Here is a 57,671-nt window from a genome sequence, read left to right on the forward strand (position 1 = left end):
TTAGGATCGGAGCTGTATTCCCAGAACATCACTCCGGCCATATTGTTTTCCTTTACATATTCGCATTTTGCCTTAACTGATTCTTCATCGTCATAGGTTACGAATATTCCTTTATAGAAATTGTATAAATAAGGAGCCTGTGCCGGATTGTCCCAGTACCTGTAATACTCATCCTTATTTACCAGACTGTCTTTTATGTATGTATAACCTTTGCCTTGTATTTGCTTATCGATCTCCTCTCCCAAACCTTTCGAAGCTCCCTTCTTCAGTTGAAAGATTCTTCCGTAAAAAGCAATACCCATTACTAATTTTTCGGCTGGGACTCCGGCTTTGATAAATCCGTCGATAGCAGTAGCGGCCGAACTCTTTATTTCATAATTGTCCGATGGGTAGAGGTTTGTGTGGTGAATGGCTATTTCGTTCGATTGGTTGTCATAGCTCATTATATTTACGTAGTCAAGATATTCCTGCGCCTTGCCCATCTCCGTATTATCAATGAATTTTTGGAATCCTCCCACAGCTGTAGTAAGCAGATATTTCTTGCCCGTCGTTTTCGAAAGAGCATCTAATTCTGCTCTGATAGCTGCAAACATCAGTGTGTAGTTTCTTTTGTCTTCAGGACGATATACATTGTCTTTATCTCCCGGAATCGCAGGGTATTCCCAATCAATATCTACTCCATCCAGATTGTATTTGCCCATTATATCTACTGCTGATTTTGCAAATATTTTTTGTCCGTCGCCTGTAAGTACTGCATCCGAGAAGTTCTTACTCCAAGACCAACCTCCAATAGAAATCAGTATCTTAAGGTCCGGATTTTGTTGTTTTAGTTCGTTTAGTTTTCTGAAATTCACTGTATCGGTTGCTTCATTCGTCAGAAAGGCTTTCCCGTCTTTTACATCCACAAAGGCATAATTGATGTGAGTTATTTTATCGGGCGATATTTTATTAATATCCACCAACCCTTTATATCCACCTACATAGGCTATAATAACACGGTTCCCGCTTTTTTCCTCTTCGTCTTTTCCTGAGCAGGATATAAATACTACAAAAAGCAGTAAGATAGAAATAATTAGTGTTTTCTTCATTTTATACAGACTTAATGTTAATCTTTTATTTGGCTCTTAGCTTCCTCCGAAACTGAAACTTACAGGAATATATATCGGTGATGTTACCGGGACAGTACCAATCATAAATGTAGGTTTTAACTGAACACTCACATTCGATTTTTGCGAACCTATACCGACCAGGTTTTTAGCAATATTCAGTACCGCATCTTTCGAGTTGTTTTTCATAAGGGTGGCCAGATCTACTCCAATAGAAAGAGGTAATGTTTGAGTCTGCCCGGCAGCTATATTCAAAGCCTGATTTACCGCTCCCGTTGTAAACTGAATATCATCGATACTAACCACGTATTGTAATCCATTGAGCATGGCGGCTGATTGGTTGGGATTTTTTATATTAAGGTTCAATGTAAAATTAAGTGGAATAGAAGTTGCTGATCCTGTCAGTATCGAAGTTACTTTGGGAATGGACGTAATGGAAAGCCCGTTTGAGAGGTTCATCCCGGAAACAGACATTCCGGAAATGGATTTGTAGCTATACTCACAATTGATCATGTTGTATGTACCGGATAAACCTTGCTGTAAATTACTGCAACCGGCCAATACCAGCGCAATCACGAGTAGTGTAAAAAATTTCTTTTTCATTTTTATAATATTTTACTAGTCTATTTTATTGTTACCATTGTCGCTCCATAACCATATTCACGGAATGAGGCATCTTGATAATAAACTGATTTATATTTTGTTTTTAATTCTTTTAAAATTGTATTTTTAAGTACTCCGTCACCTTTTCCATGTATGAATACTATTTTTTGACCTTTATTGTTTTTGTTTTCTGCCATTACTTCGTTGAACTTTTTCAACTGATATTCCAGCATATCACCCGGAGAAAGTCCATTTGTATTGTCAAGTAATTCGGTTATATGCAAATCGATCTCTAAGATAGGCTTTTTTTCTTTCTTTTCTATCGGTTGTATCCGGGGACGTTCTTTTTGTTTCATTGCCTCTTCAATTTCTTTTGCCGAAATTGTCAATTCTCTTTCTGCAAGATCTCTGCGAACAACCGGATATATGATGGCTTCGTCCTCGAAATAATCATTTTCCTTAAAACTGTGGAGTTTATAGAATTTAACTGTATCTATATGTATATCTATGGAATAGGTATTTTTAAGAGCAAACTCTTTATTTCTCTTGTATGCGAAAAATTGAAGGCAAACATGCTCGATATTGTTTATCTCCGGTTTGTCGAATTCTTCGATGAAAAGTTTCGTGTTGGGTTCTATGCTTCCTGCATGTCTGCTAAGCCATCCTTTTTCTGTCCGGCTCATGTAATTGAACGACAGGTAATAATTGCTGTCATTTACAAGATAACATTCAATATTGGTAGTGCTCAAACTTTTTATATCAATTGGCAGATAAGCCAGGTAAACGCCGAGTTGTTCTCCTTCTTTAGTTTCTTCGGGTTTATATTCTTCTTCCTTAACTTGTTGACGGGTTTGAAAGGCTTCAGCCGGCTTAGTCGTCGATTTGACCTGTATGTCCTTTGCCGGTTCTATTACTACTGTTTCGCGTATCAGGACAGGTATATCAAACCCCTCTTCATCTTCTACCAATACGATATCTTTTCCTTGAAATCCTTTTACTACACCGCCACCTGTAGTATTCAGGAAGCGCACTTTATCTCCTATTTTCATCTATTTCTTTTCTTTATTTTTCTCTGCGTTTATAATCGGTTGTTGCACGGGTGCTATTTTTTGTCGTGCTGAATCTGTCACTTTTCGCGTCGAGTCTATCGTTTGTTGTATATTTCTGTTTCTTCTTCGTGGGTTGAAGGATTGGAACAACCTCTTAAGAGTAGCCGCTTCTTTAGTATAGACAATACCAATGCCCTGCGTAGTAGGCGCCGTGCGATAATACTTATCGTTGGTATGGCTATATCCTCTTAGTGTCCACATAGAATTTAACTGATATTCCACGTCAAAATCTCCGATCAATGCATTATTTGCTGTCCGGTCTGTCTGATAACCGAGATTAGTGGAAATTCTCAATTTATCATCCAATAGCTTAGTGGAAGCATTAACAGTCATATTCAGGTCATTGACAGAGCCGTCATTCGATTCTATATTCGCCCCTATTTGCCACTTATCGCCTAATACATTTCCCATCAGAGCTGTCAGGCCACTGGACAACGCGCTGGATGCAATATTGGTCCATATACTGTTACCGAAGCTACTTCCGGCACCACCCATATCTACGTAGAACGATCCGGTGGCAACCAGAGATGCAAAGTTTCTTATTTTTTGTTCCTCGGTACTTATCAATGTATTTACTCTGCGTTGCACATCGTCATTTGCTTCCGGCAGGCTAATATTATAAGTCACATCCATCTTATCCATATTCCCTTTTATTCCAAGTATGCAGTCCACCATTGTTTTTGTAGTAGATCCGTCCATGCCAAAACTATTATCCAATGTAGCCAGATTTGCTCTAACTCTGCGGTATGCCGTAATATCAAACTCTGTTTTGAGAGGATCGCCTTTAAAATATAGCTTACTGCCGTCCTGAATTTTAAAATCCAGTTTCTTTATATTTTGCAGGTTAAGCTTAACCTTTCCATCAGTCAATGCATAGTCTCCTCTGGCAAACATATTTTCATTTTGCATGTCATAATAGAAATCGATTGTCCCGGAACCCTTTGCTTCCATTTCATCGCCTGTATTCTGATCCATTATTACCCTTAAAGTTATGTCAGGAGTAACATTCAGTTTGATGTTAAGTTTAATAGGCAGAGGTGTCTCTCTGCGTATCAAATCTCTTAGGGATTTGTTGAGTTTTTCTTCCGGAACATTAATGTATACTACGCTCTTGTAGTCACTGGCTTCGGAATGTTGAGGTAGAAGTATGTTGAGAACAGAGTTTTTGTCGTTTTTTATCTGCATATCCATATTTATGCCATCGTTTGTTCCGTTTATCTTTACGTTTCCTGTGGCATATACACGCCCATAAAACAGACTGTCGGTGCGATGCATGGTATTTAGTACCATCAGATTGTTCATCTGCATATTCAACGAATACTTCATGTTGTCGAAGTTATTATGCGTGACTGTTGCATTTACGGTTGCTTTACTGCCTTTGCTATCTCTTATGGTCAGGTTGTCAAACCCTATTCTGTCAGGGGCTACTCTGATCGTATCTGAAATCGTATAGACTACATTCGTGTAATCTATTCCGATCTGAGTATCGTTGAATCCCAAAAATCCCCTTATCTTCGGAGCTTTTGAGCTTCCTTCAACGATCAGGTTGGTGCTGACGGTTCCGTCTACTTTGTTTAGCATATCGGAGACAAATGGTTGTATCCATTTCAAAGGCATTTCCTGGAGCCGCAATTGTAAGTCGAGAGAATCCTGTACGGTATATATTGTCCCATCCAGTTCGGCAAGATTCCGGTCTCCTTTATTCAGCATGGCATCCAGCCTTACTCCTCCGAAATAATCGCTCCACTGGCTGTCTATTTTCATTGTGCCTAATGTATCGCTGAAAATGACGATATCTGCCATTTCCAGATCCTTAGTATACATTTCCGGACGATCCAATATATTCGTTAACAGTACATTTCCGTACAGGCATCCCCGAATATTTTTTATTTCGAAGGCCTCCAGTAAATCTCCTATTTCCGCATGGCTGAAGTATACTTTCAGACTATCCGATTCTGACTTGGAAATAATTCCGTCAATACCAAAGTATTTTTTATTATTCAATTCTATTCCCAGGTTGCTTATCTCTGTTCTTGTCCCTTTATTGATTATTTCGGCAGGCAATAAGTTTAACGCAAGCTCCTGTATCTTTATCTCTGAAGGGATGATTTTAAGTGATGATATTAACTCATCCTTTTCGTCCCGGCTAAAGGTGGCCGAAGCTTCCAGCCTGCCATTAATATTTACCGTCGTATTGTCGCTGACAATTTTGGATAGAGCATAAATGGTATTATCGGCTCCATCGACGTTTAACGACACCCTATAAATCCCATTCTCCATCAGCACTCCTGTATTGGCTATGATATTGAAGGCCGAATCGACATTCGAAACAGTTATTGCCGTGTTTTTTATGTCATAATCTCCAAAACGGATATAGGGGATATTTCCCTTTATGCTAATTTGCTTGTCTATGGTATTAATCCGGCCGTCTATTCGGGCAGGTTCTATTATATCGACAGGCAAAGTAAATATTTTACCCAATTCCTCCGTATTATTAGCTGTAATATTGAAGGTGAAATCATTTTGAGCTTCCTTTACGCGCTTCGTTGTTTGAAATACATCGGGGAGGTAATTGTGCATCAGATTGGTGAATTCATCGGCTATAGACACGAATGTGTACTGTCCGCGTATATTTGCCGAGAATAGAGATGAAGTGAGCGTTATAAATTTTTCGTTTGTATCTCTACCTAGTTCTAATGTGAATTTTCCCGGTTTAAAGCCGATATTCGTATCATCATGCAGGTATAGGCTGTCGATATTTATTTTCCCAACCATATGATCTATATCCAGACCTTTGATATTTCCATTCAAAGCCATTGTTAAGCGGGGATTTATCCAATTCTCATCCTTGTAGAAATGATCGACAAGCAAATCATCAACGCGTAATCTGAGACTTACATCAGGAATCCGTTCCTGTGTCATCGTCGCATTGGCCACAATCTTGCCAATAGGGAGATCGGCCTGTGCTTCCACTCCCATTTTTGAAGCATTATAGAACGCGCTGAAAGGAATATTGTTATATACATCTTTTTCGAAACCAATAGCATTTATTTCCCCTTGAGCCACAGCCTCTAAAGGAGCTTTATTTCCTTGCCGTGCTTTAAAATCCATATGTGAGGACAGTTGTCTCAGTCCTGTGTCTTCTCCGAGCAATTTACCCAGATTGAAGTTTTGCGTTTGCAAGCCGCCTGTCACATTAAAATTCGTAAAGGTGGTATCTATACTCCCGTTTGCCAGTAGTTTTATTGCTCCTTGCCGGCACCATGTTTCAGCATCCAGTTTAAATTTATTCAACTGTCCGTTTAATTTCCCTTTCAGATAAATATCGCCCATACCGGTAAGAATATCCGGGGAAACAAAAGTAGAATCTCCTAACCGCGCAAAAGCCTTGATCGCAGCCGGAGACATCTTAAATTTATCGATAGAAAGGTTAATGTCCGAATTGCCATATCTTTCGTAGTTTGCAATAGAAGCTTTTCCTTGAATAATAGCATCTTCTCCGTAAGACAAGTTTATATTTTCTATATCTATGGCAGGCAGTGTACCTACTATTGACGTTTTCAGGTTTATTTTGTTTTTCAAAAATTTCAAATTGGGGAGAAAGGCCATTAAATCTTTTCCTTCTATTTCGGCATCTGTTGTTTCTATCTCAAATTGGTTAGAGGTCAGATTATATTTGGCCTTGTTTATGTTGAGATGGGAGTTTGGTAGTTCGAGAGATAGTCCCTCCGCCCAAAGTTGAGATTTATCTGAAAAAAGATGCCCTTTTAAAGCCGTAATCTCGACTCCCGACTTTTCTCTTGCTTTCAAATTCTTCAGGGCAATATCTAAATTGTCGGTATCTATCGAGTTTAGGTTGAGACTGGCATTCAGATCATACAGCGAGATATGGGAAGAGTTGAACAAACCAGGAGATAAAGAGTCTGATAGTATATCATAGTTCAATCGTCCATTTTTTATATTGATATTTTCGATTACTATTTTTAATGAGCTTTTCGTCGTATCCGTTTCTATTGTATCACTACCCGAAAAAGCATCTATTATGAATTGAAAATTAAGATCGCTGACACTGTCCTTTTGGTTTATATTAATAACAAAGTCATCGAGGTCTATTCCTGTTATAGCCAGCTTATTATTCTTAATAAATTCCCAGGGGCTGAGTCTTACCTCCAGATTGCGGGCATAAAGCAGCGTGTCTTTGGATCGATCCTCTATATATATGCCTTTTAGTGTAGCCCTATTAAATAATTTAAGGCGGACTTCATCTATCGAAACTTCTGTTTTTAGTGTGCTTTTTAATTGATCTACGGCAAAATCCGCTACTTTTTTCTGGACGGCAGGTATCGAAAGCAAAGCAAACAAAAACGCATTTAGTATTATAAAACCCAATACTATATACAGAAATATCCTAAAGAGCCTTTTTATAAGACTCTTTTTTTTCGGTTCTTCCGGCGCACTTTTTAAATCTTGTTCTTCCGCCATCTAATTATTTTAGTTTTTCAGACCATTCTTCTTCATTAAAGCCTACCAGAACAAAATCATCTGTAACGATCAAAGGGCGTTTGACAACCATCCCGTTTGATGCCAGAATATCGATTAATTCGCTTTCAGAAGCAGATTTAACTTTCTCTTTCAGATTGTTTTCTTTATAAATTTTTCCGGATGTATTGAAAAATCGATTGATTGATAACCCACTTCGTTTAATCCATGAAGCCAGTTCTTCTTTATTAGGTTTATCCTTGGATATATCTCGGGATATTGTGTCTATATTATTGTTTTTTAACCATTTGCCCGCGTTTTGACAGGTGCTGCATTTTGGGTATTGTAAAAATAATATATTCATGTGTTATTGTCTTAGAAGTTGTATCATATATGCAAAAATACAGATTTACTAATAAAATAACGTAGATGAATCGTTTAAAGTTCTCTAGTTTTAGTCCTTACGCGTGATAATTTACTTATTTTTGTACCAAAATTAAAAATATAAGCATGGTACAATCAATGACTGGCTTTGGAAAAGCCTCTGCCGAGTTCGATAAAAGGAAAATTACAGTTGAAGTAAAGTCTCTTAATAGCAAGCAACTGGACCTATCAGTCCGTCTTCCGAACTTATATAAAGAAAACGAAATGACCGTGCGAAATCTTTTGTCACGGGTGTTAGAGCGTGGCAAAATAGATTTTTTGATATATGTGGAAAATATAGGAACAGAAACGGCGACTCAGATCAATCAGGTTCTGTTGGAAGGTTACTATCTTCAGATAAAAGAATCGGCGGAAAGGTTAGGTATCGATACTCCACAAGACTGGTTTCAGGTATTACTCCGGATTCCGGATGTACTGAAATATGAAACTCAGGAAGTAGATGAGGAAGAATGGGCGTTTGTAATGAAGATTATCGAGGATGCCTTGAACCAACTACAATCGTTCCGCAAACAAGAAGGGAACATGTTAAACAGGCTGTTTGAAGAAAAGATAGCTAATATATCCGCATTACTATCTGATATAGAACCTTATGAAGCTGAACGTGTGGAAAAAGTAAAAGGACGCATCACGGAAGCTTTGCAAAAAATAGAAGATTTCGACTATGATAAAAACCGGTTCGAGCAGGAAATGATCTATTATATCGAAAAACTGGATATAAACGAAGAAAAATCCCGTTTATCGAATCACATGAAATATTTTTTAGAGACAATAAATACAGGTGCGGGGCAAGGGAAGAAACTTGGATTTATTGCTCAGGAAATGGGACGGGAGATAAACACGATGGGCTCGAAATCGAATCATGCGGAAATGCAACAGATTGTTGTTCGCATGAAAGACGAGTTGGAGCAAATAAAAGAACAAGTATTAAACGTCCTTTAATCTATCGGTGGAATGGGTAAATTAATCATCTTTTCGGCTCCATCGGGATCGGGTAAATCTACTATTGTCAATTATTTACTCTCTCAAAATATAAATCTGCAATTCTCGATATCTGCAACCAGCCGTCTTCCCAGAGGAGAAGAAAAGCATGGTATAGAATACTATTTTCATACTCCGGAAATCTTTCGTGAAAAGATTGCAAATGGAGAGTTTCTGGAATATGAAGAGGTTTATAAAGATAAGTTCTACGGAACTTTAAAATCGGAAGTAGAACGGATATTGAATAACGGGGGCAATGTTATCTTTGATGTAGATGTTGTAGGCGGATGTAATATTAAAAAATATTATGGAGATAAGGCCTTGTCGGTATTTATAGAACCACCCTCAATAGAGGAGCTTCGCAACCGGCTTGAAAAAAGAGGAACAGACTCGCCGGAGGTGATCGAAGCACGAGTAGCAAAGGCAGAGCAGGAAATAACATATGCATCCCGGTTTGATGTTATTATTAAAAACGACGATCTGGAGGAGGCAAAGGCAAAGGCTTTAAAAATTGTAACTGAATTTCTGAGTAAATGAATATCGGTATATTTTCAGGATCTTTTAACCCTATACATGTGGGGCACGTCATTTTGGCTAACTATATTGTCGAATTTACGGAGATAGATGAAATATGGTTTCTGGTGAGTCCTCAGAATCCGTTGAAATCTGAGGATGAACTGTCAGACGAACAATCACGGTTGGAAATGACTAAGCTTGCCTTGCAAAAATATGCAAAGTTTAAAGTAAGCGACTTTGAGTTCTCCATGCCAAAACCGTCGTACACAATAGATACACTCAGATCCTTACGGGAAAAATATCCGGACGATACCTTTTTGTTAATTATTGGCGCTGACAACTGGAATGTATTTGAGAGTTGGAGGGAATACGATAAAATATGGGAAGAGTTTGCACTGAAAGTATACCCGCGATTAGGCTCACGCATTACGATCCCTAATAAATTGAAACATAAAGTGGAGGCACTGGATTCTCCGATTGTAGAAATGTCGTCTACATTTATCCGGGAGAGTATAGCAGAAGGAAAAAATATAAGCGCGTTTTTGCCGGAAGGCGTATATGAATATATTATAGAAAAAGGGCTTTACAAATGAGAAAACGGGATCCGTTTTTCGATTCTCTTAAGTTTATACTGATCTGCCTCGTTGTTTTCGGTCATACTCTTGAATACAGTGGGATTAAGGACATTTTGTCTTTTAAAGTGTACAGCTTTATTTATACGTTCCATATGCCTTTGTTTATTTTTATATCCGGCTATTTTTCTAAAAATATAACATGGGATAAGCTCAAAAAGAGTTTCAGGACATTACTTCCCGCTTACCTTGTGTTTCAGACTATATTATCCATTCCAAATATGTTGGATGGTTCTTTTATTCTGTTCAATTTTCTTACTTCTCCTCAAGGCATTTTATGGTATATACCGGCTTTACTGTATTGGCGGATCGCGTTTTATTTTGTTCCTAAAATTAGATTCTTGAACTTTCCGATAGTAATTGTGGTATCCATACTGCTGTCGTTTTTGATTGGATTGGTGAATTATCCTGTTTTTTTATCCATTGCCAAAACTATGGCGTTCTTGCCATACTTTGCATTGGGATATTATTGTACAGAAAATACGATAAAAAAAATCAGGAGCTGGGACAGGACAATTTCCGTAGCAATACTTATTATGGCTTTTTTGCTGGTTTACACGTTTACGACATCCGATTTTGTTCTCAATCTTTATGGTGAGTTTTCATATAAATACGTTTTCGGCAGTATTGCGAAAGGGCTTTTATGGAGAACGGTCAGCATGGTTGCCGCCATTAGTATATCTTGTGCAATAATAAATCTGGCGACAGATAAGCTTCATAAGTGGGGTGGGCGCACACTGGATATCTATTTGTTGCATGCTCCATTAGTCTATATAGTGTATGGAAGATTCTTGAGGAAATTTGAAATATCTCCTGATTTGCCGGTTGCTTTGGCTGCATTCGTTGTCATAATGCTGTTATGCGTATTGATGATCCGGATAAAAGTGTTTCACTATCTGGTAAATCCGTCATTGCTATTTGAACAGAAAAATAAGAAATGAATGAAAGAAACTTTAAATATTCATATTGAAGACTATAATTATAACTTACCTGAGGAACGAATAGCAAAATATCCGTTGGATAGGAGGGATCAATCGAAATTACTTGTTTACAAAGGTGATGAAATCACAGATGATATTTTTTGCAATCTGGGTGGTTATCTTCCCGATAATAGTCTTATGATATTCAATAATACGAAGGTCATTCAGGCACGTTTACATTTTAATAAAAGTACAGGTGCGCGGATTGAAATATTTTGTCTGGAACCATACCTGCCAAATGACTATCAGGTTAATTTTCAGCAGACCCATAAATGCTCTTGGGTTTGCCTTGTCGGGAATCTGAAAAAATGGAAAGAGGGTGGTCTTTCAAAAGAGATCGTTCTAAACGGTGAAAAGGTTATAATTGTAGCCAACAGGATACAATCGCACGGAGATTCCCATATTATAGAATTTGAATGGGATAAGCCGGTTTCTTTTTCAGAAATACTTGAAGTAATGGGAGAATTGCCTATTCCTCCTTATTTGAATCGGGATACAGAAGAGAAAGATAAACAAACCTATCAGACTGTCTATTCCAAAATAGACGGATCGGTGGCAGCTCCGACAGCGGGACTACACTTTACGCCGGAGGTCTTCGATTCTCTCAAAAACAAGGGGATAGGAACAGCAGAAATAACCCTGCATGTAGGAGCAGGAACTTTCAAGCCTGTAAAATCGGAACAGATAGCAGATCATGTGATGCACGCTGAGTTTATATCCGTCAGGAAAGAGATTATAGAGCAACTGTTAAATCATAACGGAAAGATTATAGCAGTAGGGACAACTTCGGTTCGCACCTTGGAAAGCCTTTATTATATTGGACAAATATTGGAAGAAGACGGAAGTCCGGATAGCTTAAAAGTTTGGCAATGGCAACCCTATGAAAGTGAAAAGAAAGTGACGGTGAAGCAGGCTTTGGAAAATATAATTTCATATCTCGACAAGAATAATTTATCGTCTCTGATTTCCGAGACGCAAATAATGATTGCTCCGGGCTATACTTACCGGATAGTAGACGGCATTATTACCAATTTTCACCAGCCAAAGAGTACATTGCTTCTGCTTGTCTCTGCGTTTTTAGGCAATACGGATTGGAAAAATATATATCGACATGCTATGGAAAACAATTATCGTTTTTTGAGCTATGGAGACAGTTCCCTGCTGTTGAAAGAATAATCAGAACGGATAGCCAATACCAAAGTGTAATGCCATATTTTTCAATGGTTTTTTGAACATGACAAAACGATCGGATTGATCCCGTCCCGGATCATATGCTTTTGTCCCCAGGTCGAAACGTAGAAGGAGAAACCCTAAATCCAGTCTAAGTCCCAATCCGTAAGCAACTGCTATTTCCTTATAGAAACTATTAAAGGTAAATTGCCCACCCGGTTGGCTATCATAATTTTTCAATGTCCATATGTTTCCTGCATCAATGAACTGAGCAAATTCAAACAGTTCGCTGACCTTCATCCTGTTTTCTATACTTAACTCGAGTTTCATATCTCCGGTCTGATTTACAAAGTCGGCTTCCATCCCGTCTTGTATCGATCGTTTATAAGATCCCGGTCCTAAAGAGCGTGTGCTCCAACCTCTCACGCTATTCGCTCCTCCTGCAAAAAAACGTCGTTCGAAAGGAAGAACATCCGAATTCCCATACGGATGAGCAAGCCCTAATCCTACATGATATGCCAGTGAATGCCTTTTTGAAAAATAAAATGTACGGGCATAATCAATACTACCTTTCACATATTCGGCATAGACCACTCCCAGTATGTTTTTTTGACCGTATTCATCGGGGTTTGCTCCATTTAAGGAAGTTACCAGCCGGGGTATGGCTCCTGCCACTTCAAATGATCCCCTGAGGGTGAATGTCGGATATAATGTAGTATAACGGCGGCTGTTGACAAGCGTAAATGAATAGGCTGTGCGTGCAACAAGTTGGTTGTTATAGCTTTCTTTTAATAGTGGGTTTTTTGAGATATTTGAATAGAGAGTATCAGACATCCAGGGCATCCGGATGTAGTTTATGTCTATCACATCTAAGCTGTGGCGTAGCGTGTTTCTTTTTGAAGACCAGCCGTAAGTGATCGTCCCATTAAAGAACTGACGTGTATATTCCGGCCGATGCTGATTGTTTAGTCCAATAGAGAATTGTGTTGTTGCAGAAGGTTGTTCGCGCCAGCTCTTCTGTAGCCATGGTAGTAAAAACATCGGGAAGGAAAGGCTGGTTTCTATACCATATTCGTAGAAGCTCTGGTTCATCAGGTCGGTATTTTTACTTCCTGTAATAAATTCATAGGCTCCTTTTAATTTAATATTTAGTCTCTCGCCTCCATTGAATAGATTCTGATGCTGATAAGATATACTGGGTGCAATACCGAAATCTCCGGCCGAGTTTGTTCCATCTATGGCTGTACTGAACCAGTGAACATTTGCCGGTAATAATGTGATAATAGCGTCAAGTTTCGTACTATCTCCGGATGACGGATGGACATCTATATTTGTTTGTTTTATAGCTCCCATATTATTGTATCCTTCGTAAGTTCGATTTAAAGCATAGTCTGAGAAATAAGAATCTTTTTGTAAAAAGTTATTCCGTGTTATCGTAGAATTCCGCAGGAAATTGTTTCGCCCGCGAATGATTTTTATTCCTTTTATTTCTGTGGTATCTGCATTCCTGAAAAACCACCGGTTGCCGACTTGTCGCCCGTCTGTGGATGAATTTAAAGTATTCAAACCGGAAATTACAGTTATATTATTTATTTTGTAGCGTATATATGAAAGACTGTCTTTCCTCGGATAGACATCCATATACAAGTCTACTTCGTGTGAGTTTAATGTAGTATCTGCCTTGAAATACAGATATTCTTTAGAGAAATCAAAGTAGCCTACGTTTCTCATAATGTTATTTACTTGTAGCCGCTCTTGTTCTAACATCTCCACATCGAACATATCTCCTTCGCTCAATAAGGGTTTTATCGGGATGCGACTCATTATTCGTGTCATGGTGGTATCGCTGAGTGTATACCGATAGTTACGGATAAGATAAGGAATTCCGCCTTTGAGATCGTATGTTACAGACATTTTTTTGCCTTTGGTTTTTAGAGTCGTATCTACCCGGGCATCCAGATATCCCTGATTATTTAATTGTTTCTTTAACTGGTTTACTGAGATAGCAGTCTGAGTATTACTGAATATTACGGGTGCCTGCCCTATTTTTCTTATCATCCTTGTCGTCCATTTACTGGTATCTTGACCGGCCATATTATATATTCCTAAACCGACTTTCCCCAAAAACAGAAAACTTGAATTGGGTTGTTGCCTTACAAAATCCTCTAAATCAGACGTCGCGTTTTTTGTGTCGTGTTTCACGTTGAAGCCATCCAACAGGTAACTACCTTCAGGTATGTTCTTAGTGGTATTGCATGCCATAAAAACAAGTAACAGTATATATACGATTTTTTGCTTCATCTTACAAAGATATAATGTTTAACAAATTGACAAAGCAGAGATGTTAGTAATATAGGGCAAAAAAAAATTTAACCCCTACCGGAATAAACAGTTAGCAGTAGTGAGTAGTCAGTAGTGAGCGCTCAGAACTTAAAATTTAAAACTCATAACTTTTTAACTCCTGCCTTTCTTTTAACTAAAAAGTAACAAACCTCTACAGTCAACAGTTATCAGTCAACAGTCAACAACTTGTACCTCGTATCTCGTCTACTCGTATCTTTTTAACTAAAAAGTAACAAACTTCTACAGTTATTTTTTAGCTGTTAGCCGATAGCTTTTAGCCGTTAGCCCCTTGCTCGCGCGGCTACCCTCTTTGTCATCCTGACCGCAGGGAAGGATCCCGATCCCCGGGAGACAGGAGATGCTTCCTGTCGTCAGCATGACAAACCAGAATTTAACTAAAAAGTAACAAACTTCTACAGTTAGCAGTAAACAGTAGTCAGCCAACAAGGCCTTTTCGTCATTGCAAATTCGAAGAATCGGCGGAGCCAACAGGAGTGAAGCAATCCAGAGTATTGATTATTAATGGATTGCTTCGGGCGAACCCTCGCAATGACGAGAGAAAAACTCCTTCCTCCTTTTAACTAAAATGTAACAAACTCCCATAGTACATGACAAAAAATATTTTATATATATTTAAAAGACTTATTATGTTGCCCTTACAGGGCGCAGTTCCTTCGGTTGTCATCTCACCGGGGTGTTACCCCGGGCTGGGATATATCAGGCTTTCAGCCTGTTTCTTTCCTTGATGCCCTGAAGGGGCTACATAATATAGCCCAATGGCAACGCCTTGGGTGGGAAAACGAAATCCCCTGAAACCGCGCCCTGTAAGGGCAATATAAGATTTTGTAATATTTTTTGTCATGTACTATGCAAACTCCACACTCAGTAGTCAACAGTAAACAGTAAACAGTAAACAGTCGGCCTTTTCGTCATTGCGAATTTGAAAAATCGGCGGAGCCAACAGGAGTGAAGCAATCCAGAGTATTGATTATTAATGGATTGCTTCGGGTAAACCCTCGCAATGACGTGCGACAGTCAGCAGTCAACAACTTGTACCTCGTATCTCGTCTACTCGTATCTTTTTAACTAAAAAGTAACAAACTCCACACTCAATTAGCTATTAGCTGTTAGCCCCTTGCTCGCGCGGCTACCCTCTTTGTCATCCTGACCGCAGGGAAGGATCCCAATCCCCGGGAGACAGGAGATGCTTCCTGTCGTCAGCATGACAAACCAGAATTTAACTAAAAAGTAACAAACTTCATCAGTTAGCAGTAAACAGTAGTCAGCCAACAAGGCCTTTTCGTCATTGCGAACGGAGTGAAGCAATCCAGAGTATTGATTATTAATGGATTGCTTCGGGTAAACCCTCGCAATGACGTGCGACAGTCATCAGTCAACAACTTGTACCTCGTATCTCGTCTACTCGTAACTTTTTAACTAAAAAGTAACAAACTCCACACTCATTTTCAAATTTGCTAATTTGCTAATTCGCTAATTTGCTAATTGTCTATTATAGATAAAACTAGCGCCATTCTTCATTTTTAATTTTTCATTTTTTTTGATGGGTTGCCCTGGTGACATTGCTCTAAAGATAGGATAGTTTGCTCTTTTTTAGTATTTTTGTATCCATTTTCCGAAAAGCCATGTCAGAAGAAAAAAATATTTTCATAAAAGGGGCGCGTGTCAATAACCTGAAAAATATCGACGTTGAAATACCCCGAAACAAATTTGTCGTTATCACCGGACTGTCTGGTTCGGGAAAATCGTCCCTTGCTTTTGATACCCTCTATGCCGAGGGACAGCGACGTTATGTAGAAAGCCTGTCGGCATACGCCCGTCAGTTTTTGGGCAGGATGAATAAGCCCGAATGCGATTATATAAAAGGGATTCCGCCGGCTATTGCGATCGAGCAGCGTGTCAGTGCACGAAATCCGCGTTCGACAGTGGGTACCTCGACTGAAACATATGAGTATCTGCGCTTATTATTCGCGCGGGTAGGCAAGACTATTTCCCCCGTTTCGGGACAAGAGGTGAAAAAACACCAGGTAAGCGACATTGTAGAAAAAATGTTGTCATATCCCGAAGATACACGTCTGGCTATTCTTACCAAAGTCATATTGCGGGATGGCCGAACATTGAATGAACAACTGGAAATATTGCAAAAGGAAGGCTTTTCGAGGGTTGAACTGTCCGGGAAATTTGAAAGGATTGAAGATATCTTAGCCTCGAAAGAAAAAATAAACCCGGATAACCTGCTCCTCTTAATCGACCGTCTGACATGTGATAAAGATGCCGCCAATATAAGCCGTTTCTCGGAATCGATAGAAACAGCATTCTTCGAAGGAGAAGGTGACTGCGTTGTCCGTTTCTACGGCGAAAAGACCGGATCTTTCGATTTTTCAAGGCATTTCGAGGCAGATGGTATACAATTCGAGGAGCCATCCGACCTGATGTTCAGTTTTAATAGTCCTGTTGGCGCTTGCCCTGTTTGCGAAGGTTTTGGCAGGGTAATGGGTATTGATGAAGATCTGGTCATTCCGAATAAAGGCCTTTCAGTCTATGAAGATGCTGTTGTTTGTTGGAAAGGCGAGAAAATGAGTGAATGGAAGACTGAATTCATCCACGCAGCCAACCGACATGATTTCCCAATTCATCGACCTTATTTCGAACTATCGGAGAAGGAAAAAGAGTTGCTATGGCATGGGACAAAGGGACTTCACGGTATCGATGATTTCTTTAAAATGATAGAAGAAAACCAATATAAAATACAGTATCGTGTGATGCTAGCCCGTTATCGTGGTAAAACTACCTGTCCTTCGTGCAAGGGTTCGCGCCTTAAACCGCAGGCTCTTTACGTAAAAGTGGGAGGGAAAACTATCGCCGATCTGGTTTTGATGCCGATTACAGAGTTGAAGGTATTCTTTGAGGAATTGGAATTGAATGAAACGGATGCCGCTGTTGCAAAACGGCTATTAACCGATATAAACGTCCGTATTCAATATCTTGTAAATGTGGGGTTAGGCTATCTTACCCTCAATCGTTTGTCTAATTCGCTCTCGGGTGGCGAGAGCCAGCGAATTAATCTGGCGACATCGTTGGGAAGCAGTCTTGTCGGTTCTTTGTATATACTGGACGAACCGAGCATAGGTCTTCATTCCCGTGATACAGATCTGTTAATTAACGTCTTACAGGAATTGAAGTCGATTGGAAACACGGTTGTCGTCGTGGAGCACGATGAAGAAATCATTCGTGCCGCCGATTACATTATCGATATAGGCCCTAAAGCCGGGCGTTTGGGTGGTGAGGTCGTCTATCAGGGAGATGTCGCCGGGCTTCAAAAGCAGACGGAAAGCTACACCGTCCGTTATTTGAATGGAGAAGAAAAGATTGAAGTTCCCGGAGTAAGGCGTAAGTGGAACAACTACATTGAAGTGAAAGGTGCCAGACAAAATAATCTGAAAAACCTGAATGTTAAGTTTCCTCTTAATGTAATGACTGTCGTAACAGGAGTTAGTGGTTCGGGAAAATCATCCTTGGTATGTGATGTTTTTTATACAGCATTGGAAAGGTATTATAAGGGAAAGGGCGAGCAAATAGTTCAATACAATAGTCTTGAAGGCGATCTTAAGCTGGTAAAGGATATTGAAATGGTAGACCAGAACCCGATAGGCCGATCGTCCCGCTCCAATCCGGTAACTTATATAAAAGCATATGACGAAATACGCAAATTGTTTGCCGACCAACCCTTAGCTAAGCAAATGCATTTTACTCCGGCCTATTTCTCATTCAACGTAGAAGGAGGTCGTTGCGAAGAATGTGCCGGGGAAGGCAAAATATTGGTCGAGATGCAGTTTATGGCGGACGTTTTACTTGAATGCGAAGTTTGTAAAGGAAGAAGATTCAAACAGGATGTTCTGGATGTGCAATACAGAGGAGCCAGTATATACGATGTGCTGGAAATGACAATAGATCAGGCTATCGAGTTTTTTGAAAGAGGTAAGGGATCTTCCGAGAAGAAGATTGTCAAGCGTCTGAAACCATTGCAAGATGTGGGGTTAGGCTATGTGAAGCTTGGACAGTCGTCTTCATCTTTGTCGGGAGGAGAAAACCAACGTGTGAAACTGGCATTCCATCTGGCAGACGAAAGACCGGAACCAACTCTTTTTATATTTGATGAACCGACTACAGGATTGCATTTTCACGATATAAAGACACTGCTGAAAGCTTTTAATTCATTGATAGAAAGAGGGCATACGATTGTTATTATAGAGCATAATATGGATGTTATAAAGTGCGCCGATCATATTATCGATATAGGTCCTGAAGGGGGTAAGGAGGGTGGTTTCATCGTTTGTGAAGGAACCCCTGAAAAGATCGCACAATGCAAGGAATCGTATACAGGACATTTTCTGAAAGAGAAAATATCCGGCTGAGGGCATATAGATCTTTATCAGAAATCATAATACATATTATCATCTTGCGGCTCTTCACTCTTTTTGCCTTTATTTTTTATGATGTTGAACTGATATGAGAAACTCAGCATAAAATATCGATTGACCGTATTTGAACGGGAGTCGGACATGTAATTCCCACTTACATAACGCTGAATATTGTTCCTGTCGTCTAGTATATCAAAAAACTGAAGTCTTAAAGTACCTTTCTTATTTTTCAGGAATTTTTTATCCACAGAAGCATTCCATAAAACTTCACTCTTTTTGAAGTCGTCTCCGTAACCTGAATAATAGGTATAATTCAACCGGCTTTGAATAGAAAAATCGTATGGTAGTTTCCATAAAACAAAATGCTTCAAACCATACGTCGTGGTATTCCTATCCTCTTCTCCGGCAAGATTATTTCGTGTCAGGTTATATGAAATGGAAGCCATAAGGTTAGTTTCGAATTTGCTCGATTTGAATTTTCCGGAAACGGATTCGTTTAATACAACATTGTTGGTTATCGATTTATCACCATTCGAAAAGCCTATATTCTTATAATAGCTGACATAAGTACCGGTATTTATAGAAAACTTCTTATTCTTCAGCGGGGTATCATACATCACATTCAGATTAGCCCCCATATCGCCATTCACGTTGCGGTATGTGTTCGTAGAGTTTCCCTTCTCATCGATAGTAGAATAGTTAACGACATTATTGGATGTATAGTTAAAACCTCCCGAAATCAACAAGAAACGGCTGGTTTCATAATTCGACTTTTGATAATATACATTGAAATTGTGATTAAAGCTAGGTTTCAGATCAGGGTTTCCATAATATTTCGACATAGCGCTCACAATTATTGTGTCCGCCGACAACTGGTTGATGCTTGGCTGGCCTGTAGAACCCGAATAATTGAAATCGAGATTGGTATTATCATCCGGTTTGTAAGAGAAATTCAAATTAGGAGAATAGTTTACTACATTCTGTTTCAAATTATCAACAACGGAATCACCAATATTAACCTTACTCCGCGAATAGGAAGGCGAGATATTAAGACCAACAGTATATTCATACTTTTCTTTAGTGGTCTGAAAGTTAAGCCCGATATTCTGATTTATATACCGGTTCTTTGTTTTGCGGGTATAAGCTGTATCGATAATCGTATAATTCCCGTTTCCGTCCTTCTTCCAGACATTACGATCCCTGTCCGAATCGTTATTATTCACCGAATAGACAAATTGTAATCGCCGGTCTTTACCCATTGGCTCTACATACGAAAGAGAAAGATTGTAACTATTCGTTTTACTTTCGGTCTTCGATAGCTGATCTATTATTTTATCATCTGCGCCATCGGAATAAATTGTACGGGAATAATTTGATCCGTCACTATCATCGTTCCTCAGAGAAGTATTGAGGGAAAGGCTTACTGTACGCCCCTTATTGTTCAACTTCCGTCCGATAGTCAAATAACTGTTTATATTGTAACCATCTCCCTTCGACCGGGAAACGGATTGGCTCGATGTTGTATCTCCCTCGGCCACAAAAGACAGGTTCGAAGAAGTGTTGTTATTATTCGAATTATTGAAACCGGCATACGACCGGGCGTAGATGGTAGTCAATGAATCGGGCCGCCATTCCATATTCAGGCTGAAATTCAAATTTTCTCTTTTACTAATCGTAGACATATTATTTTCAGAAAAACGATTCCCTGAAGTTATGAAAGTCTGGGTATTCGTCTTGGTATCCATCTGATTTTCGTTATTGAAGTAACGAAAACTCCCACCCAGTTTAAGTTTATCCGACGCTTTTATCTGCGCCGAAACCCCCACATTCTTATTTTTATCTATACCGTTATCCATCCCCACCGAGTACTCATTATCGCTTACATTATTCATGTCGCCTACAAGCGAAACCTGATTCTCGTTACGCATAAAGTTCACTGTCGCCTTATTGGCGTATTTGTCGTCGCTTCCATACCCGGCTTTTATATCCCCAAATATGCTTTGTTTCAGTTCCTCCTTTACTACAAGATTCATTACCTGTTCGGGATCTTTATCTTTGAATCCTGTTATTCTGGATTCTTCGGATGCCTCCTTGTACAATTGAAGCTTTTTGATCATATTGGCCGGAAGGTTGTTTAAAGCCATAGGTATATCGTTCCCGAAAAATTCTTTTCCGTCGACCAGTATCTTCTTCACAGGCTTTCCATTCGCAGTAATATTTCCATTCGCATCTACTTCAATCCCCGGAATATTCCTGATCATATCCTGCAACATATCACTTTCCTGCGAGCTATAAGCTCCGGCGGTATATTCTATCGTGTCGCCTTTCACCACAATGCCAGGCGCTTTAGCCTCCACTATGGCGGCTTTCAGCATGTAATCGGCTTCATGTAAAAAGATACTGTCTGAAATATAAGTTGGATTAGCCGGAGAGATATTAAAGTTTTGTAAAAAAGTTTTATATCCTATAAAAGATGCTTCGAGAATATAATTTCCGGCAGATACAGGCATCCTGAATTTTCCTTGTCCGTCAGTTGCCGTTCCTTGTACATAAACACTGTCTAACGATAGAATCCTTATAGAAGCAGAGGGAACAGCTTCTCTTGTTTTTCCGTCATATACAGTGCCTCGCGCATATCCTGCCACGTCTTTCTTACCAGTCTGCGCAACCGCGGACAGGCTAATAAAAAACATGAAGAATAAAATCAAATGCTTCATCCGGAAATATAATTTTAGCGACACGAAGATAACTTTTTTATTATAGAGTATAAAATTGGTGGAAATCGTTAAAGGCCACAATATTTTATGTCAAAAAAAAATGTTTACTTTGTGCGTTAATTATTTAGGAATAAACTGAACGTAAAGAATCAAAGGTACAATATGTCGGAAGATGTTTTTAAAAAAATAGTCTCGCATTGCAAAGAGTATGGTTTTGTTTTCCAGTCGAGCGAAATATACGACGGTCTCAGCGCTGTATACGACTATGGGCAAATGGGAGTTGAATTGAAAAACAACCTCAAAAAATATTGGTGGGACAGTATGGTATTGCTACACGAAAATGTGGTAGGTATCGATTCGGCCATCTTTATGCACCCTACCATATGGAAAGCTTCGGGACACGTAGATGCATTCAACGATCCTTTGGTAGACAACAAAGACAGTAAAAAACGTTATCGTGCCGATGTGCTCATCGAAGACCATTTGGCTAAGATAGATGATAAGATAAACAAAGAAGTAGAGAAAGCCGCGAAACGTTTCGGAGAAACTTTTGATGAAGCCATGTTTCGTCAGACCAATCCACGTGTATTGGAGAATCAGACAAAGCGCGACGAAATCCACGCACGCTTTGCAAAAGCTTTGAACGATAGCAATCTGGAAGAACTTCGCCAGATTATTCTCGACTGCGAAATAGTAGATCCAATCAGCGGAACCCGCAACTGGACAGATGTGCGTCAGTTCAACCTGATGTTCGCTACCGAAATGGGATCGACTGCCGATGGGGCAATGAAGGTATACCTTCGTCCGGAGACAGCGCAAGGTATTTTCGTAAACTTCCTGAACGTTCAAAAAACAGGGCGCATGAAAATCCCGTTCGGTATAGCACAGATAGGAAAAGCATTCCGTAACGAGATTGTCGCGCGTCAGTTTATTTTCCGCATGCGTGAGTTCGAACAAATGGAAATGCAATTCTTTGTTCGTCCGGGTGAAGAGCTCGACTGGTTTGCTAAATGGAAAGAAGCGCGAATGAGCTGGCATAAGTCCCTTGGATTTGGCGATCATAAATATCGTTTCCACGATCACGATAAACTCGCACATTATGCAAACGCCGCTACCGATATAGAATTTGAGATGCCATTCGGGTTTAAAGAAGTTGAAGGAATCCATTCCCGTACAGATTTCGATTTGAGTAGTCATGAGAAGTATTCCGGTAAAAAACTACAATATTTCGACCCGGAACTCAATAAATCGTATACTCCTTACGTTATTGAAACATCTATCGGTGTAGACCGCATGTTCCTCTCTACCATTTCGGCGGCTTATGCGGAAGAAGAACTTGAAGGGGGCGAAACACGCGTCGTATTGAGATTACCGGCGGCTTTAGCTCCTGTTAAACTGGCTGTATTGCCATTGGTAAAAAAAGACGGGCTTCCTGAAAAAGCGCGTGAAATCATCGACAACTTAAAGTTTGATTTCAAATGCCAGTATGACGAAAAAGACAGTATAGGAAAACGCTACCGTCGTCAGGATGCTATAGGAACTCCATATTGTGTGACTGTAGACCATCAAACACTTGAAGACAACACAGTAACAATCCGTTATCGCGACTCTATGACGCAGGAACGTGTTGCTATCGATAAATTATCGGATATAATATCGGATAAAGTTAGTATGAAAAATTTATTGAAAACTATAAGATAATGAACTATAAATTATTTGCTTTAATTGCTATTTTCAGCTTTGTTGTATTCTCGTCTTGTACTTCGACCGACGATTATGGAATAGATGTGGAATGGAAAAAATATAATGAAAAGATTGTGATGGAAACTGCGGCTAAAACAGCAGAATATACCCCGCGAAAATCCCTTAGCAACAATGGCTATGTATATTGGAAATACGTAACCGACTTCATCCCTGATGAAAAATCAGGTCCGTCGACAAAAGTAACTAAAGATACTACAGCATATTTCACAGATAGTGTTTCTGTAAGATATACCGGATGGTATCTTTTGAAAGATGGTACTAAATATACATTTAGTACAACTGAAGGGGATTACAATGGCGTTCCTAGAACTTTTCTTGTTAGTAGCAACATGGTAAAGGAAATAAGCAGTAATTTAGATGGGGTTACTACTATGTTACAGTATATGAAAGTCGGACAACAAGTAGAAGTCTGTATTCCTCAGCGACTCGGATATGGAGGAGTTACACAAGGTTACATACCTGCATACACGACCTTATGGTTTAGAATAAAATTATTGAAAATAATCCCTGGCAATAAAGGGGAGTGGGATAAGTAATAAAAATATACCAAAAAAACTAAAATCATATGAACACACTATTATTCTTAGGAAATCTAGGTACCGGAGAGATAATAATTATAGCCATCGTTGTTTTATTATTATTCGGAGGGAAAAAGATACCGGAACTGATGAAAGGTATCGGAAAAGGAGTTAAAAATTTCAAAGACGGAGTTAACGGCCTGGAAAACGATATCAACGGTACAGGAAACAAGTAAAAACATATCTCAATAAAAATAAGCCCGGACTATTTAAATAATCCGGGCTTATTTTTATATATCACTGCTCATTAGCCGAATGAGAGAAATAAGCCGGAAAAGAAACAATACTCTCGTTATGATAGCGATCTGAAGCCGAAACCGAGTAATAAAGTCCAAATTCGCCCACTATTGCAGAAAAAGAGTAGCTATTTGCATGAAGTCCCGTTGCCAATATGCTATTCGAATTGTCCCTGTCTATATTTTCGGTAGAAGACACATAAACCGTATATGTAAAATCTTCGTTTTTATCGGGCATATTCCATTTTATATTCAGTAAACCATTATTGTCCTTATAAACTTGTAAATCGAGCGGAGAATCCGGCGCAATACTATCCAACCAGATTAAGGGAGGCAACTTAGCCGGAGTCGGATAATAAGCCCGCACGGAATCCATCACCCCTTTCAGGTTATTCAATAAATTTCCGACCCTGAAATAGGCCTCTCCCTTAACGTTGTTTTCCCGTATATATTTCATTTGATCGACAATATCCTGTAATGGCCAGCTCAACTCGTCCATCTGATAAACACCTAATCCCGGAACAATAATCCTTCCATTACTATTCGCGACCCAATCATCAAGAAACGGATAGAAATTTTGTCCCCGGTAATACATCATCGGAAACATAAGATCATGTTTCCCTGTTTGCATCCAATGTCCTGCATCCTGAAAAACAGTTTCATAAGCAGTCCAGCCATCATTCGGAGAAACAGGCAATACCCGGTAACGCCCCAAAGGGGAACTACTTACCTGCACCCATTTTTTAATCGATTTCACCGTGTCATATACCTGTGTTACCAATCGATTGATATTGTTACGGCGCCAATCCGAAAGCTTTTCACCATTCCCGTATTTCTTAAAAGTGTCTTCATCCGGGAATTTGCCTGTATTGCTACTAGGATAGCGGATATAATCGAAGTGAACCCCATCCACATCGTAATTGGATACTATTTCCGATACGATGGATACTATAAGATCCGTTGTCTCGGGTCTGCCCGGATCAAGATACCATGTGCCGTTGACAAATTTATAGTAATCCGGCTTATTTTTCACAGGAACGCCTTCCCTCCTTTTACCTCTACCGGTATACATCATCTGTGCCTTTTCCATCGGGTAAGTAATTATCCATGCGTGGCACTCCAGCCCTCTTTTGTGGCATTCGTCAATAGCAAAAGCCAAAGGATCGAAGTTATCTGCATGGTTGAAGTACGGACTCTTCGGCTCTATTTGTGACTCATAGAAAACGCTGCCTTGTGCTCGTGTTTGAAATAATACAGTATTAAAATTCTCTCTCTTCAATACATCCAATATTCTCCCCAGCTCTTCTTTTTGAGCCGTCACACTAGTTCCTTGCGCCGGCCAATCCAAACCCCAATTGGTAGTGAGCCATACTGCCCGCACTTCTGTTGCCGGAACTTGAGAGAACGCCCCAATGGAAAGAGAAAAAAAAGTAAAAAGCAAGTAAATAAATCTCATAATCCACTGAAGTTTACATTTGAAAACAAGAGTGAAGGCAATCTCCAGGAAGATGTTTCGCGAGGATCGTTCCCTGCTTCTTCCAGATTTGCCCATAGATCGAGTATATTTCCTGTTATATTCATTTCGCTGACAGGAACAGTCGTTGTTCCGTTTTCTATTAAAAATCCTTCTATTCCAAAAGAAAAGTCTCCGGTAGTAGGATTGCTGTTTCCTCCGTTAAATCCGGTGATCCATATACCTTTTTGTACCGATGAGCAGATCTCATCAAAGCTACGGCTCCCCGATGCAGCCTGAATGATAGACGGAGATGCTATTGTAGGAACCATATTCAGCTTTTTCGAATTGTATGTGTCTATGAAATATGTTTGCAATACGCCCCTGTCTATAATTACCCTGTCCATCGTAGCAACTCCCTCTCCATCGAACCACCGTGAACCGAACGCACGCGGAATATGCGGGGTATCCATCACCGTCAGTTTATCTGATGTTATCTGCTTACCCAGTTTATCCAGTAAGAAAGAATTCTTTTGTTGAAGGGCTGTGCCGTACATAGCCCCGATCAAAGGAGAAAACAGGCGGGAGGCAGTCGTATTATCCAGCAGCATATTATATTTCCCCGACTTCACTTTCTGTTGCCCTATTTTTCTCAAAGCCCGCTCTAAAGCCTTTGCTCCGATTCCGGTCTTCTTCAAGTCTGTCCAATAAACAGAACTATCGAACCAGTATGACTCAGCGCGGGCATCACCTTTTGTTTTCAATGAAACCTCAACGGTAAGATTATAAGCCGTATCGGTTCCCTCTGCCTCAAACCCGTTACTGGCAATCATATATTCGGCTCCTACCCCATCGTCATACGAAGAAGAAACAGAGATAATACGGTCATCTGTCCCATATATTTCTTCCACAGCTTGTTTTGCGACAGCCAATTTATTATCGGTCGATAAATTATTGAACGAAGCATCAGACAGATCCAAGTCCTTTCCATCGGGTTTATAGTACCGGCTTGGATCGGGTAATTGCCTGAAAGAATCCTCCGCCAGATATCTTGTTGAAATAATTCCTTCTTTTATAAAAGATTCCAGGCCGGACTTTTCGATGCGGTTTGTGGAAAATGAGCCGTACCGGCCATCAACAAACAATTCTATATACAGTTTATTTTCGGTACTCTGATGAAGACGATCCAACTGAGTATTCCTGTATTCAAACGAGTTATTATTTGCAGTTATCACGGATACGCGGGCATTTTGGCAACCATTTTGTAAAGCCAGTTCCATCGCCCATTTTGCAATGTCTTTATGCTGTTTTGCTATCATATTCTATCTTTTCGAGGACAAAAGTACTCAGATTTACTTAAAGGCCGGAGAGAAAACCCTGCAAAATACAGATAATGATAAAGGAATACTATAAGACCAGCGGAATCAAAATAGATTCTTCCAGTTGTATATCGGGATAATAAGACATCTTGGCTTTACGAAGGTTGCCCATACCCATATCTTCCTCCCGGTTAATATAGGTAAATCCGGAAGCTTCGTGTTCAATGAACTGTTGGTTGATCATCGTGTAAGCGCCGTTCATTTCGCCAAAGGCTTTTTCTACATGCACAACAAACGAATCGGCGGTCAGCGGCTCTCCGATGGAGAATGCGACGATCTTTCCATTCACTCTGATAGCTCCGCCCCGCAGTTGAAGACATTCGAAATTCTCAAGCATGATCTTTGTCGCTATATAATCATACCGTTGCGAAAAATCTATCTTCATAGCATTTACATTTTCCCATTCGTCAAGCATAGCCGCACATTCATCCCGTTCGGTTTTCGATGTCAGAGGGAAATAAACCCAGTCGGGATTATCTGCCTTAAAACGGTTGATATGATTGCGTTTGCTTTGTAACTTTTTACCTGACAGTTCTATTAGTTTCTCCGAGAAGTAGATGTATTCATCGTTATTTCTGTCCGGCAAGCGACGAAATCCTCCCGGTATTTCCCGTTGAATGACCTCCCACATCTTATTCGAAATACCCTTCATCTGAAATGGGATCCTATTTTCCCCGGCATCTTGCACTATCAGTTCAAAAGCATCACGTACAGGCATCTTACCAATAGGCATCATGTAATAAAGTTGCCCGTCCGATTCCTGAAAACGCAGAAAAATAGTACGATTAATAATAGCGAAAACAGTTTTAAATTTTGCATTCCACGCATATAGATTTGCAAAGCAAAAATCGCATGCACGGTATGTATTACCTTCAAAACAGGCATCAATCGCCTTTTTATCAGAAAGCGTAATTTGTTTAAAGTTGATCATAAAAAATAAGAAGGAGTTATTCCGCTTAACGTAACAAAGCTAATACAATTATTGCTTGATATCAACATCTCAAAAATGCCTGTTTTGATATTTTACACAAATATTAACCTAAAAGACAAATGTTTTTGGTAGATTTGTATATCAACTATACAACGAAGTCAAATCCTTACAAAGAATAACCTGACATGAAAATATCTGTTTAAAAACATAAAATAAATAATATCTATAAATCATTTATAGACTATATTTGCATCGTTTTTGCAATCTCCGGTTTACAATACAGCTATATTTAGACAAAAACTATCATTTACTATATTTTTCGGACTATCAAAAGATCAACCATATGTCATCAGAAAAGAAAGGCTACATATCCGAAATTAAATCCCATACCGATGTCAACGTAAACCGTTGCTACCAGTGCGGTAAATGCTCGGCCGGATGTGCCGTCAACGAGGAAATGGACTTTCCTCCGAGCGTTGTTATGCGGATGTTACAAACCAACGACGCAGAAAATTATGGTGAGATACTGCATTCCCAATCTATCTGGCTGTGCGTTTCGTGCCAAAACTGCCTGACACGCTGCCCTATGCAAATAGATATTCCGCAACTGATGGATTATCTTCGCGGACAAGCATTGGAAAAAGGTACCGTAAACAAGAAATCGAAAAAGATCATTTCGTTCCATAATTCATTCCTTGATTCCATTAAGCACACAGGACGGCTATATGAAATCGGGCTCGTAGCCGGATACAAGATGCGAACATTCGATCTGTTGCAGGATATGAATGTAGCTCCGGGCATGTTCGTGAGAGGTAAACTACCCTTGTTACCCGAAATGGTAAAAGACAAAAAACAAGTGTCTGCCATCTTTTCCAAAACAAAAAAGGAAAAGGAGTAAAGATCAACTAAAAATAAATTCAGGATCTCTAAAATATTAAATTTTGAAATCTTGAATCTTTGAAAAGATATAATTTATGGAAATAGGATTCTATCCGGGCTGTTCCCTCAAGGGAACTTCGTCAGAGTACGCCCAATCGACATTGGCCTTAGCAAAGGCTTTCGATATAAATCTGAAAGAGATTACAGATTGGAATTGTTGCGGCGCGACTGCCGCCCACAATATGAACCATGAACTAGCCATCGCGCTACCGGCACGGGTACTTGCCCTTGCGGAAAAAGAAGGTATGAGCGAAATTGTAGTTCCATGCGCCGCCTGTTACAACCGCCTGAGCGTTACGCAACATGAGCTGAATAAGGATAAAGGACTGAAAACGCGCGTTTCGGACATTCTCCGGATGCCCCTCTCGGGAAATATTGAAATATTGAACGTAATGCAGTTCATCGATAAGTATATTGCCGGCAAGATAGAAGAAAAAGTAACCAACCCTTTCAATCAGCAGGTAGTATGCTACTATGGATGTTTGTTGGTACGCCCTCACGAAATATTAAATTTCGACCGTCTGGAAGATCCGCAATCGATGGATACATTGATGACAAAAATAGGCGCTACCCCTATGGAATGGGGGTACAAAACCGAATGTTGCGGCGCCGGATTCTCTGTTTCACGTACCGATATTGTAGCGAAGCTATCCGGTAAGATCGTGAAAGATGCTATAGACAGGGAAGCCAAAGCGATTATTGTGGCATGCCCTATGTGCCAATCCAATCTGGACATGCGCCGTCCTCATATCAACAGCTATCTCAAAATGAAAACAGATATACCTGTCCTGTACATTACACAGGCCATTGGTCTTGCCGTAGGTATCAGCAGGGAAGAACTAGGACTCAAAAAACTTTTTGTTGCGCCTTCATTCGCTTAACTTTAAAGGAGAAATATTATGTCAAAAATAGGAGTATTTGTTTGCCACTGCGGAGAAAATATCGGCGCGACTGTCGATTGTGAAAAAGTGGCGGCAGAAGCATCGAAAATAACAGGCGTAGAGGTCAGCGTGGACTACAAATATATGTGTTCCGACCCGGGGCAGACAATTATTAAGGATGCTATCAAAGAAAAAGGATTGACAGGAGTGGTTGTGGCTGCCTGTTCACCGCGGATGCATGAGCCTACATTCCGGAAAGCATGCTCCGAAGCCGGGTTGAATCCGTATATGTGCGAAATGACAAATCTGCGCGAACACTGTTCGTGGGTTCACGAAAAAGGAGACGAAACCACAGAGAAAGCTATCGATCTTGTCCGTATGCTTGTTGAAAAGACAAAACTGAACAAGCCCCTCAATTCCATCAAAGTACCGATTTCGAAGAAAGCATTGGTAATAGGAGGCGGCATTGCCGGAATACAGGCTGCCCTCGATATAGCCAACGCAGGACATAAGGTTATCATGGTAGAGAAAGAACCGTCCATCGGGGGGCACATGTCCCAATTGTCGGAAACATTCCCTACGCTCGACTGTTCGCAGTGTATTCTTACCCCGCGTATGGTGGATGTAGCACAAAACCCGAATATCACACTATACACCTATGCTGAACTTGAAAAACTGGAAGGTTTTATAGGAAACTTCAAAGCAACTATCCGGCTAAAAGCGAAGAGTGTAGACCCAAAAACCTGTACAGGTTGCGGTGAATGTACGACCAAATGCCCAAGCAAAAAAATTCCCAGTGAGTTTAACGAAGGGCTGGGTACCCGTACAGCTATTTACACGCCATTTCCACAGGCAGTGCCAAATAAACCTGTTATAGACCGGAAAAATTGCCGGTATTACCTGACAGGCAAATGTAAGGTTTGCCAGAAGATATGCCCTACCGGAGCTATCGAATTCGATAAAGAAGATGAATTTATTACCGAAGATATAGGGGCTATTGTAACAGCTACCGGATTTAATGTCCTCAAGCCCGATTTCTTCCCCGAATATGGATATGGTAAATACAAGGATGTGATTACCGGACTTCAATTCGAGCGCCTTGCATCCGCCTCGGGCCCTACTTTGGGAGCAATACGCCGCCCTTCGGACGGAACAGAACCTAAGAAGGTGGTTTTCATAGCCTGTGCGGGCTCACGCGATCCTGCGAAGGGGCGTCCTTACTGTTCTAAGATATGCTGTATGTATACCGCGAAACATGCCATGCTTTATCAACACAAAGTGCATGACGGCGAATCTTATGTCTTCTATATGGACATCCGGGCAGGAGGTAAGAATTATGACGAATTTACACGAAGAGCAATAGAAGAGGATGGAGCTAATTACATTCGTGGACGTGTGGCTCGTGTGTATGAAAAGAACGGAAAACTGATTGTAAACGGAGTCGATACATTGCTTGGCGGGCGTCCGGTAGAAATAGAAGCCGATATGGTTGTACTTGCCAGCGCAGGTGTAGCCAATGAAGGCTCGGAAGAATTGGCTCAAAAGATGCATATATCGTATGACGCGTATAAATTTTTCGCCGAAGCGCATCCCAAGCTAAAACCTGTGGAAACCAATACGGCAGGGATTTATCTGTGCGGCGCTTGTCAGGCTCCGAAAGATATTCCTGAAACGGTCGGTATGGCATCAGGCGCAGCAGCTAAAGTGATCGGCTTGTTCTCGAATAATGAGTTGACCCGCGAACCGGTAGTGGCCGTAGTAAACCGTATCGCTTCGCACGATGTGTCTACCTGTGTGGGATGCTTCCTGTGCGAAACGGCTTGCCCTTATCAGGCCATCGAACACGAGGAAATAAAGAACAGAGCCGGAGAAGTAATCAAGACGGTTGCCCGGGTCAATCCGGGGCTGTGTCAGGGTTGTGGTACGTGTGTATCGTTCTGCCGTTCTAAGTCGATAGATATACAGGGATTTTCGAATGAACAGATGTATGCCGAAGTATTAGCAGTATTAGAAGAATAATCAATTTGAAAATCTGAAAATGAGTCGATTTGAAAATGATATAATTGGCTAATTTTCAAATTACCGAATTTCCAAATTAAAATATATGAACAACGAATTTGAACCTAAAATACTGGCTTTTGTCTGCAACTGGTGTACTTATGCAGGAGCCGACCTGACAGGAACAAGCCGTATCAAATACGCGTCGAATGTGAAGATCGTACGTTTCCCTTGTACAGGACGTATCGACTTTATGTTGCTGCTAAAGGCTTTTGCAAACGGCTCTGACGGGGTGATCGTTTCAGGATGCCATCCAAACGACTGCCACTATACATCGGGGAATTTCCATGCCCGTCGCAGATGGATGCTGTTTCGCAGCCTTCTCAATTTTCTGGGAATAGATGTCCGCAGGATACAATTCTCATGGGTTTCGGCTGCCGAAGGTGCTAAATGGGCTGACATTGTGAATACAACAGTCGCTAACATCCGCGAATTAGGCCCATATACAGAATATCATCGTGCTGCCGAATTTCTGGCAGGAAATGAAGAGCAGATAGCCAAAGAAATGGAGGTCAATAATGGATGAACTGAGAAATAAAGCCAAAGAATTACTGACAAATGGTGAGATCGGTCTTTTCATTGGTTACGAAGAAGGGACACGGATTCCACGGCCGTTGTTTGTATCGTCTCCCGAAGAAGCGGAGAAATTGGTATTCAATGACAAATGTACCGGAAACCTCGCTGTTTATCTTACCCGGAAAGACCTTGTGAGCGGAAAGAAAGTCGGTATTGCTGCATCCTATTATGCCCTGAAAAGTATTTGTCAGCTTTATGACGAAAATCAGATAAAAGAAGATTTGATAAAGATATTCGGGTTAATAGACAATACATTGAGGCCATTCGGTACAATAAATGAGATAAAAGAATACCTGAAAGAAGCGACTCCACCGGAAAAACAAACAGATGACGAACTAATGGCTCAGGTAGATGCCATGACAATGGAAGAGCGCTGGCAATTCTGGACGGACGAGCTATCCAAATGCTTCAAGTGCTATGCCTGCCGTGCCGCGTGCCCGATGTGCTATTGTACCAAATGTATAGTAGAAGTGAACCGTCCACAATGGATACAACCATGGGCCGCTACCGTAAGTAATATGGAATGGCAGATCAACCGTGTGATGCATATGGCAGGCCGCTGTTCCGACTGTGGCTCTTGTGGCGCCGCCTGTCCGTTGGGATTGCCGGTTCATATACTGACACACAAGATGGCCCGGCTCGTTAAAGAAAACTTCGGAGAAGCATCCGAAAAGGGCAATGTGCTTTCTACATTCAAGCCGGAAGATAAAGAAACTTTCATTTTGTAGACTATGGAAAAAAGATATATAAGCCATAAATCGTTAATGGACTGGTTGTCACAAATATTGCAGGATAACAAGCAGGTTTATGCCCCCGTTCCCAAAGGAGATAAAACGGATTTTAAACATATCAAGTCTGTGGACGAAATATCCATGAACCACATACAGACCACCCAGTCGGCTAAAGCGATAGCATTTCCACGTACGGAAAAACTGTTTTCCTATACCCGGCAAAAAGGTGATGTAACCTTACAGGATTACGATACGAGTGTGATCCCCGAAACAGTGGTATTCGGCATACATCCCTGCGATGCAGCCGGATTCAAACCTTTATCGGGAATCTTCAACTGGGATACGAAAGACCTGCCGTTTAACGAACGTATGAAGCATACTACTCTTATTGGAGTTAGCTGTACGCAATGTGACGAATACTGCTTTTGCACATCAGTAAACGGAAGTCCGGGAAACATCGCCGGAAGTGATATATTACTTACTCCAATAAAAAAAGAAGGCTATCTGGTCGAAATTGTAACAGAAAAGGGCTCTGCCCTGGTTGAAAAATACAGCAACCTTTTTGAAGCGGCTCCGGAAGTGAATAAAGAAGATTTCCTTGCCGATGTACCGGTGCGTTTCAGTTTGGACGATTTGCAGGGCAAAATATCCGGTATGTTTGAAAGCGAAGTCTGGAAAAAACAGTCGGAACGTTGTTTGGGTTGCGGCGCATGCGCGTTCGTATGCCCTACTTGCGCCTGTTTCGATATTCAGGAAGAATCAAAAGGTAGTACGGGCAGCAGGCTGCGTTGTTGGGATGCCTGTGGCTTTTCTTTGTTTACGGTACATGCTTCCGGTCACAATCCACGCGAAACGCAAAGCCAGCGATGGAGACAACGTTTGTTACACAAATTCTCCTATATGCCCGAACGCCTCGATGTAAGGGGCTGTACAGGCTGTGGACGATGCTCACGGGCATGTCCTGTGGATATGAATATATGTGAGCACCTGGAGGCAATTTGAGAATAGTTATGAAAAAATTATTATGCAGTCTCTTTGTTATTATATGCTCTTTTGGCATAATTGCACAAAATGACAATACATATGAAATTGAAAAATTGACTAAGCCAAATCGTGCAATACCGACTGTATCGGCAGATCAACTATATAAAAAATTTGAGCAGAATCTGATTAAAATCTCAATCACTGACGATCTGGTACTGAATGATGCTCATCCCGTATTGGGCGGTTTTCTGAAAGCATACAAAGAACATCGTCCGGTAACTATCAGTCCGGACATTATGTGGTTGCTGATCTGTCAGGGGTTTGGGCAGCATGTAAATAATAATGCCGAAAAACTTCGGAAAAATTTTGTAAATTTTCAGGGACAAAAGGAATTGGAAATTGTTCGTGAAGTATCTCCTGACACAGATCTCGCTACCTTTCCATGGGATGGCATATTTCCTGAATTCGTTGATAAAATAACAGAATATACAGGTAAGGAATTAACTGAAACCCTTTCAGCTGCTTATACAACAACTACTACATCGTCACTCATTGCCTCTCAAATTACAATTATGGAATCCATGAAAAAGTACTTTAAATATAAAGTAATCATGATGGGATGCGGTATTCCATCGATCACAATAGAAGGTACCGTTGAGGATTGGGAAAAAATACAGACAAAACTGGATTTTCTCTCTCAATATGATCTGAAATGGTGGACGTCGAAATTAAAACCAATAATACAGAAAATAATAAATACTAAAAAAGGAAAATTCGATAAGAACTTCTGGATGGATATGGTTCGTTATCATAGAGAAGGTGTTTATGGCTCATATACCGATATAGACGGATGGCTACTCAAATTCTATCCTTATTACAACGATGGTGAAAGAGCTAACCTTAAGAAAATAGACAACATAGAAAAACTTCCGTTGGAAATAGTAAGAGTACCATTCGTTTTCTGCATCGACCTTCCTAATGGGAGCAGATCGAAGTCATACAGGATGGAGTTTTGGTCCGGGTTTATGGGATTGCGTCAAGATAACGAGACATACAATTTGAAACCTGAAATAGGGTGGGCTATTAACTTTCTGCAAGAAAATAAGGAATCCGTCCGGAAATAAAATTAGAATAAGCAAATAATTAAATTTTCAGATAATGAACGATAACATATACTTACCTTATCTGGTAACGATAGAAAAAATTACGCAGGAAGCGCCCGGAGTAAAAACTTTCCGTCTGAAATTCAAAGATGAAGAAGCAGCCCGGAATTTCAGTTTCAAAGCCGGACAATTCGGGGAATATTCCGCATTCGGAGAAGGTGAAAGCACGTTTTGTATAGCCTCCTCCCCTACACGCAAAGGATACATAGAGTGTACATTCCGTGATACAGGAAAGGTGACATCTGCCTTAGCTAAACTCGAAGAAGGTCAGACAATGGGCTTCCGCGGGCCTTTCGGCAATACTTTCCCCATGGATGAATGGAAAGGTAAGAACCTGTTGTTCATCGCCGGAGGGATTGCATTACCACCCATGCGCTGTGTGATATGGAATGCACTGGACACACGTGAGAATTTCAAGGATATAAGTATATTATACGGAGCCAAATCGGTAGCCGATCTTGTTTATAAGCATGAACTCAAAGAATGGGAAGAAAGACCTGATGTACGTCTGGTTACTACCGTAGACCCGGGGGGTGAAACTCCGGATTGGAAAGGAGAGATAGGCTTTGTTCCTTCTGTATTGGAGAAAATGCATCCTTCACCGGAAAACACAATTGCCATTGTGTGCGGGCCTCCTGTGATGATTAAATTTACATTCCCTGTGTTGGATAAACTGGGCTTTACTCCCGAAAATATCTACACCACGCTCGAGAATCGTATGAAATGCGGCGTGGGAAAATGCGGGCGGTGCAATGTGGGTAAAATGTATGTCTGTAAGGATGGTCCCGTCTTTTCCCGTGTAGAGTTGGAAGCTTTGCCGGCAGAATACTAAAACATAGAACGAAATGAAAAGAATAATATTATTAATATTCCTGAGCACATTATTGTACTCGTGCAAAACTTATAAAATCCAGGAAAAATGGGTATTTATAGAATCCAAATATGATGCGAAGAAATTCTATTCTTATATCGAACGGTCTGATTTAGAAGATCAGGATAAATCAACGATAAAAAGAGTCGTTGATAACTTGATTAATACAGATAATGTTGAGATATACAAAAATGAAGATGTGTCGGTTAACAGGAAGTATATTCAAATCAACGATAGCATCAAACTTGAGTATTTCGAATTTCAGCCAAAAATATATTCTAAATCAGGACTGTTTTTTATCGGCAATGGCTCCAATGTTTTGAGCACTTACAAAGAACTGGAAAAGCTGGCTATCGAAACCAAATCAAAAATTTATGTATTGAATTATCGGGGATATGGTAAAAGCGAGGGAACCCCTTCTTTTAAAACTGTTTTTGAAGACAATAATTCTTTTTTAAAGTTCATCGAAAGCACAAACGAGAACATCGATTTTGTTATCGGATATTCTCTTGGGAGTATTTCGGCAACATACTTAGCGGTAGACAATGCGATCGATAATTTAATCTTACTGGCTCCCCTCTCTAATGCGGATGAAATGCTTAGCTATATAAAAACTCAACAAATGAAAGGCCTTAAATCTGTCGCAAAACCTCTTATTAAAATAACAGCGGAAGATTATTTACTAAAACTATCCAATACTGAAAAAATCAGTTCGTATCATGGCCGTTTGATAGTTTCTCATGCTATTGACGATAAGGCCCTTCCATTTAAAATGGGTAAAGGATTATTCGATGCTTGCCCTTCATTGCAAAAAGAACTGATTAAAATTGAGAAAGGTGGACATGGAGCGCCTTTTAAAGATTCCTATTGGAAACAGATAATATCTGATTTAAACAACATCTGAAACAGATCACAGGATAAGAAGAAGCGAAATCACAATAAGTAACTTTACTTATACTTCTCCCATAAGCCTGAGTACACTATCTCACGGCAACGGTCTATAAATTCCGGCATATTGTCTTCTGTCAGGTCGGCTGTTGATATAGGTTCGTGTACAATGAGTTCTAATTTACAGGGATTGATGAGGTATGTATTTATTTTCATCAGGTCGAACGGGCCGTTTACGGTAAGAGGAACGATCTCCAGATTCATTTCCTTAGCTATTACAAAAGCGCCCCTCTTAAATCGCCCCATTTTTCCGCTATATGTTCTGGCTCCTTCGGGAAATATAACCATTGAAGAGCCTTTATCCAACTGCGCTTCAGTCTTGGCTATCGTATCTTTCATCGATTTCAGGTTTTTCTGATCGACAAATACATGCCCTGCTATTTCGGAAGCCTTACCCACAAAAGGAATTTTACGCAATTCTTGTTTTTGTACCCATTTAATATTCTGGTTCAAATAACCATAGATTAGAAATATATCGAAAGCTCCCTGATGATTGGGGATGAAAACATATGATTTATCAGGATCGAGAGCGCCCTTCCGTATTACTTTTATCCGGCATAAAGCTAACCGGCAGGCCAGCTTTGACCAATAAAGAGGAGGGTAGTATCCCCAAAATTTGCGATTTCCCAACAAACAGCCTATCATCACAGTAACAGCAGTAATAATAGTGGCTAAAATAAAGACAGGAGCGAATATAAATAATTGATATAAGAAAAGGAGTATCTTTTTCATGTCTACGCTATGTGATATTCGGTTTATAAATACAAATTTATAAAAATACCATCATATGAAAAGCTTCCCCGAATTAAAAAGTTGGTTCCTCAGGGCACGAAATCACCTATTATGTAATAAAACAAAAACGATTAGAGGATCAATCCCTAACCGTTTTTGACGAAAAAGTTTATTTTTGATGCGGCCTAGCCTACACTGCCGCTTTAAAAACATTAAGATCAATTATGATTTCAGTTCCACTCTTATAATATCATCTTCAATTCTAATTGTAGAATTGGTATACCCCTTGTCCGAAATCATAGTCTTTAATTGCTCAACAGTCGGATAATCATTTGTTCCATTAAAGTTTCGGGCATCATCTATTAAAATTATATGTTCAATATTTGATTGCAAAATTGTTTTTAATTCCTGTATTACGGGACTTTCTTTATCACCTTTGGCTGTAACGCCACCAGAGTAATGGCCATCCAGCCAGAATAAAGCTTTTTGATTCAACTCCTTAACCAGCGATTCTAAGACAACGCCACTATCTCCTTGAATTACTTCTATATGCTTATATTTGTTTAGTCTTTTCTGACATTGCTTAAACAGTTCTTTGCTTAACTCAATTGTATAAATCTTTTTAAATAATTTTTTCTGGGCATAAACCATATCGCCTAAATGAGTGCCTGTTTCGATCAATATATCGACATTATACTTTTTTTGATATGATTTTATTGCTAACTGCTTCACAATATGTGGAGTTGGAAGGGGGCGGCCATTCTTTTCCCAATCCTTTAACGGCTTTTTATATTAACAGTCTCTTAATGGTTCAGGAATAATAGCTAGTAATTGCTTCAATCTACTCATATTTTTAATTAATTAATATATTAAAGTGAATCGCTCATATTCTTTTGCGATAGAATCTTGATAAGAGAATAAGAATAGCGACTTCCATCTGCCGGCGGATTATCAATCGTTGTCCGCTTGAGCCTTAATACATACTCAAAACCTTTTGTATACTCAAAGCCTTCTATGGATTCCGGATGTAAATAATCAATTATGCTTCCATCCTGATCTTTCAAAACAATATGTTCAATATTAACAGAACTCGGGACAACCGGACGCATAACCGTTCCGGACGGAATTATCACATCCATTATTTTTTCAGTATTCGAATCCGAACAACTACTAAGAACAAACGAAACAATGAAACAGCATACAGTAATAACAAATGATTTTTTCATTCCCTTGATAAATTAGCTAAGACAAATATACATCCTAAATTTTATTTTACAACAAAAAATTTAGGCAAACTCTGAGGGTGTGTGTCAAAAGTAAAATTACACTATCAAAATATTACTTTCTTTTGTCATTCTGAGTGTAACGAAGAATCTTGACCTTCAAAAAAAGACCCTTCACTCCGTTCAGGATGACAACCAACGGTCACAGGAGCGTAGCGTATGTAAATAGAAAATGAAATTTACTTTTGACACACCCTCTCATACATAGCATCCTCGGCCTCAAGAGAATCATACAATACCCTGTAGCACAAGTGCCATACAGGTGCATTTGCGCCATATGTTTCCCTTCTTTACATTGGTCTATTATTTCAGGCTCGATACCGGTCATTCGTTATTTGTTATCTCTTTTCCATAGTACATGACAAAAAATATTTTATATACATTTAAAAGGCTTATTATGTTGCCCTTACAGGGCGCAGTTCCTTCGGTTGTCATCTCACCGGGGAGTTACCCCGGGCTGGGATATATCAGGCTTTCAGCCTGTTTCTTTCCTTGATGCCCTGAAGGGGCTACATAATATAGCCCAATGGCAACGCCTTGGGTGGGAAAACGAAATCCCCTGAAACCGCGCCCTGTAAGGGCAATATAAGATTTTGCAATATTTTTTGTCATGTACTATGTCTCTTTTCATATATTAGTACGTGTAAAAAAAAGGAGTGTTACACAAAGTGAAAGTTAATAAGAAAAAATAGATGTAGTAGATATAAAATAAAAAAAAGCGACTGTATATATACAATCGCTTTTCAATTTCTTGCAGAAGATTACTTTCTGATTCCTAGTTCTTTGATTATCGCACGGTATCTTTCGATATCGTTTGCAGTTAGATAATCCAGTAAACGACGACGTTTACCTACCAGACGTTTCAATGATCTTTCTGTGTTATAGTCCTTCTTATTTAACTTCAAGTGTTCAGTTAAATGCGAAATACGGTACGAAAACAATGCTATCTGAGCCTCAGGTGAGCCAGTATCAGTGTTAGACTTTCCGTATTTAGCGAAGAGTTCTTGCTTTTTAGCTGAATCTAAATACATAAGTAATTATTTATAATTGTTCAAAATGAGGTGCAAAGATAAGACTTATTTTTTGACAGACAAATAATTAAGGCTGAAAATTTCCCCTTTTTAGTATAACTGTTCAAATGAGATCAAAGAAGATATAATAAATAGATTTTTAGTGTCGGATCCACTATTCCCGACAAATAGTGTAGTCATTAATTGCCTATTTTGTTTCAAATTGTTACTTTCGCCTTCTCGATTAATTCAAATTGATATGAAAACGAGCATGAATAGAAATTCACCAAAGCTTATGATAATTTTGTCCATGCGAGTTTCCATACATCCTTTAAAATCAAAATTATTATCATATGAAATATTACAGTACAAACGGACAAGCACCCTATGTTACTTTGCAAGAAGCTGTTGTTAAGGGATTAGCGCCGGATAAAGGGCTTTTTATGCCCGAAACAATAAAGCTTTTGCCCGCCTCTTTCTGCGAAAACATAGGAAGCCTGTCTTTTCAGGAAATTGCCTATACCATTGCTCATGCTTTTTTCGGAGACGATATAGAAAAGGATACATTGAAAGAAATAGTATATGACACCCTGAATTTCGACACCCCTGTTGTTCATGTAACGGATAATATATATAGCCTGGAACTGTTTCACGGGCCTACTTTAGCTTTCAAGGATGTAGGCGCACGCTTTATGGCACGGTTACTCGGATATTTCATCCGGAAGCAAGGACAAAAAGATGTGAAAGTTTTAGTTGCCACCTCAGGAGATACGGGAAGTGCCGTAGCAAACGGATTTCTGGGGGTAGACGGGATACATGTTTATGTCCTCTATCCGAAAGGGAAAGTCAGCCGGATACAGGAATCCCAGTTTACAACGCTGGGACAGAATATTACAGCAATAGAAGTAGACGGAACTTTCGACGATTGCCAAGCTTTGGTAAAGGCCGCTTTCCTTGACAAAGAACTCAATTCTAAACTGAATCTGACATCGGCCAATTCTATTAATGTTGCGCGTTTCCTCCCCCAGGCTTTCTATTATTTTTATGCATACGCCCAATTGGCAAAGCAAGGAAGAGCAAATAATGTAGTATTTTCTGTACCTAGCGGTAACTTTGGAAATATAACTGCCGGACTGATCGCAAAACGCATGGGCTTACCTATCAGGCGTTTTATTGCGGCAAACAACAGCAACGATATTTTCTATGAATATCTGCAAACGGGAGAATATAACCCTCGCCCTTCGGTGCAAACGATAGCTAATGCCATGGATGTGGGTGATCCCAGTAATTTTGTACGAATACTGGATCTATACAACAAGTCGTTGAGCAAGATAAAAAAAGATATTTCGGGAGAATGGTATAAGGATGAAAGTATTAAAGAAACTGTAAAAAAGACTTATACCGAAACAGGTTATTTGCTCGATCCTCACGGAGCATGCGGTTATCAGGCATTAAAAGATAGACTACAATCCGACGAAACAGGCATATTTTTAGAAACGGCTCATCCGGCTAAGTTTCTCGAAGTAGTGGAAGGTATAGTAAATGAAAAAGTGCCTGTACCTGAGAAATTACAAGAATTTATGAAGGGAGAGAAACAAAGTATTTTTTTAGGAAAAGATTTTGACGGGTTTAAAGAATATCTATTAAGCTAAAAAATAAAGCCCGGCTATACAACCGGGCTTCTTTTATGTCTAATGTTCTATTATTAAAATTTATATCCTAATGTTAGGTAAGCGTTCATATTCTTGCCGTTAGGATCCGATATTCCAGTCAGCTGTTGAACTAAAGTCTTATTAGTCACATCAACAATATTCATAAGACCTAAATCATACCCTAAGCCAACACAAATCTTGTTAAACTCAGCTCCGACCCCAAAACCTAAACCAAAATCAAATCTATTATATTTAAAGCCTAACACATCCTCTAAATCTTTATTGAATGCATCAACACTTACAGCTCCTCCCTTATATTTTCCATCAACAGCAAACCCAACATATGGCCCTGCGCGAAATACTATTTTAGTATTATCAGCAACTAATAACTTATAACCTAAATGTATAGGTAACTTCAGATATGATAAATTAATTTTTGAATCACCTTCCTTTGTTCCTTGTAATGAATAATCCAAACCTGTTAATAAATACAGATCAGGGGATAATCCGTAATCAAGAGTGACTCCTACATTAAAACCTATTTTCGCATCACCTCCTAGATCTCCACTAAAGTTTGAAAGATTTACTCCGGCTTTTACTCCAAATGTAAGGGGTTTGTCTTGAGCGTAAGTGTTAATACCGATTAATAGTGCAATAGCGACTAAACATGTTTTGAAAATCGTCTTCATAAAAATAATCATTATTTTGTTGTTAAAAATTTGGTTAATCCGGCTGCAAATATAACCCTTTTTTTAATTTTCGCCCCAAAAGTTAAATTAAAAGATCTATAATTAATTCGCTCTATTTTATGCAGAACAAAGAATATATCGATTATCTTTACACGCCATTACCATTACCAAACACCCGACAATAATTAAAACATATGGTACATAGTTAATTATTCAACTGAATGATAGAACAAATAATTATTTTAGAACACATCGACCCTGTCGTATTTTTCGGGATAAACAATTCAAATATTCAATTACTTAAAACACTTTTTCCAAGAGTGCGAATAGTAGCGCGTGGCAATGCCATTAAAGCTATCGGTAATGCCGAGGATATACCTCTGTTCGAGGAAAAGATAAGAGAGCTCGAACAATTCTCTGCCGACCGCAATAAACTTACATCGGAAGATATTATAGATATTGTGAAAGGGAAATTACCGAATGTAGTGAAACAGGATAACCTTATCATATATGGCATCAACGGAAAGCCTATTTTCGCACGTACTCCCAACCAGCAGAAATTTGTAGATAGTTTTTACGAAAACGATATGGTGTTCGGCATTGGCCCGGCCGGATCGGGTAAAACCTATACAGCAATTGCTCTTGCGGTGAAAGCGTTAAAGAATAAGGAGATAAAAAAGATTATCCTGAGCCGCCCTGCCGTAGAAGCAGGCGAAAAGCTTGGATTTTTGCCCGGAGACATGAAAGATAAAATCGACCCGTATTTGCAGCCTTTATATGACGCGTTAGAAGACATGATTGCTCCGGCTAAACTGAAAGATTATATCGAGAATAAGACTATCCAGATAGCTCCCCTTGCCTTTATGCGCGGACGAACTCTCAGTGATGCCGTCATAATACTTGATGAAGCTCAGAATACGAGTGTACATCAGATAAAAATGTTTCTGACACGCTTGGGGATGAATGCAAAAATGATCATTACGGGAGATATTACACAAATAGATCTACCCCCTTCGCAACTGTCGGGACTGAAGCACGCATTGCGCGTACTGAAAGGTGTAAAAGGAATAGGGCATATTGAATTCGACAAGGCCGATATTGTTCGTCATAAGCTGGTACAACGAATTGTAGAAGCTTACGAGAAAGAAGATAAAAGGGTGAAAAAATTGGAGGTACCCAAAAAGTTAACTGAAAACTAAAGGGGATGTGTCAAAAGTAAAATTACACTATCAAAGTGTTATCCTCTTTGCCATCCTGAGTGCAACGAAGGATCTCATTCCTCAGGAAAAGAGATGTTTCACTCCGTTCAACATGACAACCAACGGTCACAGGAGCGTAGCGTATGTAAATAGATAGTAAAAAATACTTTTGACACACCCTCTTTCTTATACATATAGTAGAATTACATAATTCCTTTTTCACGAAGCTTCAATTGCCATTTCCATGCGGAAGCCATTGTATCTTCGATATTTTCTTTTGCTGTCCAGCCCAACACTGTATTAGCGTGTTTTGGTTCGGCCCAAATCTTTTCAATATCACCTTCGCGGCGACCTACAATTTTATAATTCAGTTTCGTCCCCGATACTTTCTCAAAGACTTTGATCAGTTCAAGTACCGATACTCCTCGCCCTGTTCCAAGATTAAATATTTCAACCTTGTCCTGCGATTTTTCTCCAAGCATACGATCGATGGCTATTACATGAGCTTTTGCCAGATCTACTACATTGATAAAGTCACGGATACATGAGCCGTCAGGCGTATTGTAATCGTCGCCGAATATACTCAATTGCTGACGGATACCCATAGCCGTCTGTGTGATATAAGGCACCAGATTTTGAGGAACACCATTCGGCAGTTCTCCGATCTCTGCTGTAGGATGAGCTCCCACAGGATTGAAGTAACGAAGAATAATACTTTTGACAGGTGCACCCGAACGTACAACATCACGTATAATTTCTTCATTAATTTGCTTTGTGTTTCCGTATGGAGACTCTGCCGGCTTAATCGGAGCACTCTCATCTATCGGATTCTTATCCGGCTCGCCATAAACAGTACATGACGAAGAGAACACGATATTCTTGACGCCGAATTCAGGCATTAAGTCAAGCAGATTAATCAGAGAGTTTAAGTTGTTCCGGTAGTAAAGTAAAGGTTTTTGAACAGACTCTCCTACAGCCTTACTTGCCGCAAAGTGAATAATCCCCTTGATATCGGGATGAGCAGCAAATAATTTTTTCAGTCCGCCAAAATCATTACAGTCCAATCTTTCGAAAACCGGACGAATACCCGTGATACGTTCGATTCCGTCAATAGAGTCAGTTGTAGAATTTGATAAGTTATCGATAATAACTACGGAATATCCGGCATTTTGCAGCTCTACTACAGTGTGAGAACCAATGTAACCGGCGCCTCCCGTTACTAGTATTTTCCCTTTCATTTTTAAGTGATTTTAGATTAGGTAGCAAAGATACAAAATCAAGCTAAAAGCATGACTTAAATATATATATATCTTATAAATAATGTTAACCAGCAGTTGAATTAATAATCACAGGAACGAAGTGTATGTAATTAATTGTTCGGTTATTTTCATCTGCGCGCAATCACAGATTGCTTGCGTTCCTTTTGCCCAAAGCCGCAAAAGGAACCAAAAACGCTTTTGCGCCCCCGCTTCAACGTCCGACCCATAACGGACTTAAAGGCTAAACAAAAAAACTCGCTCCGAGTTTTGTATAATACGAATCATTTGATAAGCTCAAACACGTTTTTGTTTTTAACGCCTTCTTCGTCCTATGGGTGCCCCGTACTTGAAGCTAACGGCACAGCTGACGCACGACAAGGCAGCCGCTTGTCGTGCGTCAGCTTCCCGCGCATAAGTTCCGCAGGCGGGGCACCCACACGGTGCAGGCGGCGTAAAAAGGGACGGGGCGATAGCCCATTTGTCCCTTTTAGCCGGCAAACCGGTTGTGGGTCGCCGAGGGACGAAGCGCTAGCCTTTTGCTTACTTTTGGGCAATGCCAAAAGTAAGGACAAGCCCGATAGGGCGCGGCAGTAATGAGCATATGTTGAGAATATAAGCAATCTGTGATTGCGCGCAGAAGAAAATAACCGAACGTTTTTACACTACAGCAATAACTGTAACTGCTTATTGGCATTAATAAAGTCAATATATAAAGAAAGTGAGGGTATGTCAAAAGTAAAACAATACTATCAAAGTATTACCCTCTCTGTCATCCTGAGTGCAACGAAGGATCTCATTCCTCCGAACACGAGATGTTTCACTCCGTTCAGGATGACAACCAACGGTCACAGGAGCGTAGCGTATGTAAATAGAAAATGAAATTTACTTTTGACACACCCTCTCATACAACAACTGTATTTCAAGGTTTGCCCTGATTGGCTCCTATATCTATTTGCATCCTCCGTTTAATTCGGCTATCTTTACGTTTCATACCTCTATACCGGAAGATAGCAATGGATTTCAAATTAATTTCAAATTATAAACCCACAGGAGACCAGCCTGCTGCGATAGCAGCCATATCCGAAGGTGTCTTACAGCATGTGCCTTCTCAGACACTATTGGGTGTAACAGGTTCGGGCAAGACATTTACTGTAGCAAACGTCATTCGGAATGTAGAAAAACCGACTCTGGTGCTAAGCCATAATAAAACACTGGCAGCTCAATTGTACAGCGAGTTCAAAACCTTTTTCCCGGATAATGCTGTCGAATATTTTGTTTCGTATTACGACTACTATCAGCCGGAAGCTTATCTTCCGTCAACAAATACCTACATAGAGAAAGACTTATCGATTAACGATGAAATAGAGAAATTACGTCTTGCAACCACTACTTCTCTTTTATCAGGCCGCCGCGATGTTATTGTCGTATGTTCTGTTTCCTGCCTGTACGGTATGGGAAATCCCGAAGATTTCGAAAGTTCTACGATCAGTATCCATGTAGGACAAAAAATCGTCCGTGACGTATTTCTACGATCTTTGGTAAGCGCTTTATATTCGCGCAATGAAGTTGATCCCAAAGCTGGAAATTTCAGGGTAAAGGGTGACACAGTAGACGTATTCCTTGCATATGGCGACCCCATTGTACGGATTGTATTCTGGGGTGATGAGATAGAAAGCATTGAATGTCTTGATCCTCTATCAGGTGTAAAAATCGATCAATACGATGATTTTAGAATATATCCGGCTAATTTGTTCGTTACCACGAAAGAACGTATGGTGAGAGCCGTCGCGGAAATAGAAATAGACTTGGGACGCCAGGTCGATTTTTTTCAGTCGATAGGTAAACCCTTAGAAGCAAAAAGGCTCTATGAACGCGTAACCTACGATCTGGAAATGATTCGTGAGATAGGTTATTGTTCGGGAATAGAAAATTATTCACGTTATTTCGACAATCGTAAGCCGGGTACCCGCCCTTTCTGTCTACTCGATTTCTTCCCCGATGATTTCTTATTGGTAATAGACGAGAGCCATGTAACTATTCCGCAGATACGTGCCATGTATGGAGGAGACCATTCCCGCAAAGAAAATCTGGTGGAATATGGATTCCGGTTACCGGCTGCATTGGATAACCGCCCGTTGAAGTTCGAAGAATTCGAATCTTTAGTCCCTCAAACGATTTATGTAAGTGCAACTCCGGCCGATTATGAGCTTATTAAATCGGAAGGTGTTGTTGTAGAGCAATTGGTTCGTCCGACAGGGCTGCTGGACCCTCCTATCGATGTACGTCCAAGCCTGAATCAGATAGACGATTTGATGGAGGAAATACAAATGCGTGTCGAAAAGAACGAACGTACCCTTGTAACGACTCTTACCAAACGGATGGCAGAAGAACTTACAGCCTACCTTTCGAACAATGGGATAAGTTGCAGCTATATACACTCCGATGTAGATACTTTAGACCGTGTGCAGATCATGGACGACCTGCGAACCGGTGAATTCGACGTATTAGTCGGTGTAAACCTACTCCGGGAAGGGCTCGACTTACCGGAAGTTTCACTGGTTGCCATTCTCGATGCCGATAAGGAGGGATTCTTAAGGTCGCATCGTTCCCTGACACAAACAGTAGGCCGTGCAGCCCGGAATGTTAACGGAAGAGTGATTTTCTATGCTGATAAAATTACTGAAAGTATGGAAAAGACAATTAATGAAACAAATCGCCGCCGGGAAATCCAAATGGCTTATAACGAGAAACATGGGATAACACCACAGCAAATACAGAAAGCTCTTACATCAGTATTCAGCCAACGTAAAGAAGCCCCTATCCAAACGAAGGCTTATACTCAGGAAACAACTTTAGCCATCGCTTCCGAAGATAAAATAGAGTATATGAATAAAGAAGATTTGAAAAAAGCAATCGGGAAAGCTAAAAAACAAATGGCTGCCGCCGCTAAAAAGCTCGAGTTTTTGGAAGCTGCCCAATACCGCGATCAAATGATACGGTTGGAAGATGAATTAAAAAGCAGATAACCCCGATTTGTCCCTTTTTAACGAATAATCTGTCAGTCCGGATTTTTCTTTACCCTTTCTTCTATTTCTCTGACACGTGGGATTACCAGGCTGTCTTCAATAAAAGTATGGGCTTCCAGTTCCTCCTCCGACATATATAGTTCTGTCAGAATATTCACCATCAGCATTTGGTCTGTCGTTCCCGGCACATATTTAAGCAATATCTGCTTCAGGTCGTTCATTTTACCCTCAATATCGTTATGCCTTTCTTCAAATATATTAATGGAGTATTTTTTATCGGCGACAGCATCCATCAGAGAATAGATATACGGAAATACAACCTCGTCCTCGTATTTCATATGATCCGATACTTCGTGAGTATAATTATCGAAGAATTTAAGTACCATATCCCTGAGGCCCTCTTCAGAGGACGCAAAAACCATTTCCAGCTTGCGCCGGATATTGGGCAGCCTTTTTTCCAGAAAATAACTATGGGAACTTCGCAGATACTGCAAAAACGGAGTTAAGGGCAGTGTAGCAAAGACCTCGTCTATATTAGTAACACATTTATTCGATTGATAATTGGCAAGGAACAGGAAACAATCAGTATCGAATCCACTTTCCTTACAAACAGTATCAATACTTTTCTCTCCAAAACCTAAAGAAATATTCAATCGGTTAAGAAGCAAGAGCAAACGGTAGTCGGCATCGATCAAGTCCGACATTTTCATCGATTTCTTATATATAATAGTTACGCTTGGCATGATAAGTAAACGTTAAGATTTATTCATCCTGGTATTTGATTTCCGATATATCCACCAATTTATTGATAATTGCGTATATAGTCAGTCCCGATATGCTGTGAACTTTCAGTTTTCGTGTTATATTTCTGCGATGCGTTATTGCCGTATGGATAGAGATATTGTGATATTCGGCAATCTCTTTATTACTCATCCCTTTTACAACACTAATAAGGATCTCCTTTTCGCGGTCACTCAATTCTTCCTGATCGCCCGACGAGTCCTGATCCTTGTTCAGGCAGTTAAGCAAAGTATTTTCTATCTTAGACTCAGAATCATTGATTCTGATAATAGCATCATACGAACGGTAAAATTGCTCGTCAATCAGATTGTAAACCAAGGCAATTATCGCTGTTTGCTTTCCCAAATTCAGCTGCTGCCTTATATCCTGCCGGGTATGCCCCAACAACATAGGATTGATAAGGACTGCGTCCGGCTGAAGTATATCAATCTGATAACTAATATTTTCCATCTCCCTCAGTTCTACAACCTTCCCTACACTAGACAACTGCGAGAGAACATAAACCAGACCCTTACGAATGATGTACGATGTTTCAGCTACCGCCAATACTTTTTTCGTATTCGACATTTTTTAATGATATTTCTTATATAGAATCATTCTTTATAAATGCAAATGTCGTGATAAATTACATGATATACAAATGTTCATTATCATATATTTGATACGACAACAAACTCTTTTTCTTACCTTTGTACAAAACAACTGATTATGATACTTATCCATAAGGCAACAATTATTAATGAGGGAATATCCTTTGTCGGATCGGTTCTGATAAAAAATGATTGTATTTCCGAAATATATCAGGGCGAAGTTCCATCTGAAATCCTAAACAGATCAACTGTAATAGACGCAAAAGGCATGTGGTTGCTACCCGGAGTGATAGATGACCAGGTGCACTTCCGTGAACCGGGACTTACCCACAAAGGAGATATTTCGAGCGAAAGCCGTGCCGCAATTGCCGGAGGGGTAACTTCGTTCATGGAAATGCCCAATACGAAGCCTCAAACAACTACAATAGATCTGCTGGAACAAAAATTCGAACTAGGAGCAGAAAAAGCTTATGCCAATTACTCTTTTTACATGGGAGCGACCAACGACAATATTGCCGAACTAAAGAAGGTAAATTCGAAAGAAGTATGCGGTGTAAAGGTATTTATGGGCTCATCTACCGGTAATATGCTGGTAGACGATAAAAAGGTATTGCAGGCAATTTTTGCCGAAGTGGGTATGCTGATTGCAACCCACTGCGAAAAAGAGGAGATTATACGGGAAAATATAGCTAAATATAAGGCCGAATTTGGAGAGGACGTGCCTATTCAATATCATCCGCTCATAAGAAGCGCGGAAGCTTGTTACAGGTCTTCTGCTGAAGCCGTAGAACTAGCGGACAAATACCAAACCAGATTGCATATTCTGCACCTTTCCACCGAGAAAGAAATTAGCTTATTCGATATAAAGCCTCTCTCGGAAAAGAAAATAACAGGTGAAGTTTGCGTACATCACCTTTGGTTTTCGGACGAGGATTATTCTAAATACGGAACTCGCATTAAATGGAATCCCTCGGTGAAAACGAGTCAGGACAGAGATGCGTTGATGCTGGGACTACTAAAAGACAAATTGGACGTAATAGCTACAGATCATGCTCCGCATCTATTGGATGAAAAACAAGGGGGAGCGCTGAAAGCCGCGTCAGGAGGGCCACTCGTTCAACACTCACTGCAAATGATGTTGGAACTGGCTAAAAATGGTAAAATAACAAAAGAGCAAGTAGTTAATAAAATGTGCCATGCTCCGGCCACCATGTTCAAAATACATAAGCGCGGCTATATACGAAAAGATTATTTCGCTGATCTGGTATTGGTAAATCCGAACAAACCATACACGATCAACCAAAGCAACATCCTGTATAAATGCAAATGGTCTCCACTTGAAGGTGAAACATTATCAACCACCATCGAAAAAACCTTTCTGAACGGAAAGTTAGCCTTCGATAATGGTATTCTGAACGATATAAAAGGAAAAAGACTGCTATTTGACCGATAATTACACGATAATAAACTATAAATGAAACAAATAACTCTTGAAGCATGTGCAAATTCACCTCAATCGGCCATAGAAGCTCAGAAAGGAGGTGCTATAAGAGTCGAATTGTGCGATAATTTAGGGGAAGGAGGTACTACCCCGGCATTATCTCAGGTAGAAATGACAAGGCAAAATATTGATATACAGCTAAATACAATAATAAGGCCACGAGGAGGGGACTTCCTGTACAGCAATATAGAGTTTGAAACAATGAAACAAGACGTTCATCATTGTGGAAAAGCAAAATGTGATGGAGTTGTATTCGGCATATTGAAAAGTGACGGTTCCATCGATAAAAAAAGAAATTCAGAACTTGTTGATATAGCCCGTCAATACGGAATGAGTATCACTTTCCACCGGGCTTTCGACAGGGCAAACGATCTATTTCAAGCACTTGAAGATATTATAGAATCAGGATGTGATCGCATACTTACATCGGGAGGCATGCAAACTGCTCCAGAAGGAGCTACCGTTATAAAAAATTTGATTAAGCAAGCCAATGGACGTATTTCAATAATGCCGGGTGGCGGTATCACCGAGAATAATATTTATGAACTGGTAAAAGCTACGGGACTAAAAGAGTTCCACGGATCGTTCCGAAGCAAATATAAAGGAAACATGAAATACCGGTCTCCTTTTTTCAACAACGAAGAAGAATACTCTATATTGCAAACAGATGCCGGGAAGGTAAAAAAAGCAATAGAAAATGCCAATAAAATTTAATTCACTTACCAATAACTTTAATCTTTAACTAGACAGTAAAAGTTATTAATTAATGCAAATCAGCAGTTGAATATTATTTATTTTTTACTCCGTCATTGCGAACCTGCAAGGTGAAGCAATCCATTAACAGTATTTATTAAAGCATTTAGTTTTCCGGATTGCTTCGCTACACTGAGTTTCGCTCGCAAAGACGAAACTATTATTAATGCGAATCAGTAGTTGAATTAATAATCACAGGAACGAAGTGTATGTAATTAATTGTTCGGTTATTTTCATCCTTTTCTTCTGCGCGCAATCACAGATTGCTTGCGTTCCTTTTGCCCAAAGCCGCAAAAGGAACCAAAAACGCTTTTGCGCCCCGCTTCAACGTCCGACCCATAACGGACTTAAAGGCTAAACAAAAAAACTCGCTACGGGTTTTGTAGTATACGAATCATTAGATAAGCTCAAACACGTTTTTGTTTTTAACGCCTTCTTCGTCCTATGGGTGCCCCGTACTTGAAGCTAACGGCGCGGCTGACGCACGACAAGGCAGCCGCTTGTCGTGCGTCAGCCTCCCGCGCATTCGTTCCGCAGACGGGGTAACCCACACGGAGCAGGCGGCGTAGAAAGGGACGGGGCGATAGCCCGTTCGTCCCTTTCAGCCGGCAAACCGCTTGTGGGTCGCCGAGGGACGAAGCGCTAGCTTTTTGCTTACTTTTGGGCAATGCCAAAAGTAAGGGCAAGCCCGGCAGGGCGCGGCAGTGATGAGCATATGTTGAGAATATAAGCAATCTGTGATTGCGCGCAGAAGAAAAGAATGAAAATAATTGAACGTTTTTACATTACAGGAATAACTGTAACTGCTGATTGGCATTATTAATAAAACTTTATTAAAAAATATGAGATCAACTACCGATGCGCATTATTAATATAATAATATACTAACTTTGCTCCAAAATATTATTCACACTTATGAATTTCAAATATGACGTGATTGTTGTCGGGGCAGGTCATGCCGGTTGTGAAGCTGCCGCCGCCGCTGCTAATATGGGTTCAAAGACCCTACTGATAACAATGGACATGAACAAAATAGCCCAGATGAGTTGCAATCCTGCAGTAGGAGGAATTGCAAAAGGGCAAATCGTGCGCGAAATAGATGCATTAGGCGGGCAGATGGGAATAGTAACTGATATGACCGCTATTCAATTCAGGATGCTCAACAAGTCGAAAGGCCCGGCAATGTGGAGCCCAAGAGCACAAAGCGACCGTGTGCAGTTTATTAATAAATGGAGAGAAATCATAGATAGTACGGACAATCTTTTTCTTTGGCAAGACACGGTTACATCCCTAGTCATCGAGAATAAAACTGTAGCAGGAGTAAAAACAGCAATGGGTGTCAGATTCTTTGCAAAGTCAGTTATTCTTACAAACGGTACTTTCCTGAATGGCCTGATGCATATCGGCAAAACCAAAATAGAAGGAGGACGGGTATCTGAACCTGCATCTTTTGGAATAACCGAACAATTGAAAGAAGCAGGATTTGCCACCGACCGGATGAAGACGGGAACCCCGGCGCGAATAGATGGACGAAGCGTTGACTTCAGCCTAATGGAAGAACAAAAAGGAGATAATGATTTCCATAAGTTTTCATACCTGGATTTCGAGCCACAAAAACTAAAACAATTAAGCTGTTGGATAACTTACACCAATGATGAAACGCATACTACATTGCGCGATGGATTGGACGATTCTCCGTTATATAATGGGCAAATAAAAAGTATAGGGCCACGATATTGCCCAAGTATAGAGACCAAGATTGTAACATTTGCAGACAAAACAGCCCATCAGTTATTCTTAGAACCAGAGGGAGAAAATACACAAGAATATTACCTGAATGGTTTTTCCTCTTCTCTCCCACTCCACATACAAGTTGAAGCATTGCAAAAAATTCCGGCATTTCGCAATATACATTTGTACCGTCCCGGATATGCCATCGAGTATGATTTCTTCGATCCGACACAATTGAAACATACGTTGGAAACGAAGCTAATTGACAATCTATACTTTGCCGGACAAATAAACGGAACAACAGGATACGAAGAAGCGGGAGGACAAGGGTTAATAGCCGGAATAAACGCCCACATTAAAACACATGGCGGAAACGAATTTATCTTAAAGAGAGACGAAGCTTACATAGGAGTATTGATAGACGACTTAGTAACAAAAGGTGTGGACGAACCATATCGCATGTTTACATCGAGAGCTGAATACCGCATCCTTCTCCGTCAAGATGACGCGGATGTACGCCTGACAGAAAAAGGGTATAACATTGGTTTAGCTAAACAAGAAAGAATAGACCTGTTGAACGAAAAGAAAGAGGAAGTGGATAGGATTATATCTTTCACATCAACCTATTCCCTCAAGCCTGAATACATAAACGAAGGCCTGGTAAAACTAGGAACAGCACCTTTAAAACAGGGATTGAAGTTAAAAGATGTGATCAGCCGTCCACAAATAACAATAAATAGTATAGCTGAATATATACCGGCATTAAAGGAAGAAATAAATAAAATACCTAACAGAAAAGAGGAAATAATAGAAGCTTCCGAGATTATGATTAAATATGACGGTTACATAAAAAGAGAACAAATAATAGCAGACAAGATAACAAGATTAGAAAACATAAAAATAAAAGACAAATTCAACTATGAAAATATACTATCTTTATCGACCGAAGCTCGCCAAAAACTAACTAAAATAAACCCCGAAACCATCGCACAAGCGAGTAGAATCCCAGGAATATCGCCGAATGATATATCTATTTTATTAGTTTTGTTAGGTCGATAAACACCCTGTTCCACGTGGAACAAGAAAAAATAAATACAAAAAACACGTGTGTTCCACGTGAAACATTGAAAGAAAAAAAACAAAAATGAACAAAAAAAACAAAGAACAAAAAATCGAAGAATTAAAAAAAACAGTGAGAAACATCCCTGATTTTCCTATAAAAGGAATACAATTCAAAGATGTCACTCCATTGTTTAAAACGAAAGAATCATTATCCATGTTAACAGATGTTCTCTATGAAGAGTACAAAGACAAAGGCATTACAAAAGTAGTAGGCATAGAATCTCGGGGTTTTATAATGGGCCCAATTATGGCGTTAAAATTAGATGCCGGATTTATACCTATAAGAAAACCGGGAAAGCTCCCGGCAGAAGTATACGAAGAAGAATATCAGAAAGAGTACGGAGTAGATAAAATACAAATACACAAAGACGCCCTTTCTCCGGAAGATATAGTTCTTATTCACGACGACTTACTCGCTACAGGAGGAACTATGGAAGCAGCTTATAAACTAGTGAAAAAGATGGGCGTAAAGAAAATATATGTGAATTTCATAATCGAGCTGGATGATTTGAATGGAAGACGTTTGTTTCCTGAAGACATAGAAGTAAAATCTTTAATTAATTTCTCTATATAAGAAAAAACGCTATTTATTAATGAAGGAATATCTTAAAAATATAATCCAGAATATACCAAACAAACCCGGTTGTTATCAATACCTTGATAGCAAAGGAACCATTATATATGTAGGAAAAGCTAAAAACTTAAAAAAAAGAGTTTCTTCATATTTCACAAAAAAACATGAAGACAGTCCAAAGACGCGAATTCTGGTAAGTAAAATTTGTGATATTAAATACATAATCGTTGACACAGAAGAAGATACTTTATTACTGGAAAACAATCTAATAAAAGAATTTCAGCCACGTTATAATGTTATGCTCAAGGATGACAAATCTTATCCTTCAATAGTCATACGAAATGAATATTTCCCCAAAGTGGAAATAACAAGAAAAATAATGAAAGATGGCTCACAATATTATGGCCCTTATTCAAATGTCGTAAGTGTAAAGACTCTTTTAGAATTCATTCATAAAATGTATTCTATACGGACATGCTCATTAAATCTGACTCCAGAAAAAATAGCAGAGGGAAAATATAAAGTTTGCCTGGAATACCATATAAAAAGATGCATGGGACCTTGTGTCGGATTACAGTCCCTTGAAGATTACAATAAAAGTATCCGCTCTATACAAGAAATATTAAAAGGGAATACCAACATTGTAAGTGATGGAGTTTACGCAGACATGATAAAGCTTGCGGAGAGACAGGAATTTGAAGACGCAAACAAATTAAAAGAAAAGTATCAACTCATTGAGAATTTCAAGAATAAGTCCACTGTCACCAGTTCCATCAAATATAACATCGATGTATACAGCTACGAAGAAGATGAAAATGCTGCATATATAAATTATTTAAATGTATATAATGGAGCTATTATTCAAGCATATACGTTCGAGTATCGTAAACGAATGGATGAAACAAAAGAGGAACTGCTAAGTCTTGGAATAATAGAAGTCCGGGATCGGTTCGGTTCGAAAGCAAAAGAAATTGTAGTTCCCTTCTACCCTGACCTTACAATGGATGGAGTTGAATTTACAATACCTCAGCGAGGAGATAAGAAAAAATTATTGCATCTATCCACGCAAAATGTAAAGCAATACAAAATAGACAAGCTAAAAAAAGCAGAAAGCCTAAATCCTGAGCAGCGGAGTGTAAGAGTATTGAAAGAAATACAGAAAGACTTAAATATTAAGGACTTACCGATCCATATAGAATGCTTTGACAACTCAAATATACAGGGTACAAATCCTGTATCAGCCTGTGTTGTTTTCAAAATGGGTAAACCATCAAAAAAGGATTACAGACATTTTAATGTAAAAACCGTAGTAGGCCCTGATGACTTTTCCACAATGCGTGAAGTTGTGTACAGGCGATATCACAGACTGCTCGAGGAAGATACCCCCCTACCCCAACTGATAGTTATAGACGGAGGAAAAGGACAACTGAGTGCCGCATGCGAATCGCTGAAGGCTTTGAATATATACGGCAAAGTTGCGATAGTGGGTATAGCCAAACGTCTGGAAGAAATATATTATCCCGAAGATTCGATACCTCTTTATCTCGACAAGAACAGCGAATCGTTGAAAGTCATACAACATCTCAGAGACGAAGCCCATAGGTTTGGAATAACATTCCATAGAAATCAAAGAAGTAAAAGCCAAATTAAATCTGAACTTGATAATATAAAAGGAATTGGAGATGAAACCAAACGATTACTTCTCAAAGAATATAAAAGCGTAAAAAGGATTAGGCTTGTAAACGATACAGAACTTGAAAAAATTATAGGAAAACATAAAACTGCTTTATTACGAAATTACTTTGCAGAAAAAGAAATTTAATATTTTTACTAACTTTGACTCCAATTGATTAGATAAATATGATTGAAAAAGTAAATAAAGACCGGATATTATATGCCGATTTATTAAGAATCATCACTATTTTCGCCGTAGTTGTATTTCACATTACTACAAATCGCTGGTACTCAGCATATGCAGACTCTCAATCGGAATGGCATGTAATTAATTTTTTTGTAGCGTGCCTTCGATGGTGCGTTCCTGTCTTTTTTATGTTAAGTGGAGCCATTTTTCTTGATCCAAATTATAAAATAACGTTCAAAAAATTATATACAAAAACCATACCCCGAGTACTTTGTGCGCTAATTTTCTGGAGTATAGCCTACCGATTAATCTCCCCAATAACAGCTTCACTATTAGGAATTAAAGAAATATCATCCGGAGATTTTCATCGAATATACAGCGAAATATTCTTAAGGACTCCATGGCATCATTTATGGTTTTTGTACCCTCTACTCGCTATGTATATTCTCACTCCCCTACTCCGCATTTTTACAGCAAATGCTAAAAAAGAGCATTATCTATATTTCCTGATACTCTACTTTATCTTCGGATCAGTAGTACCAACAATCAACGCACGATATAATGTAAATATTAGCTTTAGTATCAGTGAATTATATTCTTATACAGGGTATTTCATCGCTGGTTATTTCTTCTCAAAGTACGACTTGACAAAGGCCGAGAAACGAATATTATATACATTAGGAATCATTGCTATTTTCGGAACTTATATAGCATCAACTATAACAGGATTGGTAAATGGCGGACCAGCAACCCAGTATTTCGACCGAACTGCACCAAATGTCATGCTAGGTGCATTTTTCGTATTTGTCTTAGTAAAAAATACAGTCAATAATAGTTCGAAAATACTTAAATATCAAAACAATAGATATATAACCTTACT

Annotated in this window: 49 protein-coding genes (2 of these 49 cut by a window edge); 27 read left to right on the top strand and 22 right to left on the bottom strand. The window is 39.6% G+C overall.

The window, feature by feature from the left end; genetic code table 11:
- The 5 genes in view from ACYPZI_RS04865 to ACYPZI_RS04885 are tightly spaced (at most 36 nt apart) and all read right to left on the bottom strand, a layout consistent with a single transcriptional unit that may run on beyond the window.
- A protein-coding gene (locus tag ACYPZI_RS04865) for a glycoside hydrolase family 18 protein (protein WP_459599182.1) crosses the window boundary here: on the bottom strand, positions 1-1,088 show its 5' portion. Its footprint begins 46 nt before the window's first position; only the first 1,088 of its 1,134 coding nucleotides appear in the window; it begins with the start codon at positions 1,086-1,088; the stop codon falls past the left edge of the window.
- 36 nt (positions 1,089-1,124) lie between these two features.
- Positions 1,125-1,709, bottom strand: coding sequence for an LEA type 2 family protein (locus ACYPZI_RS04870; RefSeq protein WP_459599183.1), 585 nt, complete (start codon positions 1,707-1,709; stop codon positions 1,125-1,127).
- A 20-nt stretch (positions 1,710-1,729) separates the two neighbouring features.
- Complete coding sequence (locus tag ACYPZI_RS04875; RefSeq protein ID WP_459599185.1) at positions 1,730-2,758, bottom strand: DUF2027 domain-containing protein; 1,029 nt, start codon at positions 2,756-2,758, stop codon at positions 1,730-1,732.
- Positions 2,759-7,300 carry a translocation/assembly module TamB domain-containing protein gene (locus ACYPZI_RS04880; RefSeq protein WP_459599187.1) on the bottom strand — a complete coding sequence of 1,514 codons (4,542 nt, stop codon included), beginning with the start codon at positions 7,298-7,300 and terminating at the stop codon, positions 2,759-2,761.
- A 4-nt stretch (positions 7,301-7,304) separates the two neighbouring features.
- Complete coding sequence (locus tag ACYPZI_RS04885; protein ID WP_459599189.1) at positions 7,305-7,661, bottom strand: arsenate reductase family protein; 357 nt, start codon at positions 7,659-7,661, stop codon at positions 7,305-7,307.
- A 146-nt stretch (positions 7,662-7,807) separates the two neighbouring features.
- Between ACYPZI_RS04885 and ACYPZI_RS04890 the strand changes: the two genes are divergently transcribed.
- Genes ACYPZI_RS04890 through ACYPZI_RS04910 form a run of 5 tightly spaced genes read left to right on the top strand, consistent with a single transcriptional unit; the run spans position 7,808 to position 12,023 of the window.
- On the top strand, positions 7,808-8,680 hold the full coding sequence (locus ACYPZI_RS04890) for a YicC/YloC family endoribonuclease (RefSeq protein ID WP_459599191.1): 873 nt from the start codon (positions 7,808-7,810) through the stop codon (positions 8,678-8,680).
- A gap of 12 nt (positions 8,681-8,692) precedes the next feature.
- Positions 8,693-9,256 (top strand): guanylate kinase, encoded by a 564-nt coding sequence (gene gmk, locus ACYPZI_RS04895; RefSeq protein ID WP_459599193.1) that lies wholly within the window; start codon positions 8,693-8,695, stop codon positions 9,254-9,256.
- Positions 9,253-9,828, top strand: a complete 576-nt coding sequence (gene nadD, locus ACYPZI_RS04900; protein WP_459599195.1) for a nicotinate (nicotinamide) nucleotide adenylyltransferase — start codon at positions 9,253-9,255, stop codon at positions 9,826-9,828. Before gmk ends, nadD begins: the two co-directional genes overlap by 4 nt.
- Positions 9,825-10,808 carry an acyltransferase family protein gene (locus ACYPZI_RS04905; protein WP_459599197.1) on the top strand — a complete coding sequence of 328 codons (984 nt, stop codon included), beginning with the start codon at positions 9,825-9,827 and terminating at the stop codon, positions 10,806-10,808. Before nadD ends, ACYPZI_RS04905 begins: the two co-directional genes overlap by 4 nt.
- The gene (locus ACYPZI_RS04910; protein ID WP_459599199.1) at positions 10,809-12,023 is read left to right on the top strand and encodes an S-adenosylmethionine:tRNA ribosyltransferase-isomerase; all 1,215 of its coding nucleotides are present in this window, start codon (positions 10,809-10,811) and stop codon (positions 12,021-12,023) included.
- Here the strand turns inward: ACYPZI_RS04910 and tamL are convergent, their stop codons facing one another.
- Both tamL and ACYPZI_RS04920 read right to left on the bottom strand, forming a co-directional pair.
- Entirely contained in the window at positions 12,024-14,318 is a 2,295-nt protein-coding gene (gene tamL, locus ACYPZI_RS04915; protein ID WP_459599201.1) for a translocation and assembly module lipoprotein TamL, read from the bottom strand.
- Between the two features lie 739 nt (positions 14,319-15,057).
- Positions 15,058-15,222 carry a hypothetical protein gene (locus ACYPZI_RS04920; RefSeq protein ID WP_459599203.1) on the bottom strand — a complete coding sequence of 55 codons (165 nt, stop codon included), beginning with the start codon at positions 15,220-15,222 and terminating at the stop codon, positions 15,058-15,060.
- Positions 15,223-16,003: 781 nt separating this feature from the next.
- Here ACYPZI_RS04920 and uvrA point away from each other — a divergent pair.
- Positions 16,004-18,793 (top strand): excinuclease ABC subunit UvrA, encoded by a 2,790-nt coding sequence (gene uvrA / locus ACYPZI_RS04925; protein ID WP_459599205.1) that lies wholly within the window; start codon positions 16,004-16,006, stop codon positions 18,791-18,793.
- Positions 18,794-18,810: 17 nt separating this feature from the next.
- Here uvrA and ACYPZI_RS04930 read toward each other — a convergent pair whose 3' ends face one another.
- Positions 18,811-21,516: a TonB-dependent receptor domain-containing protein gene (locus ACYPZI_RS04930; RefSeq protein ID WP_459599207.1), complete on the bottom strand. Its 2,706-nt coding sequence runs from the start codon at positions 21,514-21,516 to the stop codon at positions 18,811-18,813.
- Between the two features lie 162 nt (positions 21,517-21,678).
- On the opposite strand from ACYPZI_RS04930, the gene ACYPZI_RS04935 reads away from it, so the two are divergent.
- From ACYPZI_RS04935 to tatA, 3 genes are read left to right on the top strand one after another with little or no spacing between them, the layout of a single operon-like run.
- Complete coding sequence (locus tag ACYPZI_RS04935; RefSeq protein WP_459599209.1) at positions 21,679-23,217, top strand: glycine--tRNA ligase; 1,539 nt, start codon at positions 21,679-21,681, stop codon at positions 23,215-23,217.
- Positions 23,217-23,816, top strand: a complete 600-nt coding sequence (locus ACYPZI_RS04940) for an FKBP-type peptidyl-prolyl cis-trans isomerase (protein ID WP_459599211.1) — start codon at positions 23,217-23,219, stop codon at positions 23,814-23,816. Before ACYPZI_RS04935 ends, ACYPZI_RS04940 begins: the two co-directional genes overlap by 1 nt.
- Before the next feature lie 29 nt (positions 23,817-23,845).
- Positions 23,846-24,034: a twin-arginine translocase TatA/TatE family subunit gene (gene tatA, locus ACYPZI_RS04945; RefSeq protein WP_459599213.1), complete on the top strand. Its 189-nt coding sequence runs from the start codon at positions 23,846-23,848 to the stop codon at positions 24,032-24,034.
- 61 nt (positions 24,035-24,095) lie between these two features.
- On the opposite strand, the gene ACYPZI_RS04950 is transcribed toward tatA, so the two are convergent.
- The 3 genes from ACYPZI_RS04950 to ACYPZI_RS04960 all read right to left on the bottom strand — a co-directional run bounded on the left by ACYPZI_RS04950 (position 24,096) and on the right by ACYPZI_RS04960 (position 27,857).
- Complete coding sequence (locus ACYPZI_RS04950) at positions 24,096-25,550, bottom strand: glycoside hydrolase family 10 protein (protein ID WP_459599215.1); 1,455 nt, start codon at positions 25,548-25,550, stop codon at positions 24,096-24,098.
- The gene (locus tag ACYPZI_RS04955) at positions 25,547-26,866 is read right to left on the bottom strand and encodes a TldD/PmbA family protein (protein WP_459599217.1); all 1,320 of its coding nucleotides are present in this window, start codon (positions 26,864-26,866) and stop codon (positions 25,547-25,549) included. The genes ACYPZI_RS04950 and ACYPZI_RS04955 overlap by 4 nt, the downstream gene beginning before the upstream one ends.
- A gap of 88 nt (positions 26,867-26,954) precedes the next feature.
- A complete protein-coding gene (locus tag ACYPZI_RS04960; protein WP_459599219.1) occupies positions 26,955-27,857 on the bottom strand; it encodes a DUF2156 domain-containing protein in 903 nt (300 codons plus the stop codon).
- Positions 27,858-28,200: 343 nt separating this feature from the next.
- Here ACYPZI_RS04960 and ACYPZI_RS04965 point away from each other — a divergent pair, with 343 nt between their 5' ends.
- From ACYPZI_RS04965 to ACYPZI_RS05005, 9 genes are all read left to right on the top strand, one after another.
- A complete protein-coding gene (locus tag ACYPZI_RS04965) occupies positions 28,201-28,755 on the top strand; it encodes a 4Fe-4S dicluster domain-containing protein (RefSeq protein ID WP_459599221.1) in 555 nt (184 codons plus the stop codon).
- A 76-nt stretch (positions 28,756-28,831) separates the two neighbouring features.
- Positions 28,832-29,677, top strand: a complete 846-nt coding sequence (locus ACYPZI_RS04970; RefSeq protein ID WP_459599223.1) for a CoB--CoM heterodisulfide reductase iron-sulfur subunit B family protein — start codon at positions 28,832-28,834, stop codon at positions 29,675-29,677.
- Positions 29,678-29,695: 18 nt separating this feature from the next.
- Complete coding sequence (locus ACYPZI_RS04975; protein WP_459599225.1) at positions 29,696-31,696, top strand: FAD-dependent oxidoreductase; 2,001 nt, start codon at positions 29,696-29,698, stop codon at positions 31,694-31,696.
- An 85-nt stretch (positions 31,697-31,781) separates the two neighbouring features.
- Positions 31,782-32,261, top strand: coding sequence for a hydrogenase iron-sulfur subunit (locus tag ACYPZI_RS04980; protein ID WP_459599227.1), 480 nt, complete (start codon positions 31,782-31,784; stop codon positions 32,259-32,261).
- Positions 32,254-33,039: a hypothetical protein gene (locus tag ACYPZI_RS04985; RefSeq protein ID WP_459599229.1), complete on the top strand. Its 786-nt coding sequence runs from the start codon at positions 32,254-32,256 to the stop codon at positions 33,037-33,039. Before ACYPZI_RS04980 ends, ACYPZI_RS04985 begins: the two co-directional genes overlap by 8 nt.
- A 3-nt stretch (positions 33,040-33,042) precedes the next feature.
- Entirely contained in the window at positions 33,043-34,044 is a 1,002-nt protein-coding gene (locus ACYPZI_RS04990) for a 4Fe-4S dicluster domain-containing protein (RefSeq protein WP_459599231.1), read from the top strand.
- Between the two features lie 8 nt (positions 34,045-34,052).
- Complete coding sequence (locus ACYPZI_RS04995; protein WP_459599233.1) at positions 34,053-35,150, top strand: DUF4419 domain-containing protein; 1,098 nt, start codon at positions 34,053-34,055, stop codon at positions 35,148-35,150.
- A 34-nt stretch (positions 35,151-35,184) separates the two neighbouring features.
- Positions 35,185-36,021 carry an FAD/NAD(P)-binding protein gene (locus ACYPZI_RS05000; RefSeq protein WP_459599235.1) on the top strand — a complete coding sequence of 279 codons (837 nt, stop codon included), beginning with the start codon at positions 35,185-35,187 and terminating at the stop codon, positions 36,019-36,021.
- A 13-nt stretch (positions 36,022-36,034) separates the two neighbouring features.
- Positions 36,035-36,964 carry an alpha/beta hydrolase gene (locus ACYPZI_RS05005; protein WP_459599237.1) on the top strand — a complete coding sequence of 310 codons (930 nt, stop codon included), beginning with the start codon at positions 36,035-36,037 and terminating at the stop codon, positions 36,962-36,964.
- A gap of 44 nt (positions 36,965-37,008) precedes the next feature.
- Here ACYPZI_RS05005 and ACYPZI_RS05010 read toward each other — a convergent pair whose 3' ends face one another.
- From ACYPZI_RS05010 to rpsO, 5 genes are all read right to left on the bottom strand, one after another.
- Complete coding sequence (locus tag ACYPZI_RS05010; RefSeq protein ID WP_459599239.1) at positions 37,009-37,740, bottom strand: lysophospholipid acyltransferase family protein; 732 nt, start codon at positions 37,738-37,740, stop codon at positions 37,009-37,011.
- Between the two features lie 222 nt (positions 37,741-37,962).
- Complete coding sequence (locus ACYPZI_RS05015) at positions 37,963-38,472, bottom strand: class I SAM-dependent methyltransferase (protein ID WP_459599241.1); 510 nt, start codon at positions 38,470-38,472, stop codon at positions 37,963-37,965.
- Positions 38,473-38,609: 137 nt separating this feature from the next.
- On the bottom strand, positions 38,610-38,966 hold the full coding sequence (locus tag ACYPZI_RS05020; protein WP_459599243.1) for a DUF4377 domain-containing protein: 357 nt from the start codon (positions 38,964-38,966) through the stop codon (positions 38,610-38,612).
- Positions 38,967-39,470: 504 nt separating this feature from the next.
- On the bottom strand, positions 39,471-39,635 hold the full coding sequence (locus ACYPZI_RS05025; RefSeq protein ID WP_459599245.1) for a hypothetical protein: 165 nt from the start codon (positions 39,633-39,635) through the stop codon (positions 39,471-39,473).
- Positions 39,636-39,784: 149 nt separating this feature from the next.
- A complete protein-coding gene (rpsO, locus tag ACYPZI_RS05030; RefSeq protein WP_459599247.1) occupies positions 39,785-40,054 on the bottom strand; it encodes a 30S ribosomal protein S15 in 270 nt (89 codons plus the stop codon).
- A gap of 332 nt (positions 40,055-40,386) precedes the next feature.
- Here rpsO and thrC point away from each other — a divergent pair, with 332 nt between their 5' ends.
- Complete coding sequence (gene thrC, locus ACYPZI_RS05035) at positions 40,387-41,685, top strand: threonine synthase (RefSeq protein WP_459599249.1); 1,299 nt, start codon at positions 40,387-40,389, stop codon at positions 41,683-41,685.
- Between the two features lie 53 nt (positions 41,686-41,738).
- On the opposite strand, the gene ACYPZI_RS05040 is transcribed toward thrC, so the two are convergent.
- On the bottom strand, positions 41,739-42,374 hold the full coding sequence (locus ACYPZI_RS05040) for a porin family protein (RefSeq protein WP_459599251.1): 636 nt from the start codon (positions 42,372-42,374) through the stop codon (positions 41,739-41,741).
- Between the two features lie 221 nt (positions 42,375-42,595).
- Here ACYPZI_RS05040 and ACYPZI_RS05045 point away from each other — a divergent pair, with 221 nt between their 5' ends.
- The gene (locus ACYPZI_RS05045) at positions 42,596-43,573 is read left to right on the top strand and encodes a PhoH family protein (RefSeq protein ID WP_459599253.1); all 978 of its coding nucleotides are present in this window, start codon (positions 42,596-42,598) and stop codon (positions 43,571-43,573) included.
- Between the two features lie 203 nt (positions 43,574-43,776).
- Here the strand turns inward: ACYPZI_RS05045 and galE are convergent, their stop codons facing one another.
- Together galE and ACYPZI_RS05055 are read right to left on the bottom strand one after the other, a co-directional pair.
- On the bottom strand, positions 43,777-44,811 hold the full coding sequence (galE, locus tag ACYPZI_RS05050) for a UDP-glucose 4-epimerase GalE (RefSeq protein ID WP_459599255.1): 1,035 nt from the start codon (positions 44,809-44,811) through the stop codon (positions 43,777-43,779).
- 350 nt (positions 44,812-45,161) lie between these two features.
- The gene (locus ACYPZI_RS05055) at positions 45,162-45,452 is read right to left on the bottom strand and encodes a hypothetical protein (RefSeq protein ID WP_459599257.1); all 291 of its coding nucleotides are present in this window, start codon (positions 45,450-45,452) and stop codon (positions 45,162-45,164) included.
- A gap of 393 nt (positions 45,453-45,845) precedes the next feature.
- Between ACYPZI_RS05055 and uvrB the strand changes: the two genes are divergently transcribed.
- On the top strand, positions 45,846-47,858 hold the full coding sequence (gene uvrB, locus ACYPZI_RS05060) for an excinuclease ABC subunit UvrB (RefSeq protein WP_459599259.1): 2,013 nt from the start codon (positions 45,846-45,848) through the stop codon (positions 47,856-47,858).
- 32 nt (positions 47,859-47,890) lie between these two features.
- On the opposite strand, the gene ACYPZI_RS05065 is transcribed toward uvrB, so the two are convergent.
- A complete protein-coding gene (locus ACYPZI_RS05065) occupies positions 47,891-48,601 on the bottom strand; it encodes a hemerythrin domain-containing protein (RefSeq protein WP_459599261.1) in 711 nt (236 codons plus the stop codon).
- A gap of 19 nt (positions 48,602-48,620) precedes the next feature.
- Entirely contained in the window at positions 48,621-49,226 is a 606-nt protein-coding gene (locus ACYPZI_RS05070; RefSeq protein WP_459599263.1) for a response regulator transcription factor, read from the bottom strand.
- 141 nt (positions 49,227-49,367) lie between these two features.
- Here ACYPZI_RS05070 and ACYPZI_RS05075 point away from each other — a divergent pair, with 141 nt between their 5' ends.
- Both ACYPZI_RS05075 and ACYPZI_RS05080 read left to right on the top strand, forming a co-directional pair.
- Positions 49,368-50,702: a dihydroorotase gene (locus tag ACYPZI_RS05075; RefSeq protein WP_459599265.1), complete on the top strand. Its 1,335-nt coding sequence runs from the start codon at positions 49,368-49,370 to the stop codon at positions 50,700-50,702.
- Positions 50,703-50,723: 21 nt separating this feature from the next.
- A complete protein-coding gene (locus ACYPZI_RS05080) occupies positions 50,724-51,464 on the top strand; it encodes a copper homeostasis protein CutC (RefSeq protein ID WP_459599267.1) in 741 nt (246 codons plus the stop codon).
- A gap of 464 nt (positions 51,465-51,928) precedes the next feature.
- On the opposite strand, the gene ACYPZI_RS05085 is transcribed toward ACYPZI_RS05080, so the two are convergent.
- Positions 51,929-52,237: a hypothetical protein gene (locus ACYPZI_RS05085; protein WP_459599269.1), complete on the bottom strand. Its 309-nt coding sequence runs from the start codon at positions 52,235-52,237 to the stop codon at positions 51,929-51,931.
- Positions 52,238-52,418: 181 nt separating this feature from the next.
- On the opposite strand from ACYPZI_RS05085, the gene mnmG reads away from it, so the two are divergent.
- The 4 genes from mnmG to ACYPZI_RS05105 all read left to right on the top strand — a co-directional run.
- Positions 52,419-54,293 carry a tRNA uridine-5-carboxymethylaminomethyl(34) synthesis enzyme MnmG gene (mnmG, locus tag ACYPZI_RS05090; RefSeq protein ID WP_459599271.1) on the top strand — a complete coding sequence of 625 codons (1,875 nt, stop codon included), beginning with the start codon at positions 52,419-52,421 and terminating at the stop codon, positions 54,291-54,293.
- A gap of 85 nt (positions 54,294-54,378) precedes the next feature.
- Positions 54,379-54,930 (top strand): adenine phosphoribosyltransferase, encoded by a 552-nt coding sequence (locus ACYPZI_RS05095; protein ID WP_459599273.1) that lies wholly within the window; start codon positions 54,379-54,381, stop codon positions 54,928-54,930.
- Between the two features lie 19 nt (positions 54,931-54,949).
- Entirely contained in the window at positions 54,950-56,752 is a 1,803-nt protein-coding gene (uvrC, locus tag ACYPZI_RS05100) for an excinuclease ABC subunit UvrC (protein ID WP_459599275.1), read from the top strand.
- Positions 56,753-56,790: 38 nt separating this feature from the next.
- On the top strand, positions 56,791-57,671 hold the 5' portion of the coding sequence (locus ACYPZI_RS05105; protein WP_459599277.1) for an acyltransferase. 193 nt of this gene lie beyond the right edge of the window; only the first 881 of its 1,074 coding nucleotides appear in the window; it begins with the start codon at positions 56,791-56,793; its stop codon lies beyond the right edge, outside the window.

The organism is Dysgonomonas reticulitermitis, from assembly GCF_054601275.1.

Coding starts and splice junctions, on each gene's coding strand:
- ACYPZI_RS04970 (WP_459599223.1), top strand. CDS start 28,832: ATGGAAATAGGATTCTATCCGGGCTGTTCCCTCAAGGGAACTTCGTCA.
- ACYPZI_RS05040 (WP_459599251.1), bottom strand. CDS start 42,374: ATGAAGACGATTTTCAAAACATGTTTAGTCGCTATTGCACTATTAATC.
- ACYPZI_RS04920 (WP_459599203.1), bottom strand. CDS start 15,222: ATGACAAAAAATATTACAAAATCTTATATTGCCCTTACAGGGCGCGGT.
- ACYPZI_RS04940 (WP_459599211.1), top strand. CDS start 23,217: ATGAACTATAAATTATTTGCTTTAATTGCTATTTTCAGCTTTGTTGTA.
- ACYPZI_RS05020 (WP_459599243.1), bottom strand. CDS start 38,966: ATGAAAAAATCATTTGTTATTACTGTATGCTGTTTCATTGTTTCGTTT.
- gmk (WP_459599193.1), top strand. CDS start 8,693: ATGGGTAAATTAATCATCTTTTCGGCTCCATCGGGATCGGGTAAATCT.
- uvrA (WP_459599205.1), top strand. CDS start 16,004: ATGTCAGAAGAAAAAAATATTTTCATAAAAGGGGCGCGTGTCAATAAC.
- ACYPZI_RS05075 (WP_459599265.1), top strand. CDS start 49,368: ATGATACTTATCCATAAGGCAACAATTATTAATGAGGGAATATCCTTT.
- ACYPZI_RS05080 (WP_459599267.1), top strand. CDS start 50,724: ATGAAACAAATAACTCTTGAAGCATGTGCAAATTCACCTCAATCGGCC.
- ACYPZI_RS04885 (WP_459599189.1), bottom strand. CDS start 7,661: ATGAATATATTATTTTTACAATACCCAAAATGCAGCACCTGTCAAAAC.
- uvrB (WP_459599259.1), top strand. CDS start 45,846: ATGGATTTCAAATTAATTTCAAATTATAAACCCACAGGAGACCAGCCT.
- tamL (WP_459599201.1), bottom strand. CDS start 14,318: ATGAAGCAAAAAATCGTATATATACTGTTACTTGTTTTTATGGCATGC.
- rpsO (WP_459599247.1), bottom strand. CDS start 40,054: ATGTATTTAGATTCAGCTAAAAAGCAAGAACTCTTCGCTAAATACGGA.
- ACYPZI_RS05010 (WP_459599239.1), bottom strand. CDS start 37,740: ATGAAAAAGATACTCCTTTTCTTATATCAATTATTTATATTCGCTCCT.
- ACYPZI_RS05070 (WP_459599263.1), bottom strand. CDS start 49,226: ATGTCGAATACGAAAAAAGTATTGGCGGTAGCTGAAACATCGTACATC.
- ACYPZI_RS04905 (WP_459599197.1), top strand. CDS start 9,825: ATGAGAAAACGGGATCCGTTTTTCGATTCTCTTAAGTTTATACTGATC.
- tatA (WP_459599213.1), top strand. CDS start 23,846: ATGAACACACTATTATTCTTAGGAAATCTAGGTACCGGAGAGATAATA.
- ACYPZI_RS05000 (WP_459599235.1), top strand. CDS start 35,185: ATGAACGATAACATATACTTACCTTATCTGGTAACGATAGAAAAAATT.
- ACYPZI_RS04975 (WP_459599225.1), top strand. CDS start 29,696: ATGTCAAAAATAGGAGTATTTGTTTGCCACTGCGGAGAAAATATCGGC.
- ACYPZI_RS04990 (WP_459599231.1), top strand. CDS start 33,043: ATGGAAAAAAGATATATAAGCCATAAATCGTTAATGGACTGGTTGTCA.
- ACYPZI_RS04870 (WP_459599183.1), bottom strand. CDS start 1,709: ATGAAAAAGAAATTTTTTACACTACTCGTGATTGCGCTGGTATTGGCC.
- ACYPZI_RS05065 (WP_459599261.1), bottom strand. CDS start 48,601: ATGCCAAGCGTAACTATTATATATAAGAAATCGATGAAAATGTCGGAC.
- ACYPZI_RS05095 (WP_459599273.1), top strand. CDS start 54,379: ATGAACAAAAAAAACAAAGAACAAAAAATCGAAGAATTAAAAAAAACA.
- ACYPZI_RS04965 (WP_459599221.1), top strand. CDS start 28,201: ATGTCATCAGAAAAGAAAGGCTACATATCCGAAATTAAATCCCATACC.
- ACYPZI_RS04980 (WP_459599227.1), top strand. CDS start 31,782: ATGAACAACGAATTTGAACCTAAAATACTGGCTTTTGTCTGCAACTGG.
- ACYPZI_RS05045 (WP_459599253.1), top strand. CDS start 42,596: ATGATAGAACAAATAATTATTTTAGAACACATCGACCCTGTCGTATTT.
- ACYPZI_RS05025 (WP_459599245.1), bottom strand. CDS start 39,635: ATGACAAAAAATATTGCAAAATCTTATATTGCCCTTACAGGGCGCGGT.
- ACYPZI_RS05005 (WP_459599237.1), top strand. CDS start 36,035: ATGAAAAGAATAATATTATTAATATTCCTGAGCACATTATTGTACTCG.
- galE (WP_459599255.1), bottom strand. CDS start 44,811: ATGAAAGGGAAAATACTAGTAACGGGAGGCGCCGGTTACATTGGTTCT.
- ACYPZI_RS04985 (WP_459599229.1), top strand. CDS start 32,254: ATGGATGAACTGAGAAATAAAGCCAAAGAATTACTGACAAATGGTGAG.
- ACYPZI_RS04890 (WP_459599191.1), top strand. CDS start 7,808: ATGGTACAATCAATGACTGGCTTTGGAAAAGCCTCTGCCGAGTTCGAT.
- ACYPZI_RS04875 (WP_459599185.1), bottom strand. CDS start 2,758: ATGAAAATAGGAGATAAAGTGCGCTTCCTGAATACTACAGGTGGCGGT.
- ACYPZI_RS04880 (WP_459599187.1), bottom strand. CDS start 7,300: ATGGCGGAAGAACAAGATTTAAAAAGTGCGCCGGAAGAACCGAAAAAA.
- nadD (WP_459599195.1), top strand. CDS start 9,253: ATGAATATCGGTATATTTTCAGGATCTTTTAACCCTATACATGTGGGG.
- uvrC (WP_459599275.1), top strand. CDS start 54,950: ATGAAGGAATATCTTAAAAATATAATCCAGAATATACCAAACAAACCC.
- thrC (WP_459599249.1), top strand. CDS start 40,387: ATGAAATATTACAGTACAAACGGACAAGCACCCTATGTTACTTTGCAA.
- mnmG (WP_459599271.1), top strand. CDS start 52,419: ATGAATTTCAAATATGACGTGATTGTTGTCGGGGCAGGTCATGCCGGT.
- ACYPZI_RS04955 (WP_459599217.1), bottom strand. CDS start 26,866: ATGATAGCAAAACAGCATAAAGACATTGCAAAATGGGCGATGGAACTG.
- ACYPZI_RS04935 (WP_459599209.1), top strand. CDS start 21,679: ATGTCGGAAGATGTTTTTAAAAAAATAGTCTCGCATTGCAAAGAGTAT.
- ACYPZI_RS04995 (WP_459599233.1), top strand. CDS start 34,053: ATGAAAAAATTATTATGCAGTCTCTTTGTTATTATATGCTCTTTTGGC.
- ACYPZI_RS04930 (WP_459599207.1), bottom strand. CDS start 21,516: ATGAAGCATTTGATTTTATTCTTCATGTTTTTTATTAGCCTGTCCGCG.
- ACYPZI_RS04950 (WP_459599215.1), bottom strand. CDS start 25,550: ATGAGATTTATTTACTTGCTTTTTACTTTTTTTTCTCTTTCCATTGGG.
- ACYPZI_RS04910 (WP_459599199.1), top strand. CDS start 10,809: ATGAAAGAAACTTTAAATATTCATATTGAAGACTATAATTATAACTTA.
- ACYPZI_RS04960 (WP_459599219.1), bottom strand. CDS start 27,857: ATGATCAACTTTAAACAAATTACGCTTTCTGATAAAAAGGCGATTGAT.